Genomic DNA, 57,671 nt, shown 5'->3' with positions numbered 1-57,671 from the left:
CCTTTATTCAGGCCGCCGGTGCCACGGATCACGCTGTCAATGGTGGCGGTGTAGTTAACGCCGTCTACCGTACCATCGCCAACGCGGATCAGCGTATTGGCGGTATCGGTGGTGATAGCCTCCCCGCCGACGCGATAGCCGTCGGTGGCGAACTGTGCACCGCTGATGATGACGTCGCCTTTGCTGTTATCGACCGTCACATTGCCTGCCTCGCCCTGGAAGACGGCAAACGCGGCATCGGTAAATGGCGCGTTCAGCGCGCCTTCTGGCGTGGATTCATCGGTGGTCCAGTTGTCATTCCCCTGGCTGGATTGCCAGATCCCGTCGCCACCGTTAATCACGCCGTTGTTTTTCAGGTTGCCGTTCTCACCGCCGGTGCCGTCCCAGAAGCGCAGCGTCAGCCCGGCATGGTTGACCAGGTTTACCTGATTTTTAACCGAGGTTTGTACATACAGGCTGTCCGCGGCTTCCGGTGCGTTAGCAATATCCATCACGTTATTGGTCAACGTGCCGGTATAGTTGATCACGCGATAAACCCCAACGTCAAAACTGCCGTTCGGTGAGGTCTCGATGTTGAGCTTGCCGTCAAGCGTCAGATCGCCGTTGACATCAATCAGATCGTTGAAAGCTCCGCCTGGGGTATAGGCCTGACCAAACTGATAATCCAGCTGTGCGTTATCGCTTAGCGTCAGCGAACCGGTGGTCAGTTTACCGACGCTGTTGATGGCCGCACCGGCGGTAATGTGACCGTTATCCTGCACATCCACCGCGCCGCCGATAATGCCGTTACCGCCGAGCGTAGCGCCGGTTTTCACCGTGACCTGGCCGGTTGCGGCAGACTGATTACCGTTGACCAGCAGCACGCCCTGGTCAACATCCGTGATGCCGGTCCAGGTGTTGTCGCCGGTCAGGGTCAGCGTACCGTCGCCGATTTTCACCAGGCTGCCGTCGTTGCCGCTGATAACGCCGCTGATAGTGTCAGCCAGATTTAGATTACCCAGCGACAGTTGCTTGTTACCCAGCTCGACATTACCCGCACCGGACAGTGAACCGATGGAGGTGGCGCTGTTGACTGCGCTGACATCCACCAGGCCGTCCGCCAGGTTTTTGACCACCGTATTTTCCGCCATCGCGTTATCAGCCGCGGTCATCAGGCCGCTGTTGTTTACCGTGGCATTGCCGCCGCTGGCGTTGTCTTCCAGTGCCAGGGTGTTGTCTTTCGCTACGTTGACCGTCGCGTTAGCGGCGGTGGCTTTATCGCGTAATACTGCTTTCGCTTTACCTGTCAGATTCAGGTTGGCGCTGGCGGCAGTGACGGTATCGGCCAGCGTTAACAGACTGTCGGCGATGTTCATGGTCAGCGATGTCAGGCTGGTGTCTGCACCATTGATATTCAGCGTTGCGCCGTTATTGACGTTAACAGTGCTGCTTTCATTGCTGCCGAACACCCGGTTTTGCTGACGTTAACCGTCACATTATGGCTATTCCCGGTCCCGGCAATTTCGGTTTCCCCTTGGTAGCTGTTGGCGCGGTCAAGCGTTAAGATGCTGCCCGCATCGCTTGAGCTACTGGTCACTTTCAGCTTGCCATCTCCGGTAATATCGCCGGTTGGGGTGAAATGGTGCGAATTGAGATCAAATACCGCCGCGTTAGCATTGGCGCCCAGCTCGATGGTACGGTTGCTGGTCAAATCAGCGCCCAGTTGCAGCGTGGAGGCGTTATTGATGACCAAATCCGTGCCACTCTGGCCGAGGTTGCTGTCGGCGGAGATTTGCAAGGTGCCGCCGTCAATGCGCGTACCGCCGCGATATTCGTTATCACCGCTGAGGATCAGACGGCCGAGGTCGGTTTTCACCAGCGTCAGCCGATCGCGGGCGCTGGCCTCGCGAAGGATAGATTCAATGGTCGCGGTATAGTTTTGTCCCGCGCCACCGGCCCCGACGCGCAGCAGCAGTTCACCGGTGCCCGGCGTTTGACCCGCATGAGTGGCCGTTTCGGTGGTGGCATAAGCGTTGAGCGCATCACCTTTCACGACATAGCCGTCGGCGTCAAACTGTGCTCCGGAGAAATTGACGTCACCTTTGGCGTCATCCACGGTGACGGTACCGCCTTTGGTGGTAAACACGGCGAAGGATTTCTGTGCCCACGGCGCGTTGCCCTCGCCGGTGGCCGTTGTCCAGTTGTTGTCGCCCTGATCGCCAATCGCCATCCATTTGCCATCGCCGCCGTCAATCTTGCTGTCGCCTTCAATGCCCGATTTACCGTGACTTTGGTTGACGGTTGCGCCGTCCCAGAATTGCAGCGTGACGCCGTTGGCGTTGACCAGGTTGACCTGTTTGTCGATAGAGGTCTGGACAAAAATGTTGCTCTTATCCTGACTGTCTGGCACCGCGCCCAGCTCCAGCGTCCGGTTATCCAGCGTGCCGCCGTAGTTATAAATACGGTACACACCCGGTCCAAAATTACCGCCCTGAGACGTGGTGACGTCCAGCGTCCCGTCCAGTTGCAGGTTGCCGGTGACAGTAATCAGGTCATTCAGCGCGCCACCCGGCGTATAAGCCTGACCCAGCTCGAAGGCGGAGGTGGTTTTGCTGCCCAGTTGCAGGCCGCCGTTAATGGTTAATGTTCCCGCACCGCCGTCACCCGCGCTGAGGGTCGAGGCGTCGTTCATCAGCACGTTGCCGCCGATAATACCGTTACCGCCAAGCGTGGACATGCCACTGACGGTGGTTGCACCCGTAGCCGCACTCTGATTACCGTTTACCAGCAGCGTACCGTGGGTGACGGTGGTGTCACCGGTATAGGTGTTTTTGCCCGCCAGGCGCGTAATGCCACCGCCGATTTGCTGCAGCGCGCCGATACCCGAAATCACGCCGCGGAGCAGCACATTATTGGCGCGATTAATCGCCAGTACGCCGTTGTCGAGGATGTTTGATACGGCGCTGACTTCGCCGGTATCGCCGCCGGAACCTAACTGCAGCGTCCCCGTTTGATCAATGGTGGTAGAACCGGTGTAGCTGTTATTGTTGGTAAAGACCGTGGTCCCGCCTGCCTTACGTTCAAATTTCCCGTCACCGCTGATGACGCCGTCGTAAATTTGCGCGGCTGACGTATCGCCCTGGGTATCAAAGATAACCCTGCTGCTGGTGCCCTGGGTTTTCACGTCATAATTGCCAATGGTCGCGGCGGTGCTGGTGGACTCGACGTGGTCGCCGGTACGCAGCGTTGCACCATCGTTTACGGCAATGGTTTTGCTCGCCAGACTCAGATTTTCAACGACGCGGACATCCGCGTTTGACCCGGTAATGGTCAGCGAGTCCCAGCCAGTGCCAATGTTGGTGCCGGTGGTCTGGTTATCGCTGTTCAGGCTGCCAATTTTTGCACTGTCGCCGTGGGTGTTGGTGAAGGTGAGGGCGTTGCCCGTACCCGCAGCGGTAATGATATGGCGCGTTTTATCCAGTGATACATCGCCGATCTTGGCCGTATTGTTACCGCCGGTGCCGGCGAAATTCACCTCGCCCGCAAAGGTGCCGCTTTGCCAGTTAAAGGTGTCCGTGCCTTCACCGGTGTTGATCACGCCGCTGGTGATACCTTTGCTGATATCAATGGTGTCATCGCCTTTACCAGACTGAATGGCTACGGCCGTGTCGTTGATGGCCTGCAGGGTGCCGGTGTTGGTGATTTCTTTATTTCTGTCACCGCTGGCATCAATCACCGGTGCGCTGGTGCTGGCAGAGATAATTTTGCCGCTATTGCTGACGGTGCTGACGTTCTTCGCGATGATCGCAGAACTGCCTGCGCTATCACGTACATTGATATCGGCATTGGTGGTGACTTTACCATCTGTGTTGGCGCGGATACCGCTACCTTCAGCCTTAAGGACCTCAATGGTATAGCCCTGACCTATGCTCAGGTCTCCCGTCGTTGCGTCGCCATTGCGTTGTTCAAAAGCGAAGCCAGTGCCGCTCCCGTTGACGTTGAGGATATTTCCGGCGCTGTCTTTATCGGTCATGGTGAGCGCCACGCTGGTGCGGATCCCCGCGCCATCGTTGGAGTCAATGGTCACGTTGCGCAGCAGGATATTGTTGTTGTTGGCATCGTTTTGAATGCCTGCGCCAGTTCCATCGGCGCGGATCATCACGCTTTGCGCGGACAGCGCACCGGCTTTATCGGCGAGGCGAATACCGTCAGCGGAACCGTTGGTGGTAATACTGTCACCGGAAATGCCATTAATCAGTAAACTGGCACCTTCAGTCAGTAGAACACCGGCAGTACCATCATCGACCAGGATTTGGCCCAGTTTATTAATCTGCGCACTGGCTCCCGAAGCCCGAACACCGATACCGTTACTGACATGCAGGGCATTGTCGGAATTGTTGGTGAAACGCCCGCCTTGCTGTACATCAACACCGATGCTGTCGGTGCTGGCTAGATCGATAATGGCGTTGGCACCAAGGGTCAGATTGCCGAGATTTCTTGCCACATAGGCAATAACCTCGTTACCGCCAGTTTCAGAGGTGATCTTCGCGTTTGAGGTGAGGGTAGTTTCAGTCGGGTTACCTTGCTCGTCGTCGCCATTCAACTGATGCGCCTGACCGTCAACAATCCCGGCAATGGTTCTTTCACCGGTTAAATTGATGGTGGTTTTATCGCTGATGTTACCTGTTGCGCCGCCTTCAATCAGCAGGGCTGCGGAATCGGAGCCTTTCAGGCTAAACGTGGCTTCGCCGGTGTCTACACTACTGCCTGCGCCGGTGGCGAGGACGCCGACGGAGTTTTTGCCGCTTAAGGTCAGGTCGAGATTGGAACTCGAATTATCTTTCGGGTTGGTCGTATTACCTGCAAGTTTTGCACCATTAGCGATACGAAAAATAGTGGTGTTAGCCTGACCGTTGTCATTCATCACCGCCTGACCAATGTTGGCGGTAGCCCCTTTGCCATACAGGTAATAACCAATCTGGTTGGTGCTGTTGAATAGTGGACTGCTCAGGGTGTCGACATTCGCGATGGCGTTATCACGCACGTGCACGCCGATGTTCCCGGCTTTGTTAAGTGTGATAGCGGAATCGACGTTGACCGTCGCCTGACCATTAACGCCACCCTCAGCCCAGATAGCGTAGTTACGGTTACCCACACTGCCGGTACCGTCTACCACAATAGAGCCTGAGTCGCTGGTGGTCACCAGGGCATTTTTTTTCGTCGCGCTGACGTGAATGCCGACGTTGTTGGTGCCATTGACGTTGATCTTGCCGTCATTGCGAATGATCTGACCATTTTCAGCGCCACTGTCACGAACAGTGATGCCGTAGTTCTTGATATTCCCTCCACGACCATCGCCATTGACCACAATATTGCCGGTATTCAGCACGTTGCCTGTCGCGTTGCCGATCAAGATCCCCGCAGCGTTGCGTATGCCGACGCCCAGCGTGATGAGCCCCTTATTGATGACCTCGCTGGCACTTTTGGTCATGATCCCGGCGCTTGGGCTGGAGCCGCCTGGCAGGGTGGCATCCAGGGACAGGTCATTGGCGTCGCGGCCAAGATAAATAGAGGCATTCTGCGCGTTGGTAAAGGTCGCGTTGTCGGCGACTTCTACGCCAAAGGCGGTGCCTTTACCAAAGGATGCGCTGTTTTTGCTCCCGTCGACGATATTGATAACGCCGTTATTCACGCCCTGTGCAGTGTTGGACAGTTGCATGCCAATGGCCAGCGTCAGCGAGGTATCAGGATCATCTTTACTCCAGGGATCGGCGGCAGAGGCGGTACCGAAGTTATCGGTGGTGATGGCCTGGTTGATGGTGCCGTTGTTGGTAATGGTGCTGGCGCCTTGCCCCTGCATGCCAAATGCGCCGTAGCTGCTGACCTTTTGATTGCCGTCTTTATCAATAAACAACCCGGAGTTGATGGTGCCGTGGTTGGTAGCAGTGGCGTCTTTCGCCAGCATGCCGATGGCCAGACTTTGCCCGCCGGAGGAACGCAATGCGTTCAGTTCGCCGAGGTTAGTGATAACCCCACCGTCAATGGCTTTCATTACGCCATTAATGCTGCCGTCAACGGCGATCATCGCACCTTGGTTCAGGGTGCCGGTAGTCCCAGCGCCGTTGGCATAGATGGCGTGCAGCTCACCACGCCCGGCGGTAGTGTTATTCGTATGCGACAGGCCGTCGGTCCAGACGTCATAATCCCAGGAGATAACGTCAGATTTTTTACCGGAACTAAGCACGTTTTCAATCAACTCGGCATACTTCGCTTGCGCAGCGGATACCGTCGTTATTTGGCTATTTTCGGCATCCAGCCACAGCTGGATCTGGCTGACTTTTTGTCCATCCGGTTTTTGTGCGGCGTCATCACTTTCGCCTAATAGCCAGCTATTGAACTCAGCCAGCTCAGCGGCCGTTGTAATCGAGATCGTTTTGGTACCTGTTTCGATAACCTCACCGGCATCGTTATAACCGTAAGCCATTAGCGTTACATCAGTGCCAAATACGGAGGTGGTTTGTGAACCGTTAAATGTTTCCGTTGGTACAACCGGGGCAGCGTTGAATTTTATGTAGTTATCGGACTGCCAGTTCACCTTGCTGTTGGCGCCCTGCGCTTGCAGCAGTGAGGAGTCCTTGGCCAGCAATTCGATGGTATTGGCCTTGTCACGTACGTAAAGCGTGTCGTTGCCAATATTCAGATTGGCGATGCCTCCGTTTGTCGCCAGAGCGATACCAAATTGCTTATAGACTTGCGTTTGCTGTGGATCATAAGTGTTCAACACCGCATCACCGATTTGTGATTCGGTGATAAAACCGGCTAATGCGCTGGTATCGAAGACTTTAATTGGCTCGGGTTCTCCCGGAAGCGCCGGATCAAAAACATCAAAGTCCGTGCTCTGCGAAGGTTTCGCCGATTGAGAATGAGTCAGGTATTCTGCCAGTTGCTCCACGGTGGAGATCGTTTTGACATTCTGATCGGGGCTGGTGGCTTTTAGGGTGATTTTTCCGTCTTGCAGCAGCTCTCTGATGGTGGTTGACTCCACAACGCCGCTTTGACCTGGGGCAATCGTTGGGATGGCGCCGCTGATGTTGAGCGCCTGACCGGTAGAGTTATCTTCATATAAGAAGCCATAATTATGAATTCCCTCATTTACCTCAGCTGAAATACCTCTCTGATAGTCAGTATAAATATTGTGCTCACCTGTATCGATAATCGGTGCCGCAGATGCCAGCATTGAAGCACCGCTTAATGCACTGGCCGCCAGTACCGCGACAGTTTTACGCGAACTGCTTTTTTTCTTGCCTTTGGTTAATTCAGAAACGACAACCCAGATACCGAGTACCGCGTTCCAAATAATGCTGTAAACTTTATTCATATATAACCCTTATCTGCATTTTATATTGCATGCGTTATTACGTTGAGTTGTTGGCTATGGTTGGCACGCGGGAGTGCTACCTGGCAGGTCGATTTTTAAAAATGGGGATGCCTTCCGGGTTTCGCGGAATAAAAGATGAACTGAAAGTGAGTCCCTTTTAAAAAATAATCGTTATGGTCGTCCTTAAATAAGTCAGTTACGGCTGGCTATAGTGCGAGATGGTGTACTTGAGCCGGGTATTGGTTTTGCCAAGCTTTCTGGCAATGTTGCTTTTGTACGCCCCAATGGTTTTTTCACTTTTTTGCGATGCGCCGGCGATTTGAGTCAGCGTCCAACCGCGGGCCAACATCATCATGACGTTAAATTCGTTTGCGGTTATTTTGTTATGTACTGCTTTGATAGTGCGTGATTTTTTTATTTGAGTGATAGAGGTGAATGCGTGCAAAAGTTGATCAAGAGAGTCGTCTTGATCGAGAAAATGCATGTTCATCCCGCAAACGGTTTGAAAAAGTGAAAAAGTGGCTTCATCGGCCAGAACGATAATCATCGTCGCAGGGCGTAAGGCCATGTTGCGGATAACTCTGGCATATTTTAAAAAATCAGAATTGCCAGGATTAATAATGATGCAATCCAATTTATGAGAATGTATGTTGACGGCAGAAAGCGTCTGAGAGGAGTGGTACGTGATATCCGTAAATAATGCTGAACCACGTAAAATTTCTCGCATGCCAAGCCACGGGTAAAGTGAGTCACCCAAAAATACAGCTTTAGACATAACGATCTCCTTGAAATTTTGATGCAAGCAATCGCCTCTTTTTTTATTAAAAAGAGTTCCTCGCGATGCGTGAAATGTTAATTAAAACGAATATCCCGTTCTGTGTTTTGAACGTATCCTTATTTATTTCGGTTTCAACAGATACTTTCTGTATTTATTAAAATCTTTAACTATTCTTAATGTTGATATTACACTTTGTTAAAATTTAAGATAAATCGTTTAAATCACCTCTGGGCAGATGATTGATAGATTTCGCTTATGAATCGAGAAAATTGCGGACTGGATAACCCTAAAGACACAGGGGATTCTGATAGGTGTGGCTAAGAAGGTCGCCAAAAAAGAGCGTAATTCAGTTGGATAGGGCTCATTTTTAGCACAATGAGAACGCTGTAAGATAATTCTTAACTTAAACCAGGCTGGCGCGGAGGGTGTATAGGGGAGGGATGAAAATATTGCCATATTCAAATTTATTTACGTCTTCATTTTGTTTTATGGTGTTATGTGCTTTGATTTTATAAATTTCAAGGATTTAATTCTAAAATTGTCTTTTTGTGCTTAATTTGAAAATCACACGAAAGAATAGCGGTTCGCTTGTTTTTTGTACGTCGTCGGCTTATCCGGCCAGCAGTTCTTGCTCGACCTGGCGTACCTGATCTTCCAGCGTATTGCGGATCTCGGTTAACGCCCGTTGTTGGTCGGCAAAGTAGGCTTCCTTATCTGTCACAGAGGCGGCGAGGCGCCAGGCGTTCTCAGCTTCCAGTTCGCTAATTTCATTGAGCAAGCTGCTAATTTGCTCTCTGAGCTGCTGTATCTTGCGGCGTAAATGTTGCAGATCGTTAAGGCGGTCGCTTGCCATCATCGGTTCGAGACCGTTTTGCAACTGGGTAAGCAGCGTACGAACGGCGGCCAGATCGGCATTTTGTCGCGCCTGATTCAACTGTACCATCATCTGGTGCGCTTTATCTTTCAGGTCATCCGCAACCACGTCCGGGTGGCACAGGCGACTGGCCTGCCGCCACAAGCGTTTTAGTTCATTGCGCTCATCATGAGAAAGTGTCCGTTCGCGGTTATAACGATGCTGCGCGTCCTGCTGTTGCTCCTGATATTCATCATATTCGTGGCGGGCTTCTTCCTGCGCCTGGCGGGTGGCGCTGTCATCCTGGCGGGAAAAGTCGTTTTCCAGTTCGCGAATTTCCGCCAGCAGGGCGGTGATAAGCTCTGTTTGCTGCTGAATGCGCTGCCGGGTTTCCACTGATTCGCGCGAGTCTGAACGTTGGCTCATCCACTGCTGTTTGAGCTGCGCCAGTTGATCGACCGCCTGAGAAATAAAGTGCTGACAGGACTGATAATCTTTTTCCCGGCGTTTGCGCTCAGCGTCCTGCTTACGTTGCGCACTGGCGGCCAGATGTTTACGCAACTCGAGAATACGACTCATCAGTGGCCCAAGGTGCTGATGATACAAGTCGTTGAAGTCATCAAGGATTTGAATGCGTGCATTGCGTTTATCAATTAAGTCGCGCAACTGTGTTTCAAGTGCTTTTAGCTCAAGTTTGCTGGCAGCGATGCCGGGATCTTGCCACGTTGATACCGCTCGCTGTGATTGCAGCCAGCCGGTGATTTCATGCAGGGCATCGCTGAAGCGTCGTGCTTCAAGCGCCTGAACGATCGTCTTCGGTACGTCCGTCAACGTGTCATTTTTCAAATGCACTAGTTGCTGGAAAATGATCTCATCATCTTCCAGTTCGATGGCACTTTTGATGATTTCAAGACGTTTAATGATCTTATTCATGACGGTCGCTGCCCGGCGTGGCTTAAAGCGCGTGACAGGAACCTGACCTGGGGAACGCGTTTAAAAATGTTGAAAAAACAGTAAGGTGCATTTTGTGGCCTGCGGTGCCTTTTCGTCCAGAATAATTCACGGTAATTATAAGAAAGAGGAGGTAGCGCGCGTCAGTCGCACTCTTCAAACCTCCGTTTCATCTTTTTTATTCACGAGCTAATTATTCTTGATTCAATAAGGATAATGCGTATAGTTCTCATTCTCTTTTGTTATTAACCATTTCCGTACACTCTGGTAAGGATCCCCGCAATGAAAAAAACAACATCCGCTCTGGCATTGCTGATTGCCGCAGCGCTAAGTGGCTGTGCCGCACATTCAACGCCAGCCAGTCGTACGGCGGTACAGGAAAAAAGCGGTGACGCCAGCTGCTACTGATGTCCAGCAGCGTGCGTTGGCTGATGGTCTGTATGAAATGGCGCTGAGTCCGGCGGGCGATGCGCTGTATGTTGCCAGTGCGGAAGGATTTAAAGATGTCCAGGGCGGGGTGGTTTACAAACTGGATCCGAAAACGCTCAAGACTCTCGGTCTAAGCCATACCGATATGAAAAACTTTGGTATGGCGCTCTCGCCAGACGGTAAAACGGTGTACGTTACTAACTCACTGGACGGCGGCCTGAGCGCCCTGAATACCGCCGATGGTAAAGTGAAAAATCGTGTACTGTTCCCGGAACGTAATGCCGAAGGTTTCCCGTACGGTGCGCGCCAGGTGCTGCTGCATAATGGCCTGCTCTATATTGGCGCGGTGGCTGACCCGGCGGTAATTTGGGTGGTGGATGCCGAAACCCTGAAGCTGAAAACCCGTATCAAAAACACCGGTAAATGGATGACCGGTCTGCATTACTCTGACGTCACTCAGCGTATTTATGCCGCCAATGGCGGTGGCGAAATACTGGTGATCAACCCGCGTAATCAGCGTATAGAGAAACGCTGGAAGCCGCTGGGTGAGAAACCTGCGCTGTTGCTGAATATGGCAGAAGACGCGCAAACGGGCCGTTTGTTTGTCACCGATAACTCGCAAGCGAAAACGACTCTGGTGCTGGATATCCACACCGGTAAATTGCTCAAGCAACTCGATGTTGGCGATTCGTTAGCGGTGAAATTCAATGCAAAGCGCAACGAAATCTATATTACCCAGCGCGATGCCGGGAAACTACTTAGCCTGAATGCAACCGACTACAGCGTGAAGAAAAGCTGGGATCTGCCGCCGAACCCGAATAGCCTGCTGCTCTCTGCGGATGGGCAAACGCTGTTTGTTACTGTGAAGCAGAAATTCAATAAAGACCACTCCACGGATGCACCCGATAACGTGGTGCGTATTGATCTGAATAAATAACAACAACGCGTTGGCTTCCGCTAACGCCCGTTGATTGGTGACTTTTTTCCTGCGCCTCGGTGCGTTGGGCAAGGATGCCCGGCGTATCCAAACGATTGCGCCTTGCGACAACCAGGTTGAAATGTTAAAAGAAGCCCCTTCAATATAAACGACACAGGGGTAGGGCGTGAAAAACGCGTCATCTGCATCCGACACCAGCGTGTCCGATGCCGCATCAACGAGTGAGCCGACGCTTCAGCGGGGGTTGCAAAACCGCCATATTCAGTTAATTGCGCTGGGCGGCGCAATTGGTACGGGTCTGTTTCTGGGCATTGGCCCGGCGATTCAAATGGCAGGACCGGCGGTGCTGTTGGGCTATGGCGTAGCCGGGATCATCGCGTTTCTGATCATGCGCCAACTGGGCGAAATGGTGGTTGAAGAACCCGTTTCCGGATCGTTTGCCCACTTTGCCTATAAATACTGGGGACCGTTTGCCGGTTTTCTGTCTGGCTGGAACTACTGGGTGATGTTTGTATTGGTCGGCATGGCTGAACTGACGGCGGCTGGGATCTACATGCAATACTGGCTTCCCGATGTGCCTACCTGGATTTGGGCCGCCGTATTCTTCGTGATCATCAATGCCATCAACCTGGTCAACGTGCGACTGTATGGCGAAACCGAGTTCTGGTTTGCACTGATCAAAGTGCTGGCGATTATTGGCATGATTGGCTTCGGCGTCTGGATGTTGTTTTCTGGTCACGGTGGCGAACAGGCAAGTATCGATAACCTCTGGCGCTATAACGGCTTTTTTGCCACCGGCTGGAACGGGCTGATCCTCTCGCTGGCGGTGATCATGTTCTCCTTTGGTGGGCTGGAACTGATCGGTATTACTGCGGCAGAAGCGCAGGATCCGCAAAAAAGTATTCCGAAAGCGGTAAACCAGGTGGTGTATCGTATTCTGCTGTTTTACATCGGTTCACTGGTGGTGCTGCTGGCGCTATACCCGTGGGTTGAAGTGAAATCAAACAGCAGCCCATTTGTGATGATTTTCCATAATCTTGACAGCAACGTGGTGGCTTCCGCGCTGAACTTCGTTATTTTGGTGGCTTCTCTGTCGGTGTATAACAGCGGCGTGTACTCCAACAGCCGCATGCTGTTTGGCCTCTCCGTGCAGGGCAATGCGCCGAAGTTCTTGACCCGCGTCAGCCGTCGCGGCGTACCGGTTAACTCTTTGGTGCTTTCCGGGGCGATCACTTCGCTGGTGGTGCTGATCAACTACGCGCTGCCGCAAAAGGCCTTCAGCCTGCTGATGGCGCTGGTCGTGGCGACGCTGCTGTTGAACTGGATCATGATTTGCCTGGCGCACCTGCGCTTTCGCGCGGCAATGCGTCGCAAAGGGCGTGACACTCAGTTTAAAGCGCTGCTGTACCCGGCCGGAAACTACCTGTGTATTGCGTTCCTCGGCATGATTCTGGTGCTGATGTGCACCATGGATGAGATGCGTCTGTCGGCGATGCTGCTACCGGCATGGATCCTGTTCCTGTTTGTGGCCTTCAAACTGCTGCGCCGTAAAGCCCGCTAATCCCTTACCGATCTCATCCTTTGCGATGAGATCGGTCACTCCCTGAACTTTATCGTGATTGATCTCCCAGTTCTGTTCTTACTGACAGGATCTTTATTTTGTAATCGATTACTTTTCATTTGAACCTATTTGTAATCGATTACTTTTTTAAGGGTGGGGCAAAAAATGGTGTCGACAACCGAGAGTAGTGGAAAACAGAGCGTACAGTACCGGCTGCTGGTGCCGCGGCTGTCGCTGATGATGTTCTTACAGTTCTTTATCTGGGGAAGTTGGTCCGTCACGCTGGGGCTGGTGATGAGCCAGCACAACATGTCGCTGCTGATTGGCGATGCGTTTTCCGCCGGACCGATAGCCTCAATCTTGTCGCCGTTTGTCTTAGGTATGCTGGTGGATCGCTTTTTCGCCTCGCAAAAAGTGATGGCGGTGATGCACCTCGCCGGGGCGGCGATCCTGTGGTTTGTGCCGCAGGCGCTGGTAGCGCAAAACGGTGCGCTGCTGATTGGCCTGCTGTTTGGCTACACGCTGTGCTACATGCCGACGCTGGCGCTGACCAATAATATTGCGTTTCACAGCCTGTCGGATAAAGACAAAACCTTCCCGGTAGTGCGGGTATTTGGCACCATTGGCTGGATTGTTGCGGGGATCTTTATCGGCGTGACCGGTATTTCGGATACCACCGGCATCTTTACGCTGGCGGCGGTTATCTCTGTGATTCTGGCGCTCTACAGCCTGACGCTGCCAAACACCCCTGCGCCCGCGAAAGGGTTGCCGGTAAAAGTCCGCGATCTGTTTTGCGCTGATGCTTTCGCCTTACTCAAAACCCGTCACTTCTTCGTCTTCTCACTCTGCGCTACGTTAATCTCGGTACCACTGGGGACCTACTACGCGTACACCGCATCGTTTCTGGCGGATGCGGGCGTTGGGGATGTCAGTACCGCGATGTCGTTCGGTCAGATGTCCGAAATCTTCTTCATGCTGGTGATCCCATTCCTGTTCAGACGGTTGGGCGTGAAATACATGTTACTGATCGGCATGTGTGCCTGGTTTGTGCGTTACGCCTTCTTTGCGCTGGGCATCAGCGAAGAAGGGCGCATCCTGCTGTATCTCGGTATTTTGCTGCACGGGGTGTGTTACGACTTCTTCTTTGTGGTCGGCTTTATCTACACCGACCGTATTGCCGGGGAAAAGGTGAAAGGTCAGGCGCAAAGCATGATCGTAATGTTCACCTACGGGATCGGCATGCTGCTGGGCTCGCAAATTTCCGGTGCGCTGTATAACCGTCTGGTGGCGGGGCAGGCAGTACCTGAGTCATGGATCCCGTTCTGGTGGATCCCGGCGGTTGCAGCGGCGGTGATTGCCGTGATTTTCCTTTTCTCTTTCAAGTATGACGAGAAAGAGCAGGCGTAATATTCAGGAGGGGTTATGAGAACCATTAAGGGACCGGGGATTTTTCTGGCGCAGTTTATCGGCGGGCAATCCCCGTTCAATACCCTGGACGGGCTGGCGCAGTGGGCAGCGGGTCTGGGCTACAAAGCCATACAGATGCCGTGTAATCATGCGTCGCTGTTCGATGTTGAACAGGCCGCTGTTAGCCAGACTTACTGCGATGATATTCGCGGAATGCTGGCGCAGCACGGACTGACGATCAGCGAATTATCCACCCATCTCGAAGGCCAACTGGTTGCCGTTCATCCCACCTACGATGACGCTTTTGATGGTTTTGCGCCGCAGGCGGTACGCGGCAATTCACAGGCCCGACAGGCGTGGGCGACGCGGACGTTACACCAGGCTGCGGCAGCCTCGCAAAAACTGGGGTTGACGGCGCACGCCACGTTTTCCGGATCGCTGGCGTGGCCCTATTTTTACCCCTGGCCGCCGCATAATGCGCAGCGTTTTGCCGAGGCATTTCAGGAACTGGCTGACCGTTGGCGGCCGATTCTCGACGGTTTTGATGAGCAGGGGGTTGATGTCTGTTTTGAAATTCATCCCGGCGAAGATCTGCACGATGGCATCACGTTCGAGCGTTTTCTTGCGCTGGTGGATAATCATCCGCGCTGCAATATGCTCTACGATCCCAGCCATCTGCTGTTGCAGCAGATGGACTATCTCGGATTCATCGACGCCTATCACTCGCGCATAAAAGCGTTTCATGTCAAGGATGCGGAGTATCGAGCCAGCAGCCGCAGCGGCGTCTACGGCGGTTACCAGCCGTGGATCGACCGTGCTGGACGCTTCCGCTCATTAGGCGACGGGCAGGTTGATTTCAAAACGATTTTCAGCAAGCTCACACAATATGATTATCCCGGCTGGGCGGTACTGGAGTGGGAATGCTGCCTGAAAGACGCAGAAACCGGCGCCCGCGAAGGCCGTGAGTTTATTCAGCGGCATATTATTCCGGTTTCATCCCACGCATTTGATGATTTCGCCGCAGGCGATGAGGTACGCAAATGATCCAGGTTGGCATTATTGGCAGCGGGTTTATTGGGCCTGCGCATATTGAGGCGCTGCGTCGACTGGGGAATGTGCAGGTGGTGGCACTCTGCGACAGTTCGCTGACGGTGGCTCAGGCGCGGGCCAGTGTGCTACAGGTGCCTCATGCATATGGCAGTGTGGAAGCGCTGTTGGCGCACCCGGGGCTACAGGTGGTCCACAACTGTACGCCGAATCATCTGCATGCCGACATCAACCGGCAGATACTGCGTGCTGGACTGCACGTATTTTCTGAAAAACCGCTGTGCATGGCCCCCGAAGAGGCCCATGAACTGGTGACGCTGGCGGAGCAGGCGGGGGTCGTGCACGGCGTGAGTTTTGTCTATCGCCAGTTTGCGATGGTGCAGCAGGCGGCCAGCATGGTACGCAATGGCAGCGTTGGACGTCTGTTTGCCGTGCAGGGCAGCTATTTACAGGACTGGATGCTGCTGGAGACCGACTACAACTGGCGGGTTGATGCGGCGTTGGGCGGCGGCTCGCGGGCGGTGGCCGATATTGGCTCGCACTGGTGCGACACGGTGCAGTTTGTCACCGGTAAACGCATTGTTGAGGTGATGGCCGATCTCGCGATCGTCTGGCCCACGCGGAAAGCGGACGTGGCCGGTGGTGCGACGTTTAATTCGCAGACGGTTGGTCGGCAGTTGGAGGATAAACCGGTGACCACCGAAGACCGCGGGTCGGTGCTGGTGCGGTTTGACGACGGCAGCAAAGGCTGCTTTAGCGTCTCGCAGGTTAGCGCCGGGCGCAAAAACCATCTGAGCTTTGAGATTAGCGGCAGCCAGTGCGCGTTGAGTTGGGATCAGGAAACGCCGCAGCAACTGTGGGTGGGCCACCGCCAACAGGCGAACCAGATCCTGACGGACGATCCGGGGCTAATGAATGCCGATGTCGCCGCCAGCGCGCATTTCCCCGGTGGGCATATTGAGGGCTGGCCGGATGCGTTTAAAAATATGATGCTGCAGTTCTATCAGGCCGTACAGACAGGCCAAATGCCCGCGCCACAGGCCCGACGTTTTGCCTCGTTCAAGGATGGTGCAGACGTGATGTACATCATTGATGCGATTATAAAAAGCCATCAACAGCAGCGCTGGGTGTCGGTACAGCGTTAAACCGGTCCGGTTCGCCGGGCGGTGATTTTATGGTAGCCTCAGCACAAAGCGTAAAACGCAGGATGTGTCGTCGTTATGTCTATTCAAAAAATCGCCCAGCTTGCCGGTGTGTCGGTAGCGACGGTATCACGTGTGCTGAATAACAGTGAGTCCGTCAAGGCTAAAAACCGCGAACGTGTGCTGCAGGCTATTAAGGAAAGTAATTACCAGCCCAACCTGCTGGCTCGTCAATTGCGCACGGCGCGAAGCTCGATGATCCTCGTGATGGTCTCCAACATTGCCAACCCATTTTGTGCCGAGGTGGTGAAAGGTATTGAGGAGGAGGCGGAGAAAAATGGTTATCGCATTCTGCTGTGTAATTCTGGTTCCGATACAGCGCGTTCGAAGTCAGCGCTGAAGCTGCTGTCAGGTAAAATTGTTGACGGCATCATCACCATGGATGCCTTCTCAAAATTACCGGAACTGACCACCCTGATTGGCGATGCTCCGTGGGTGCAGTGTGCGGAATATGCCGATAAAGGTGCGGTTTCCTGTGTGGGCATTAACGATGTAGACGCCGCGCAGTCGGTGATATCGCATCTGGTAGACAAGGGCTATCGGCGTATTGCGCTGATCAACCATGACCTGAGCTATAAATACGCCCGTTTGCGTGAACGCGGCTACAAGGCGGCGCTGCATGCGTTATCGCTGGAGTATCAGGCGGTGGAGTACGCCCGTGAATTAAGTTCCAGCGCCGGGATCGCGGCGATGGAAAACCTGCTGGCGGCGGGGGTGAAACCCGACGCGGTGTTTGCGGTATCGGACACGCTGGCAGCCGGTGCGATGCGTGCTATTAGCAACGCCGGGTTACAGATCCCGCAGGATATCGCCGTGGTGGGCTTTGACGGTACGGAATTGGCTGAAATGGTCTCCCCACAGCTTTCAACTATTGAGCAACCTTCGCGTGATATTGGCCGCAAGGCGGTGGGGTTATTACTGAATAAAATCGATAACCCCGATGCCCCAACAGAAAGGGTGATGATGGACTGGCGCTATATTGCGCGCGCCAGTAGCTAAAGATTAACGCTGAAACGCCCCTGACAGGGCGCGAATATCATTCCCGGTCGGCGACTGATGAATACGTAATCCGAACTCTTCGACCACAGCAAAAATATGGTCGAAGATGTCAGCCTGAATACTTTCATATTCCAGCCACACCACTGTATTAGTAAAAGCATAAATCTCAATCGGCAACCCGTGGTCGTCCGGAGCTAACTGGCGCACCATTAACGTCATATCTTTGCGAATGCGCGGATGGTGACGTAAATATTCGTTCAGGTAGGCGCGAAACGTCCCGATATTGGTCATCCGGCGATGATTCAAGACGGATTCAGGCGCATCTAATTGCTGGTTCCACTCGTTAATTTCCTGAAGGCGCGTGGTCAAATACGGTTTCAGCAGATGCGCTTTATGCAATCGCTGGCGCTCATCTTCATCGAGAAAACGAATGCTGGTGGCATCGATGCTGATACTGCGCTTAATTCGCCGACCGCCGGACGCTGACATGCCGCTCCAGTTTTTAAACGAGTCAGAGACCAGCGACCAGGTGGGAATGGTGGTGATGGTATTATCCCAGTTGCGTACTTTGACGGTGGTTAAACCAATATCGATCACCGCACCATCTGCGCCGTATTTCGGCATTTCCAGCCAGTCGCCCAGTTTGAGCATATCGTTGGCCGAAAGCTGTATTCCGGCTACCAGACCGAGGATCGGGTCTTTAAACACCAGCATTAAGACCGCCGCCATGGCACCCAGACCGCTTATCAGGATGGCGGGTGATTGACCAATCAGCAGCGAAATCATCAGAATGCCGACGAGAATCGCGCCGATTAACTTGATGCCCTGAAAGATGCCTTTCAGCGGCAACTGCGAGGCGGCGGGGAGTTTTTGCGACAGATTAAGAATAACGTCGAGCAGAGAAAAGACCGACAGCAGGGCGTACATCATGATCCACAGCTGGGCGCAGGTGACTAATATCTCTGCGGCTTCGCTGCCTTTTTGTAGCCAGAGCGCGGCCTGTATATTGACGATGATACCTTGCAGCGTAAACGCCAGGCGGTGAAATAGCTTGTTCTGCGTGATGATTTGCAGCCACAGGCGGGAGCTGGCGTTGGCGCGTTTTTCAAATGCGCGTAGTACCACCCAGTGCAAAATAACGTGAACAATAATGGCGGTGATAAAAATAATGCCAAAAATCATCACCAGCGAAGTGGTGTGATTCATTTCAATGCCGAGGTCTTCTACCTGAGATATCAATTCCTGCATAACGTCTCCTTAATAAACAGCGGTCTATGATGACCGCTGTGTGGAGGTTATGCAAATGTGAGGATCAGACTTCCGTCAGGGTAGTTTCCTGCGGCAGACGTGATTTTGGCAGCGCGGCGTTGAAGTCTTCTACGCTGTGGTGGCCCACCGGGACGATAACCACGCTGGTGAATCCTTTATCTTGCAGACCAAATTCTGCATCGAGAACCGCGGCATCAAAGCCTTCGATGGGTACCGCATCGAGATCCATTGCCGCCACGCCTAACAGGAAGTTACCGACGTTCAGGTACACCTGTTTTGCCATCCAGTGCGCATCATCTTTGAGCTCTTTGCGGTGCAGATCGGCAAAGAAGGTTCGGCCTTTGTGGTTGGCGGCTTTGGCTTCCGGCGTGGCGAAACGACCATCGACTTCTTCTTGATCCACTACACGTTCCAGCCAAGCATCGTCCATCGCTGTTTTGGCGCAGAACACCACGACGTGGGACGCATCGAGGATTTTACGTTCGTTGAACACAAAACCGCCGGCGGCGGCTTTGGCTACGCGCGCTTTGCCTTCGTCAGTGCTGGCCACGATAAAATGCCACGGCTGCGAGTTGGTGCTGGACGGACTGAACTGCAGCAGCGTTTTTAATTTTTCTGCCTGCTCAGCGGTCAGTTTTTTGGTCGGATCGAATGCCTTGGTGGAGTAGCGTTTTAAGGCGACAGAAACAATATCCATAAAAACTCCTGGTCGTTTTTCTTACCCTGCGGGTGCGTTTTGTTTCAGCAGGGTACAGGGAAAGCGGCAAAAAGATAAGACAGAAAAAGGCATAAACACTTATCGGGGTTAGCGATAAATCAGACGGGACGCAGGCGTTTTTGATCCCGCTTAGGCAGACCGTCCACCACCCGATGCCACGAGTCATTCACCAGGTCTGCCAGTAAGGACTCGGTAATATCGTCACCGGGATAAACTGAAATCCAGTGCTTTTTATTCATGTGGTAACCGGGTTCGATACTGGGGTAGATCTGCTGATTGAGCAGCGACTTTTGCGGGTCTGACTTCAGGTTGACCAGCGGGCGTCCGTGATGCTCTGAGACCAGCATAAAAATCTTGCCGCCGACCTTAAAGACATCGTATTCCGGGCCAAACGGCCAGCAGTGTTCGGTAAACGGCAGTTCAAGCGCAAGGCGTTTTGCGCACGCATGTAATGTCTGGCCGTCCATTATTTTTCCTCGCGGGTGAGGGCGCGCCACATGGTTTCAAATCCCATGGCAATGTATTCATCGGCGCGGGCAGGGGTGCGGGTAGCAAATTCCATTGTGGTTTCAGCCAGTGACAGAAAAAACGCGTCACCAAAGGCGCGATACTCGTCGGACATAAACTCCGGGCGCACCGAGCGATGACAAAAATCACGCAGTTCGGGGAACATATCCTCAGCCCGTTGCTCGGTTTCTTTGGTGATTTTCTCGCTGACGGCAAGCTGACGGATGGCGCGATGTCCGGCGGTGTGATGCAGGCCCCAGCTAATGTAGCTATTCCAGATGAAGTGAATCATGGTTTTGGCATCGGTCACTGAACGGTCCAGGTTAGCCATCATTGACTGGCACATATCGTGCTTTAAATGGAGGTAAAGTTCGTTGATGAGGTCATCTTTTGTCGCGAAATAGCGAAACAAAGTTCCCTCAGCAACGCCTGCATTGCGGGCAATGACGGCGGTAGAGGCCGCAATGCCGGACTGCGCAAATGCTATGGTTGCTGCTTCCAGTAATGCCAATTTTTTATCTTCACTCTTCGGACGAGCCACTACACTTTACCCTTAAGCCTGTTAAAAACACGATTGAATCACGGCCTTCGCAGCACCGCAACGGTGAATGTCAAAGATTGAAAATCATCTTGACGGCGAACTTGCGATTTCTATAATGAGTGCTTACTCACTCATAATCAAGAGTCAGTCGCGCAAACCAGCGGAAAGGGGCGTGTTTAAGGTCAGGATATGAGGCGTCTCACCGTTTGTGTGGTTGTTATTATGCTCATTGCTGCAGCTGCAAGTTTACCGTTTGTACTCAATGCCGGATTCGGTCAGGCGCCGCAAGGGGCACAACTGAGTGAGGTTGAACAGTCACCACACTACCGTGACGGACAGTTTCATAATCAGGTGCCCACGCTGGGTTACACCGGCAACAAAAGCATGCTGGCAGCCTGGTGGGAATTTCTGGTCGCGAAGCGCGAAAATGCCCGCCCTGCGCAACCATTGCCGCTGGCGGCAACCGAACTCGCGCGTCTGTCACCGCAGCAGGATACTCTCGTCTGGCTGGGTCATTCCTCGTGGTATTTGCAGCTGGCGGGTCAACGCATTCTGATCGACCCGGTATTGAGCAACTACGCTGCGCCGTTTTCATTTCTGAATAAAGCCTTTGCCGGGGAGTATCCGTGGACGGCTCAAAACATGCCCGAAATCGATCTGCTTATCATCTCGCACGACCACTATGACCATCTGGATCTTGCCACCATAAAGGCGTTGATGCCGAAGATTAAGCGGGTGATTACGCCGCTTGGCGTCGGGTCGCATCTGCGGTACTGGGGAATGAGCAGCGAGATAATTGAAGAACGAGACTGGAATCAGTCCGTCAGGGTGACGGACTCACTGATTGTGCATGTCCTGCCGGCGCGGCATTTTTCAGGGCGCGGTATCAAGCGTAACCAGACCCTGTGGGCCAGCTTTATGTTGGAAACACCAGAGCAAAATATTTATTACAGTGGAGACTCCGGCTACGGGCCGCATTTTAAAGCGATTGGCGAACAGTTCGGCACGGTCGATGTGGCGATTATGGAGAACGGTCAATATGACCAGGACTGGAAGTTCATTCATATGATGCCGGAAGAGACCGCGCAGGCATCCGCCGATCTCCATGCCAAAGCCGTTGTGCCCGGTCATGCCGGTCGTTTTGTACTGGCGAAACATAGCTGGGACGATCCCTACAAGCGTCTGGCGCTGGCCAGCCGTCTCAAAGATTACCGTCTGCTGACGCCGATGCTGGGTGAGCCGGTAGTACTGTCCGAACCGGACCAACCGTTCACGGCCTGGTGGCAGCCAGCGGCTCAATGAAAAAAGGGAGATAACGATGACGATTTCTGCACAAGTTATCGAGACGATTGTCGAATGGATTGATGATAATTTGAATCAACCATTGCGCATTGATGATATTGCCCGCCACGCGGGATATTCAAAATGGCATCTGCAGCGTCTGTTTATGCAGTATAAAGGCGAGAGCCTTGGGCGCTACATTCGCGAGCGTAAGCTGCTGCTGGCGGCGCGTGATTTGCGTGATACCGACCAGAAAGTGTACGATATCTGCCTGAAGTACGGCTTCGATTCGCAACAAACCTTTACGCGTATCTTCACCCGTACGTTCAGCCAGCCACCTGGGGCGTACCGCAAAGAAAACCACAGCCGTACGCATTAACGACGAAAGGTTCTCGCGGGGCTAATCCGCCAGCGAGAACCAGCGTCGCCAGATAAAACGCAGAATAAAATACTCAATCACCCCAAGCAGTAAAAACCACAAGCAAAATAGCAACGTATAAAACTGGTTAAGATCCATCAAATGTAAAGTGGCGACGAGTTTTTGCGCCAGCACCAGGCCAAGCGAAGGCGCGGGCAGCAGCAGGCAGGACAGAAAGGCCAACAGCAGGATCCCGGCGGCGGTCATCAGTGATTCAAGCGGGTGTTTCATAACATTGTTAAACTTGAGTTAAAAGACCATTGTCCGGGATCTCCTGTGCTAACGCAAACCCCTCGCTTAACGCCCCGCCCAGATCTCACAATGTTTTTTCACCAGTCCGCTTAGCGATCCGCCATCGGCCAAAAAATCACGCATGCGCTGCGCTTCGTTGTGCCCATTTTTTACCTGCTGGTGTAAGGCGTCAATGGCACTGGCGGCACCCACTTTATCCGCCGAGGGGGCGACAAGCTCCAGCAATCGAAGTGTGTCATCCGCCAGTCGGTGATGAGTGCCGGTATGCACGTCGGTAACGATCCCCTCCAGACCAAAGCGGCAGGCCTGAAAACGGTTAAATTTATACAGCAGGTAATCACGCTCCTGATGTTTGAAGGGACGCTCTTTCAACAACCAGTGGGCCGTAGCCTGAATGAGCCCGGCCATGTTGATCGCATGCTCGAGGGTGAGCGGGGTGTCCATTACGCGAACTTCTACCGTGCCAAAGTGCGGACTGGGGCGGATGTCCCAGTGCAAATCCTTAATGCTGTCAACGAGGCTGGTGTAGGCCAGTCGACGAAATAATCCCTCAAACTCCTGCCAGTTGTTAACCCACGGCATCGGACCGTTATCGGGAAATCCTGAGAAGATATTGAGTCGAGCACAGGCAAATCGCGTATCGGCTTCTTGCATATACGGTGAGGCGGCAGAGAGCGCAATAAAATGCGGCACAAAGCGTGACAGGCCGTGCAGCAGGTAAATGGCGTCGTCGCCGTGGGTACAACCTATGTGAACATGCTGGCCAAACACCGTTGCCTGCTGGATGAGATAACCAAAGTTCTCCAGGTTGCGCCGGTAGCGCTCGTCATCGCACACCTCCTGACGCCGCCATGTCTGAAACGGGTGAGTGCCGCCGCCGCAGATGTCGAGGTGATACTCCGCCGCGGTCTGCAGGATTATCTGCTGCATGGCGGAAAACTCTGCTGCCGCTTGATCAATATTACGACAGACGCCGGTTGCCATCTCCAGCATACTTTCGGTGATATCGTGCTTCACTTCTCCGGCGGTGAGCTGCGGTTTTACGGTGTCAATCAGTCGGGAAGAGTCCTGGCTCAGGTCATAGCCTGGCGGATTAACCACCTGCATTTCCAGCTCAATGCCCAATGTAAACGGTTCGGAGACATGAAAGTCGGGTAGTGACATAGCGTTCCCTCGAGCGTTGATTTTTAATCAGTATTTACTCGTCGTCTTTCGAGCAGCAGGTGCGTTGACAGCGCTTGCTCATCCTGGTCACTTACTTTAGTAAGTTCCCAGGAATTTGCAGTCTTGTCGCCTTCCTGCAACTCGAAATCCTTAGAGTATAGAAGGACTGGCGGTTTTCCGTACGATAAGGGAAATCCACATCCTGCGCTTTGAACGCAAAATGACAGGTGCTATAACTGTTTTTTGCTTTCACAACGGGGGTGAGCAGTGCCGGAAATTAATCTGTATGGACAGACGGTAGGCGATGCCCTGCCGGACTGGAATGGGGCGTCAGTGCTGCCTCGGGTTGTGCTGGAAGGGCGATATTGCCGTCTTGAGGTGCTGGATGCAGACAGCCATGCCGCCGATTTATTTGACGCCTATGCGCAAGCGCCGGACGAACGTGACTGGACCTGGCTTGCCAGCGAGCGGCCGACGAGCGTTGCGGTAGCGGCCCACTGGGTAAAAGGAAAATCTACTGACGCCGGGTTGGTTCCCTACGCGGTTATCGATTTGCGCTCGGGGCGCGCCGTCGGGCTGGTGTGCTTTATGGCGATGGACCGCGAGAACGGCTCGGTCGAAATTGGTCATGTAACCTGGTCGCCGCGGATGAAAAATACGGTGCTGGGGACGGAAACCGTCTGGCTGCTGCTGCGTCAGGCATTTGCCCTCGGGTATCGTCGTGTGGAGTGGAAATGTGACTCGCTGAACGATGCGTCGCGACGGGCGGCAGAACGCTTAGGTTTTGTCTTTGAAGGGCGTTTCCGCCAGAAAATTGTGCGCAAGGGCCGTAACCGCGACAGCGACTGGCTATCGATGATTGACGGTGAATGGCCACAACGTGATACCGTTTTACAACGCTGGCTGGCCGCGGAAAACTTTGATGCGCAGGGGCAGCAGCGTCAGTCGCTGGCTGCGTGTCGGCAGGGATAACGCCGTCATCCGGCATAACCGTTCAGACAGATTATTAGCAACGGCTATACTCTTTCGCGAAACGGTTCAACGGAGAACGTACCATGAAATCAGGTAGCCGATTCGGGTTATCCGGCAAGGCCTTAGTTCAACCCGCCGCAGTCGCCATGGCGGCGAGTCTTTTCAGCGCAGCGGTCAGCGCCGACGCGTTGCAGGAGCAGCAACAGCGCTATCAGCAACGCTGGCAACAGGAACATGGCCCGCTGACGCAAGCCCCGCCAGCACCTCTGGCGGCATTTCTCGCCGCCCAACCCGCTACGGATAAACCGGTTTACGACACGCTCAGTTCGCGAGCAGGATTAGCGGCGCTGACCAAAGCCAACGTCACCACTTCCGACCCCATGGCGGCGGTCATCAATGATGAAGTGGATACCGGGGAGCGTCGCATCCCGGTACGTATTTATCGTCCGTCATTAGCCGGTTCGCCAGCGGTGTTGGTGTTTATTCACGGCGGCGGACACCTGAGTGGGTCAGTGGAGGTCTACGATCCCGTAGCCCGGCATCTGGCGACGGCAACCGGCAACACGGTGGTGTCGGTCGACTATCGGCGGTCACCGGAAAACCCGTATCCGGCAGGTCTCTCCGATGCTAAAGCCGTGGTCGAAAATGTCTATTCATTGCTCGAGCGTCAGCACATTCCCTATCAGCGTCAACTGACCCTGGTCGGTGACAGCGGTGGCGGTGCTTTCAGCGCAACGCTCGCCGAGTCGCTTTCCCGTCATCAGCCGGGGCTGATTAATCGGCTGGTGCTGATCTACCCGAGTCTGGATTACACGTTAGGCTGGCCGTCCGTGAAGGAAAATGGCACAGGGAAACTGCTCGATGAAAGCAAAATACGCTGGTACTTCCAGCAGTATTTCCAGAATGATGAAGATCGTAAACTGGCATCACCGCTCTATTTTCCATTGCGTAAAGATTTTCCGGCCACATTACTCTTTAGCGGCGGGCTGGATCCGTTGCGCGATGAGAATTTTGCCTTTGTTGCCAAACTGCAAGCTGAGGGCATTCCCGTACAGCACGTTCACTTTCCGGGGATGACCCATGCCTATCTGATGCTGGAAGATAAAGTCCCGCAGGAAGCGCAGGCTACGTATCAGGCGATTGGTGAGTTTGTTAAAAAGTAGCGTCACACAGGGTAATGACGCTGTTATCGCGTGAGGTCCAGCGCACGTTGACGTTCAGTCCGCCGAGGTTTGCCGAAAATGACGGCATTATTTGCACCGTTAAGTGCGTGGCGGTGAGGGCGATGATTTTGGCGCTGTCAAAGCCCGGCAGTCCGCGAGTTTGCGCACTGAACGCTTTATATACGCTCTCTTTGGCGGAGAACGCCAGGGTTAAGGCGAGCGGAAAGGGGGCCGGGCAACCTTGCAAAACCTGTCGTTCATGGTGGTCGATAATGCTGTCAGCCAGTTCGGTAGCGGTGTCGGGTGTAAAAATAGCGTCAATGTCTAGCCCAATGGGATGCGGCGAGACAACTGCTAACGCGGTCGAGGCGCTATGGCTGATGCTGCCAAACAGACCCGGTGGCCACAGCGGTTGGCGGCGTTCGCCGATGCCGGGCACGGCTTTACTGCCATATTCACGCAGCGCATGGACGGCGGCAATACGCCCCGCTAAATGCTCCGCTTGTCGTTTACGCCCGCAGGCTGCGAGCTGGGCGTAATGAGGAAGCCACAGCAGATCGTGTTCATGCAGGCTGTCGGGGGCAAATTCAACGAGATGCAGCGTATGGCTGGCGAAGGACAGTGGAATGTGGGTTGTGTGCATTATGGCTCACGAATTCCCTCTCCTCGATGGAGGAGAGGGAAAAACGTTATCAGAAGTGCGTGTTAACGCTCATATACCAGGTGCGGCCCGGTTCGTTATAGGTGTACGCGCCTGCGCCCGCCATATAATTTCCGGTCACAATATCACCCGTGGTCTGGGCATTCCCTTCGCGCCATAGGCGTTTGTCAAAGACGTTATCCACGCCACCGGTCAGGCTGACGTTTTTGGTGACATCCCAGGTCGCGCTCAGGCCGACAATGCTGTACGGGCTGACTTCATCAGCCGAGCTGCCGGTCACTGGTTTGCCCTGGTAATCGTATTTCTTCGGCTGCTGTTTGCCATACCAGGTGAGGGTGGACTGCAAGGACAGATCGTCGCGCGCCTGCCAGCTCAGCGTGGAGTTCAGCGTGTACTGCGGAATAATCGACAGACGTTCACCGGTCTCTTTATTTTTACTTTGCAGCATGTAGGTGATGTTGTTGGTCCAGTTAACGGTTTGGCTAACCGGGACGTTCAACGTACCTTCCAGGCCTTCTACTACCGCTTTAGGAATGTTTTCCCACTGGTAGATATCTGTTTTACCGTTGTTAATACGGTTCAACGGTACGGTACCGGCTTCGATTTTATCGCGGTAATCGTTGCGGAACCAGGTGACTCCAGCCAGCCAGCCGTCGCGTTTGAACTCCAGGCCAATTTCTTTGTTGATGCTGGTTTCCGCTTTCAGGTCGTCGTTGCCCATCATGTAGCAGCCGATGCCGCTGGCGGAACCGGTGGCGTAGCAGCCCTGGCCTTTACTGTACAAAATATAGTTCGGGTTGAGCTGGTACAGGCTCGGCGCTTTATAGGCCCGCGCGATGCCCATTTTCAGGGTAAAGTCGTCGCCCAGTCCCTGAGACAGGTTCAGAGACGGACTCCAGTTATTGCCCACGATGCTGTGGTGATCGAAACGCAGGCCCGGCGTCAGCATGGTGCTGTCGGTCAGTTCCATGTTGTTTTCGGCGAACAGAGAGAAGATCTCGGCATCCGAGTACGGGCTGCGGTTGGTGCTGCTAAAACCAGGAATATTACCGCCCATAAAGGTTTGCGAGTTGGACAGCATGTCTTTCATACGCTGCTGGTTCCACTCGGTACCGAGCGTCAGATTTTGGTTGACCAGCAGATCCAACGGAATGCTGACCTCACTGTGCAGCATGACGTCACTCAGGTCGGCGTCGACATATTTTTGCGACGCTTTCGGATCGAAGATCCCTTCCGTGCCGCCAGCTAATCCTTCCGGGGTGCGGGAGTTACGCGTGTGTTCGTACTGTACCCAGTTGCTGGTGGTGACGCCGTTATCCCAGCCGCCGTTCCAGGTCAGGGAGTAGTTCTGGCGATAAAGACGGTTGGTCTCTTTACCGTAGTTATCTTTCACCAACTGGTTGGTGTTGGTGTTTTGGGTGTCACCCGCGTACAGGTTGCCCTGACGGCTGTAACCGGCTTCCAGTTCGAGAGACTGGAGTGGGGCAAAGTCCCATCGCACTACGCCGTTAATGTCTTTGTTGATGACCCCTTCACGACCCGCCGGTAAGGTGTTGGCATAGGTCCCGGTACGTTCTGACTGGTGACCCTGGTTGATGTCCCAGGCGTCAGCCTGCGTTTTATCAAGATTACCGTACAGACGGAAGCTGAAATCCCCGCCCAGTGGGCCATTCAGGCTGAAGTTGGTGCGTTTGGTGGAGCCTTCTTCTTTGTGTTCCGGGGCGTTGAAATAGGTATCCCAGGAACCATGCCACTCGTTGCTGCCTTTTTTGGTGATGATATTCACCACACCACCCGCAGCACCGTTACCGTAACGCGCCGCGGCAGGACCACGCAGCACCTCAATACGTTCGATCATTTCCGGCGGCACCCAGGCGGTATCGCCACGGGTATCACGCTCGCCGCGCCAGCCCTGACGTACGGAGTTGCGGCTGGTGACCGGCTTGCCGTCGATCAGAATCAGGGTGTTTTCTGGCCCCATGCCGCGAATATCAATCTGACGGTTGTTGCCGCGCTGGCCGCTGGTTGAGTTACCGGTCAGGTTAACGCCAGGCATGGTACGGATGATTTCCGCCACATCGCGCGCGGGAGGATTCTTACGGATTTCATCAGCGGTGATGGTGGAAACACCTGGCGCCTGCAGGTTCTGCTGGGCGGCGGTAACGACGATGGTATCTTCATGCGAGACGGCGGTGCTATCGGTTTTATCTTCTGCCATGGCTGGCAGCGCTATCCCGTAAATCCCTAAATTGACCAATAAGGCCAGTGAATGAATCTTGTTGTTCATTGTATGTCCTGCTTTCTTTTAGCCACGTGAACCAATGTGCCGTTGTGGGGCATTTGGCCTGATGTCGCCCGCTCCTGCGAAAACCATCCGTTCCAGAAAAAGTTCGCAGCGTCAGGTCGGTTTATGAGTGGTGAAAAACTGTACGCGCTTCCCACAGCGCGACAATACGCTATTGCAAATGCAAATAGTTATCAATAATATTATCAATATATTTCACGATTAGATTTAAAATTGCACAATAAACATGGGGTTATGACGGTGGCGGCGTTAATGATGGGAAGTGAGGCGTGGTGGCAGTCAAAAAATGGCCCGGAATGGGTGCGTGAGGACAGCGGCGATTACCGCGTGACGTTTTGGTGGCGTGACCCGCAGGGAACGGAAAAACACTCAACAATTCGTCGCGTGTGGGTCTACATTACCGGCGTGACCGACCACCATCAAAATGCCGTTCCCCAGTCGATGCAACGTATTGACGGTACAGATGTTTGGTGCTGGAGCATTACCCTGAACTCCCGCTGGCGCGGCAGTTACTGTTTCATCCCTTCTACACGAGACGACATTTTTGCCACGTTGAACGCAGGCGACACTCCGGACAGAACGTTATTACGCGAAGGCTGGCGACAGTTGCTGCCGCAGGCCATCGCCGATCCCCTCAATCCTCAAAGCTGGCAAGGCGGGCGCGGGCATGCGGTCTCAGCGCTGGAAATGCCCGACGCCCCCGTTCAGCCTGGCTGGGACAGTCCCCAACCTCCGGATTCACCAGCGCTTTGCTTGCAATGGCACAGCGAAAGGTTAGGTAATACGCGCCGCGTGTGGGTGTTTACCACCGGCGAGGCAAATCCCGGGGAACGTCCGCTGGCAGTCCTGCTGGACGGACAGTTTTGGGCGCACAGCATGCCGGTCTGGCCCGCGCTGACCTCACTGACCCGACAACATCTGCTCCCTCCTGCCGTTTATCTCCTGATTGATGCCATCGATACGCCTCATCGCAGTCGCGAGCTGCCGTGCAATGCCGATTTCTGGCTGGCGGTACAGCAGGAGTTATTGCCGCTGGTGAACGCGACTGCCGCGTTCAGTGACGATCCGCAGCGCACGGTCGTCGCCGGGCAAAGCTTTGGGGGCTTGTCCTCGCTGTATGCCGGTCTGAACTGGCCGGAACGTTTTGGCTGCGTGCTCAGTCAGTCCGGATCTTACTGGTGGCCGCATCGCGCAGGGCATCAGGATGGGATCGTGATTGAACAACTGAGGGCCGGAACGTTGAGCGCGCAGGGGCTGCGTATTGTTCTGGAAGCCGGAATTCGTGAACCGATTATTTTTCGCGCCAATCAGACGCTCTTCGCACAGTTACCGTATGCACCACGGTCTATTTTCTGGCGTCAGGTTGAAGGTGGACACGACGCGCTTTGCTGGCGCGGCGGATTAATGCACGGGCTGATGACGCTCTGGCAGCCGCTCACCGACACGATTTAACCGGACGATGTTCCACGACAGGAGTTGAGTATGGAATTCAGTAACCCTTTCGATAACCCGCAGGGGCAGTTTTACATTCTGCAAAATCCCCAACGTCAGTTTAGCCTTTGGCCGCAGCAGTGCTCGCTTCCTGCTGGCTGGGCCATCGCATGCGAACCGCAATCCCAGGAAGCCTGCCAGCAATGGCTCGCGGAAAACTGGACCACGCTAACACCTGCAAATTATGTCGATGTACAGGAGGCAGAATGACTCAGCACTTACCGTTAGTCGCGGCCCAGCCGGGGATCTGGATGGCGGAAAAACTCTCCACGCTGCCTTCAGCATGGAGCGTCGCGCACTACGTGGAATTAACCGGGGAACTGAACGCACCGCTGCTGGCGAAAGCGGTTGTTGTCGGTCTGGGGCATGCTGATACCCTGCGTATGCGGTTTTGCGAAGACAACGGCGAGGTTTGGCAGTGGGTTGATCCAACGTTCACTTTTACGCAACCCGAGATTATCGATGTCCGTGACATGGCCAGTCCGCACGACGCCGCACGGGCGTTGATGCAGGCTGACTTGCAGCAAGACATTCGTGCCGATGGCGCAAAACCCCTGGTCTGCCATCAACTTATTCAAGTGGCAGATAACCGTTGGTACTGGTATCAGCGCTATCATCATTTGCTGGTGGATGGTTTCAGTTTTCCTGCCATCACCCGCCAGATAGCCGCCATTTATCGCGCATGGCAGCACGGCGAACCGACACCGGAATCACCTTTTACCCCCTTTGCCGAGGTGGTGGAAGAGTATCAGCAGTATCGCCAAAGCGAGGCGTATCAACGTGACGGCGCATTCTGGGCCGGGCAGCGAGAGCAGTTGCCGCCACCGGCTTCGCTGTCGGGCAAACCCCTGCCGGGCCGGGCGACCAGCGCGGATATTATTCGCATGCAGTTGACCGCCCCCGACGGCGTATTCCGCCAGCTTGCCGCGCGCATGCCTGACATTCAGCGTGCGGATTTAGCGCTGGCGCTGGTGGCACTATGGTTGGGGCGTTTATGCAGCCGGATGGATTATGCCGCCGGGTTTATTTTCATGCGCCGCATGGGGTCGGCGGCGCTAACGGCAACCGGGCCGGTGTTGAATGTGCTGCCATTCGGTGTGCATCTTGATGCCGCGGAAAGCCTACCTGAACTTGCGAAACGACTGGCCGGGCAGCTCAAGAAGATGCGTCGTCATCAGCGTTATGATGCGGAGCAAATTGTGCGCGACGGCGGCCGAGCGGCCGGTGAAGAGGCGCTGTTTGGTCCGGTACTGAACGTGAAAATCTTTGACTACCAGCTGGATCTTCCCGGCATCCAGGCGCAAACCCATACGCTGGCGACCGGGCCGGTTAACGATCTGGAACTGGCGCTGTTCCCGGATGAAAACGGCGGTCTGAGCATTGAAATTCTCGCCAATAAACAGCGTTATGATGAGGCGACGCTGGCGCAACATGCGTCGCGTTTAACCGCGCTGATGGGCCAGTTTGCCGAAAACCCGGCGCTGCGCTGCGGCGATGCCGATATGCTATTGCCGTCAGAGCAAGAACAGCTGGCGCAAATAAACGAGACGGCAATTGATATTCCGTTCACCACGCTCAGCGCGCTGGTGGCGGAACAGGCCGCGAAAACACCGGATGCGCCGGCGCTGGCCGACGCCTGCTATCAGTTCAGCTACCGCGAAATGCGTGAGCAGGTTGTTGCACTGGCGCAGGTGCTGCGTGAACGCGGCGTGCGACCAGGCGACAGCGTTGCCGTGGCCTTACCGCGCTCTGTGTTCCTGACGCTGGCACTGCACAGCATTGTGGAGACGGGGGCTGCCTGGCTACCGCTGGATACCGGCTATCCGGACGATCGTCTGCGGATGATGCTGGAAGATGCACGTCCTACGTTGTTGATCACTACCGAAGAACAGCTGTCCCGCTTTCGCGATATTCCTGGGCTGGACAGTGTGTGCTATAACGCGCCGCTGCCAACGGAAAATAGCGTCCCGCTGGCGTTATCGCGTCCAGAGCATACCGCTTACATCATCTTTACCTCGGGTTCGACCGGCAGACCAAAGGGGGTGATGGTGGGGCAAACCGCCATCGTTAACCGCCTGTTGTGGATGCAAAATCACTATCCGCTGACCGCCAATGATGTGGTGGCGCAAAAAACGCCATGCAGTTTTGATGTCTCGGTGTGGGAGTTTTTCTGGCCGTTTATTGCGGGCGCAAAGCTGGTGATGGCGGAGCCTGAGGCGCATCGTGACCCGCTGGCGATGCAGCAGTTCTTTGCACATTATGGCGTGACCACCACGCACTTTGTACCGTCGATGTTGGCGGCGTTTGTTGCCTCGCTGACGCCGGAGACGGCGCGGGAAAGCTGCGCCACGTTGAAGCAGGTGTTCTGCAGCGGTGAAGCCCTGCCAGCAGAACTATGCCGCGAGTGGGAACAGTTGACCCACGCACCGCTGCACAATTTGTACGGCCCGACCGAAGCGGCGGTGGATGTCAGCTGGTACCCGGCATGCGGAGATGCGCTTGCCGCCGTGACCGGTAACAGCGTGCCGATTGGCTATCCGGTCTGGAATACGGGCCTGCGGATCCTTGATGCCATGATGCGCCCGGTGCCCGTCGGCGTGGCGGGCGATCTGTACCTGACAGGGATCCAACTGGCGCAGGGGTATCTGGGCCGCCCGGACCTGACGGCAAGTCGTTTTATTGCCGATCCGTTTGCGCCCGGTGAACGCATGTACCGTACCGGGGACGTGGCGCGCTGGCTGGATAATGGTGCGGTGGAATACCTCGGGCGCAGCGATGACCAGCTAAAAATTCGCGGGCAGCGCATTGAACTGGGTGAGATTGATCGGGTAATGCAGACGCTACCGGATGTCGAGCATGCCGTGGCTCATGCCTGCGTATTCAATCAGGCGGTAGCTACCGGCGGCGATGCGCGCCAGCTGGTCGGGTATCTGGTGTCGCATTCGGGGTTACCGCTGGATATTCCCGCACTACAGGCGAGACTGCGTGAAACGCTGCCTGCGCATATGGTGCCGTCCGTGTTATTGCAGCTGGCGGAGTTACCGCTCAGCGCCAACGGTAAGCTGGATCGTAAAGCCTTACCGATGCCGCAGTTGACGCCGCGCACGGCAGGACGCGCGCCATACCCGGGCTCGGAGACCACCATTGCCGAGGCCTTTTCCGCGCTGCTGGGCTGTGAAGTTAATGATGTAGCAGCAGACTTCTTCGCGCTCGGCGGTCATTCGTTGCTGGCGATGAAGCTGGCGGCGCAGTTGAGTCGCATATTTGAACGTCAGGTGACGCCAGGGCAGGTGATGGTTGCTTCCACCGTTGAACAACTCAGTACGCTGTTGGACAGCAACGATGACGCACAGTCACAGCAACTGGGGTTTGAAGCGCTGCTACCGCTGCGCACCAGCCACGGCCCAACGCTGTTCTGTTTCCATCCAGCGTCCGGCTTTGCCTGGCAGTTTAGCGTGTTATCGCGCTATTTGAACCCTGAGTGGTCAATTACTGGCATTCAGTCGCCACGGCCTAGTGGGCCGATGCAGACGGCAGCAAATCTCGATGAGGTCTGTGAATACCATCTTAAAACGTTGCTGGAGCAGCAGCCTCACGGCCCCTACTATTTACTGGGGTATTCGCTGGGCGGCACGCTGGCGCAGGGTATTGCGGCACGCTTGCAGGCCAGGGGAGAGAAGGTTGCATTCCTGGGGTTGCTGGATACCTGGCCGCCGGAAACGCAAAACTGGCAGGAAAAAGAGGCCAATGGGTTGGATCCTGCCGTATTGGCGGAAATCGAACGCGAACGCGAGGCGTTTCTGGCGGCGCAGCAGGGCAATGCGTCCGACACGCTGTTTAGCACCATTGAGGGTAACTATGCCGATGCGGTGCGTCTGTTAACCACCGCGCACAGCGTGCCTTTTGACGGTCACGCCACGCTGTTTGTCGCTGAGCGTACCTTACCGCCGGGTGTCAGCCCTGAACATAGCTGGTCGCCGTGGATAGCCAGTCTGGATATCTACCGTCAGGACTGCGCGCACGTTGATATTATTTCGCCGGCAGCGTTTGAGAGTATTGGGCCGATAATAAACAGGTTGATCGCTCCGCCTGCGTAGCCGGGAATACTCACTATTGGCTTATTTGAATAACCTCATAATGTAAATAAAATGTTATGGGGTTGTTTTGTTTGTGCTGTTATTGGAGACCATAAGGCTTAATAAATTCTGAATATAATATCTGGCAGGTTATTAGGGGCAAAGAGTGTTTCGGATAATTCTTATTAGCTGGTAGACTTTGTCTACAGGAAGACGTTTCTTTTGGCCAGAAATTCAGGTTACACAACATGTCATCATTAAAAATAAAGAAAGATAATGATTCAGAATTAGCTGCTTATCCGCAGACTACGCTAAGCGGTAATGAAATTGATTTATTCAACCTGCTCGAGATTTTGTGGCGCGCCAGGAACAAGATTATTGCTACCGTCTTCGCGTTTGCCTGTGTGGGGATTCTGGTGTCTTTTCTGCTTCCGCAGAAATGGACCAGTGAGGCAATTGTTACCCCAGCTGAACCCGTGCAGTGGCAGGGACTTGAGAATGCGTTGACCAAGTTGCGTGTGCTGGACATGGATATTAGCGTTAACCGTGGTGATGTATTTAACCTGTTTATCAAGAAATTTCAGTCGCCATCGCTACTGGAGGAGTACCTGCGCTCTTCACCTTATGTGATGGATCAGCTGAAAGGCGCTGATATAGACGAAATGGATTTGCATCGGGCGATAGTACGCCTCAGTGAAAAAATGAAAGCGGTTGATGCAAATCAGGGTAAGAAGAATGAAACCTCGCTGTATACCGCGTGGACGCTAAGCTTTACCGCACCGCTGGCTGAAGAAGCGCAGGCCGTGCTGGCAGGGTATATCCAGTTTATTTCTGACCGTGTTGTGAAAGAAACGCTGGAGAATATTCGCAATAAACTGGCCATCAAAACCAGCTTTGAGAAAGAACGACTGGCGATGGACCGAATCAGACTGAAGAATCAATTGGATGCAAACATTCAGAGATTGAATTATTCACTCGAAATTGCGAATGCGGCTGGCATCAAAAAACCGGTTTACAGTAATGGACAAGCCGTGAAGGACGATCCTGATTTCTCTATTTCGCTGGGTGCGGATGGCATTGCGCGTAAATTAGAAATCGAAAAATCAGTAACCGATGTAGCAGAGATCAACGGTGAATTGCGTAACCGCCAGTATCACGTTGAACAGCTCTTGGCGATGAATGTCAGTGACGTCAAATTCTCACCGTTTAAATATCAACTTGCCTCGTCTCTGCCAGTGAAAAAAGACGGCCCCGCGAAATCCATGATCGTTATTCTGGCGGCGCTGTTGGGGGGAATGGCGGCGTGCGGTGGGACGCTGCTGAATTATGCCATGCTATCGCGTAAACGTGATATTGCGATCCTTGGGCAGCAACTGGTGTGATTTATTATTGTATGGCGACGAACACGTCGCCATACAATAAATAACGTTATTTCTGACGCCCGAGAGGCACCACCAGTGGCGTTCCGGCCACCGGGTCGTCAATAATCATGCAGCGCAATCCGTAGATCTTTTCGATAAGCTGCGGCGTAACAATTTCCTTCGGCGCACCCTCGGCAATAATCTTCCCTTCACGAAGCGCGATTAAATGCGTGGCATAACGGCAGGCCTGGTTGAGATCGTGCAGCACGGCGGCCAGCGTATAGCCCTTCTCGCGGTTTAACTCGCTGAGCAGTTCCAGCAGATCTATTTGATGACTGATATCCAGCCAGGTGGTCGGCTCGTCAAGCAGCATGATCGACGTTTCCTGCGCCAGCACCATGGCGATCCACGCTCGCTGGCGCTGTCCGCCGGAAAGCGTATCTACGCTTTGTGCTGCCAGGTGGGTGATCCCGGTAGCCTTCATAGCGTTCATCACCGCGTCTTCATCTTCTTTACGCCAGCGGGTGAACAGCGGCTGATGCGGATAACGGCCTCTGGCGACAAGCTCTTGTACGGTAATATCGCCCGGCGTAGTGGCGTTTTGCGCCAACAGGCCAATGCGACGCGCCACCTCTTTACTGGCGTAATGTTGAATATGTTCGCCATCCAGCCACACCTTGCCGTGCGCCGGCGTCATCAGACGGCTCAATGTGCGCAGCAGCGTTGATTTCCCGCAGCCGTTGGGGCCAATAATGGCGGTGAAGTGGCCGTCGGGGATCGATACGTCGAGGTTTTCTGCCACGGTAAACTTGCCATACCCTAGCGTTAACTGGTCGCCACGCAAACGGGCTACTGATTCGGTCATTTTTTGCGGGACTCCTGAATTAACAAGACGATAAGATAAATACCGCCGAGGCTTACGGTGACAACGCCGACCGGAAGCTGATAAGGCAAAAATAGCTGCTGGGCGCATAAATCGGCCATCAGCAGTAACAGTGCGCCACACAGTGCTGACTGGGTTAATCCCCAGCGTGCAGTGCCGCTAAGGCGACGGGCTATATGCGGTGCGACAAGGGCAATAAACGAGATAGGCCCCGCCAGCGCAGTGGCGGCGGCGGTCAGTACTACCGCCACCAGCATCATCATTAAACGCGAACGTTCGACGCTGACGCCCAGCGCACAGGTGCTGTCATCACCCATTTCCAGCAAGCGCAGGCGGCGCACCAGCAGCGTGGCGCACACCAGCATCAGAATAATCAGCGGCGCGGATGGCCAGGTTTTCGCCCAAGTCAGACCATTGAGCGATCCGGCGTTCCACAGTCCGGCCGTCAGCGCGGTTTCTAAGGAGGCTTTCAGTAGCAGCCAGGTGTTAAACGCCACCAGCATGGCGCGAATGCCGATGCCGATGATAATCAGGCGGAACGTTTCTATACCGTTGCGCCAGGCCAGCGCCCAGACGACCAGCGAGGTCAGGACCCCGCCGAGCATGGCCGCCAGCGCAATGGCGGTAAGATGCTGGCCAAACAGCACCATCGCCACCAGCACGCCGCTCCAGGCGCCGGTATTGAAGCCCATCACGTCCGGGCTGCCCAGCGGGTTACGCATCAGTGACTGGAATATTGCGCCACTGACGCCCAGCGCCGCGCCAATCAGTAGTGCCATCAGCACGCGCGGTAAACGCCATTCCGTCACCACCAGCGTAATGTTGCGCGGTGCATCGCCCAGCAGGGCGGCAATGATCTGCTGCGTTTCCAGCGTCACAACGCCGCTACGCAGGCTCCATAATCCGACGGCGATACAGCCCACAACCAGCAGCAGGCAACTGATCATCAGTCGACGAGAAAGGTGCATCATGCGCCACCTCCACGCTGCTTACGGCGTACCAGAAAAATAAGCACCGGCGCGCCGATAAACGCACTGACCACCGATACGCGCAGCTCACCGGGCACAATCAGGCGACCGATAATATCGGCAATTAACAGCAGGGAAGGCGTTGCCAGTAAGGTGACGGGCAGCGACCAGCGGTGATCGGCTCCCACCAGCCAGCGCGCCATATGCGGCATCATCAGGCCGATAAAGGCGATAGGGCCGACAATCGCGGTCGCGCTTCCGCACAGGACGGTGATTACCAGCAGACCGATAAACTGCGTACGGGCGACTTTACTGCCCAGCGCAGTGGCGGTATCCGTGCCCAGGCTCAGACTGTTCAGACCACGGCTGAGGAACAGGGCTACGGCTCCGGCGATCAGTACCGGGATCAGGACCACTTTCAGGGTTTGCAGACTGCGAATGTCCAGCGAACCGGCCTGCCAGAAACGCAGTTGATCGTAGACGTCAGGGTTGAGCAGGGCGATGCCGCTGGATAATCCCTCCAGTACTGCCCCCAGCGCCACGCCAGCCAGCGTCAGGCGAACCGGGCTGAGCTGTCCACCCCCCTGGCTGCCGGTAAAGGCGACAATCAGCGACGCGGCTAGCGCCCCGGAAAAGGCCATCAGCAGTTGCTCTTGCGGGGAGGAGAAACCGAACAGCGAGGCCCCCAGCACAATGGCGAAGCTGGCACCAGAATTGACGCCAAGAATACCGGGGTCGGCTAGCGGATTCCGGGTCAGCGTTTGCATCAAGGCACCCGCCAGTCCCAGCGCGCCGCCTGCGAGCAATCCTGCCAGCGTACGCGGGAGCCGCGCGTCCAGCACAATGGTGCAATCAGCGCTATGACAACTGCCGGTGAGCGCATCCAGCACCACGGAGGCAGGGAGCGACCTGGCGCCAATAACCAGACTTAATATCGTGGTGACAACAAGTAATAACAACAGTCCGGGCACGGCAAAGGCGCGTGTCGCGGAAACAGAGCATGACATATCAACTATCCTTGATAATGATAGTAATTATCGTTATCGATCTTATTTAGGTATGTTAGCATGTGCAGCCATTGAATGGATATTGAAAAAGTACCTGGTAAGGCTCTGTAATGAATCGACAATCCTGGCTGCTCAATCTCAGCCTGCTAAAGACCCACCCTGCATTTCGCGCCGTTTTCCTTGCCCGTTTTATTTCCATCGTCTCTCTGGGACTACTCGGCGTGGCGGTGCCGGTACAGATCCAGATGATGACACAGTCAACCTGGCAGGTTGGTTTGTCGGTAACGCTCACCGGCAGCGCGATGTTTATTGGCTTGATGATCGGCGGCGTGCTGGCCGACCGCTATGAGCGTAAAAAAGTGATCCTGCTGGCGCGTGGCACCTGCGGCATTGGCTTTATTGGTCTGTGTCTGAATGCGCTGCTCCCGGAACCGTCGCTGCTGGCAATTTATATCCTCGGTTTATGGGACGGCTTTTTTGCTTCATTGGGCGTTACGGCGCTGCTGGCGGCAACGCCGGCGCTGGTTGGGCGTGAAAACCTGATGCAGGCGGGGGCCATCACCATGCTGACGGTGCGCCTGGGATCGGTGATATCGCCGATGGTAGGTGGGGTACTGCTCGCCACCGGCGGCGTGGCCTGGAACTATGGTCTGGCGGCGGCAGGCACTTTTATTACCTTACTGCCGTTGTTGAGCCTTCCTGCATTACCGCCGCCGCCCCAGCCACGTGAACACCCATTGAAATCCCTGCTGGCAGCATTTCGTTTCCTGCTTGCCAGTCCGCTGATTGGCGGCATTGCGCTGTTGGGCGGCCTGCTGACCATGGCCAGCGCTGTGCGCGTACTTTACCCGGCGCTGGCGATGAGCTGGCAGATGTCGAGCGCCCAGATTGGTCTGCTGTATGCGGCGATCCCGCTGGGTGCCGCCATCGGCGCATTGACCAGCGGGCAACTGGCGCACAGCGTGCGTCCTGGTTTGATTATGCTGACGTCGACCGTGGCGTCCTTCCTCGCAATTGGTCTGTTTGGACTGATGCCGGTCTGGCAATTGGGCGTGGTCTGCCTGGCGCTGTTTGGCTGGCTGAGCGCGGTGAGTTCTCTGTTGCAGTACACCCTGTTACAGACGCAGACGCCGGAAGCGATGCTCGGGCGCATTAACGGTTTGTGGACCGCACAGAACGTCACCGGTGATGCCATCGGCGCAGCGCTGTTAGGCGGTTTGGGTGCGATGATGACGCCGGTCGCGTCGGCAAGCGTCAGTGGATTCGGCCTGGCTATCGTTGGACTGTTGCTGCTGTTGCTGTTGAGTGAGGTCCGTCGTTTTCGGCAGATGCCGGTGAATGCCGGATAAGGCGTAAACCTTATCCGGCACTAAAGATTAAAACAGTGCGGAGAGGCGTTGCAGCAGCAGCGTGGCGCTGTAGTAATCCAGACGGAAGGTTTCAGTGCCCAGTGCGTAGACGCGTTTATTCTGCACGGCAGGCAGGTGTGCCAACAGCGGGTTAGCGTAAATGGCGTCGGCATCTTTGCTGTCGCCCGCAAACAGGAACAGCGCCTCGCCGTTCAGTCCGGTTGCCAGATTCTCACCGCCAAGCTGCACAATGTCGTGACGTTTGCCCTGACTCTGGCTGGTATGCAGTCCGGCAGGCAGCGGTGCCAGCGTGAAACCGAGCTGCTCCATCAGCTGGCCCTGCGCAGACTCTGGCGTCCACAGGTTGGCGCTGTGCGCGGCGGCGGTGTACACCAGCGCGCTGACCGGCTGTGGCGGCAGGGTAATGCGCTGCTTAACCGCCTGCAACTGCTTATCAAACTCGGCAATGCGTGCCGCCGCCTGTTGTTCATGCCCGGTGATCTCACCTAACTGCGTCAGCAGCGACTGCCAGCTTTTGTCGTCGTAATTAATAATAAGCGTGGGGGCAATGGTGGACAGCTGATCGTACAGGGCGAGGGCAGAATCACCGCCGGTGGCGCTGATCAGAATCAGGTCCGGCATTTGTGCGGCAACGGCCTCGGCGCTCGGTTCGCCAATATACAGACGGCTCAGCTTGCGGGCTTTTGCCACCTCGCTCCACTGGCGTAAAAAACCCTGTGCATCGCCGATGCGGTTATTCGGCGTGGTGGCCCCGCTGGCGATAATTGGCGCATCAATGGCCAGCAGCGACCCGGTCAGCGTCACGCTGGTGGAGACAATGCGCTGTGGCTTCTGTTCCAGCGTATGAATCCCACGGCTGTCGGTGACCTGACGCGGCCAGTCAGCAGCATGGCTTAAAGAAATTCCTGAAAGAGACAGCCCAACCAATAAGAGCGCCGTTCGGTAAAACGCGGGGAGTCGCACGAATAAGTTTCCTGTTATCAATGTAGTTAATGCTTCTCATTTTCATTGTTAGCGGACAGGGATGCAAGCCTAAGTCGCACATTGTGTGACGGCAAGAGTTGACATACCGGCGCTTTGCTTTTAGGTTAGCGACCGAAAATATAAATGATAATCATTATTAAAACCTTTATCATTTTTGGAGGATGATATGGATACGTCACTGGCCGAGGAAATACCGCAGACTATGGCAACACTCGCTCCCGACAGTTTTTTCTTTATGTCGCCGTACCGTAGCTTTACGACGTCAGGATGCTTTGCCCGCTATGCGGAACCGGCAGTTGATGGGGATTCACCGGACAGCCCGTTCCAGCAAAAAATGCACGCCCTGTTTGCCGATGCCAAATCGCAGGGTATCGCGAATCCCATCATGGTTGGGGCCATCCCCTTTGATACCCGCCAGCCATCGTCGCTGTTTATCCCCCGGTCCTGGCAGAGCTTCTCCCGCACGGCGAAGCAACAATCGTCGCGCTACTTTACCGCGCATCAGTCGCTGAGCGTCGTGGAACGTAAAGCGATTCCTGAACAGGACGTATTTGAACACATGGTCGCCCAGGCGGCGGCCCGGACCGCCACCCCGGAAGTGGACAAAGTGGTGTTGTCGCGGCTGATCGATATCACCGCCGACGCCAACATTGACAGCGGTGCGCTGCTGGAGCGTCTGGTGGCGCAAAATCCGGCAAGTTATAACTTCCATGTGCCGATCGAAGATGGCGGCGTATTGATCGGCGCCAGTCCGGAGTTGCTGTTACGTAAAGACGGTAACCATTTCAGTTCATTGCCACTGGCGGGTTCGGCGCGGCGTCAGCCGGATGACGTATTGGACAGAGAAGCCGGGATCCGCCTGTTGGCCTCCGAGAAAGACCGCCATGAACACGATCTCGTGACGCAGGCTATGAAAACGGTACTGCGCGATCGCAGTCGTGAACTGCAACTGCCGTCTTCTCCTCAACTGGTCACCACGCCCACGCTCTGGCATCTCGGTACGCCATTTGAGGGTCAGGCTAATCCCGAGGAAAACGCCCTGACGCTGGCCTGCCTGCTGCACCCGACGCCAGCGCTGAGCGGTTTTCCACATCACGTTGCGCAGAAACTGATTGCCGAGCTGGAGCCGTTCGAGCGCGAACTGTTTGGCGGCATTGTCGGCTGGTGTGATGCGCAGGGCAATGGCGAGTGGGTGGTGACGATCCGCTGCGCGAAGCTGTTGCGTAATCAGGTGCGTTTCTTCGCCGGTGCCGGCATTGTGCCTGCCTCTTCCCCGGTTGCCGAATGGCGTGAAACGGGTGCCAAGCTTTCGACCATGTTGAATGTTTTTGGACTGCATTAAGAGCCTTATTGAACAGGCCTCTAAGGAGCGATAATGAGTATTCCTTTCACCCGTTGGCCGGAAGAGTTTGCCCGCCGTTACCGTGAAAAAGGCTACTGGCAGGATCTGCCGCTGACCGACATTCTGACCCGTCATGCCGACAGTGACCATACGGCGGTGATTGATGGATCGCGGCATCTGAGCTACCGCCACCTTAACCAGGCGGCGGACAATCTTGCCAGCAGCCTGCGTCGTCAGGGCATTAAACCCGGTGAAACCGCGCTGGTGCAGTTGGGCAATGTGGCGGAGCTGTATATCACCTTCTTTGCGCTGCTCAAGCTGGGCGTGGCTCCCGTTTTTGGGTTGTACAGCCATCAACGCACTGAGCTCAACGCCTACGCGACGCAAATCAAACCGGTGCTGCTGATTGCTGACCGCGCACATGCGCTGTTTGCTGCGGATGACTTCCTGAACGCATTTGTGAGTGAACACAGCTCGCTACGCGTGGTGCTGCTGCTCAATGACGAGGGTGAACACAACCTGCAAAATGCGATAAGCCAGCCTGCTCACGATTTTACCGCCACGCCATCGCCTGCCGATGAAGTGGCGTATTTCCAACTTTCCGGTGGCACCACCGGGACGCCGAAGCTGATCCCGCGTACCCATAACGATTATTACTACAGCGTGCGGCGCAGCAACGAAATTTGCCATTTTACCGAAGAAACGCGCTATCTGTGTGCGATCCCGGCCGCGCATAACTACGCCATGAGCTCACCGGGCGCGCTGGGCGTGTTCCTCGCCGGTGGAACCGTGGTGCTGGCGACGGACCCGAGCGCCACGCTGTGCTTCCCGCTGATTGAGAAGCATCAGGTTAACGTCACGGCGCTGGTTCCCCCGGCGGTAAGCCTGTGGCTGCAGGCGATTGCAGAATGGGGCAGTCATGCGCAACTGGCATCGCTGAAACTGTTGCAGGTCGGTGGGGCGAGGCTTTCTGCTTCGCTTGCCGCCCGTATTCCGGCAGAGATCGGCTGTCAGTTACAGCAGGTCTTCGGCATGGCGGAAGGGCTGGTGAACTACACCCGTCTGGACGACAGTCCTGAGCGAATCATCAATACCCAGGGACGCCCGATGTGCCCGGATGACGAGGTCTGGGTGGCCGATGCCGACGGTAATCCTTTGCCGCAGGGTGAGACCGGACGCCTGATGACGCGCGGGCCGTATACCTTCCGCGGCTATTTCAACAGTCCTGAACACAACGCCAGCGCCTTTGATGCCAACGGGTTCTACTGCTCAGGCGACCTGATCGCCATCGATCATGATGGTTACATCACCGTACAAGGGCGCGAGAAGGATCAGATCAACCGGGGCGGGGAGAAGATCGCCGCCGAAGAGATAGAAAACCTGTTACTGCGCCACCCGGCGGTGGTTCATGCGGCGCTGGTCAGCGTGGATGATGAGCTGATGGGCGAGAAAAGCTGTGCCTGTCTGGTGGTGAAAGAACCGCTGCGCGCAGTTCAGGTGCGTCGTTTCCTGCGTGAGCAGGGCGTGGCGGAGTTCAAATTACCGGACCGCGTCGAGTGCGTGGCGTCGCTGCCGCTGACCCCGGTCGGGAAAGTGGATAAAAAACAATTACGTCAGTGGCTGGCATCACGTTCACTGGCCTGAAGGAGAAAAGATATGGCAATTCCTAAACTGCAGGCTTATGCGCTGCCCACCGCGCTTGATGTTCCCGCCAATAAAGTTGACTGGGCGTTTGAACCCGAGCGTGCTGCGCTGCTGATCCACGACATGCAGGACTATTTTATCGGTTTTTGGGGCGATAACTGCCCGATGATGGAGCAGGTAGTGGCCAATATTGCCGCGCTGCGCCAGTACTGCAAAGCGCATAACATTCCGGTCTATTACACTGCCCAGCCGAAAGATCAAAGCGATGAAGACCGTGCCCTGTTGAACGATATGTGGGGACCGGGGCTGACGCGCTCGCCGGAACAGCAGAAGATTGTCGACGCGCTGGCCCCGGACGAAGCGGATACAATCCTGGTGAAATGGCGCTACAGCGCGTTTCATCGCTCCCCGCTGGAACAGATGCTGAAAGAAACTGGGCGTAATCAGCTGATTATTACCGGCGTCTACGCGCATATTGGCTGTATGACCACCGCAACCGACGCGTTCATGCGCGACATTAAGCCGTTTATGGTGGCCGATGCGTTGGCTGACTTTAGCCGCGATGAACACCTGATGTCGCTGAAATATGTTGCCGGACGCTCTGGGCGGGTGGTGATGACGCAGGAACTCTTGCCAACGCCGGTGCCTGCCAGTAAAGAGGCGCTACGCAGCGTTATTCTGCCGTTGCTGGATGAATCCGATGAGCCGCTGGATGACGAAAATCTGATCGACTACGGTCTGGATTCGGTACGGATGATGGCGCTGGCCGCCCGCTGGCGTAAAGTGCATGGCGATATCGACTTCGTGATGCTGGCGAAAAATCCGACCATTGACGCCTGGTGGAAACTGCTTTCCCGCGAGGTGAAGTAATGGTTGGGTTTGATTTCACAGGCAAAACCGTCTGGGTCACCGGCGCAGGAAAAGGCATTGGTTACACCACGGCGCTGGCGTTTGTTGACGCGGGTGCGCGGGTGACCGGCTTCGATCTGGCGTTTGACGGTGAAGCTTATCCGTTTGCCACCGAGGTGATGAATGTGGCAGATGCCCGGCAGGTGGCGCAGGTGTGCGAGCGCTTGCTGGCGAACACCGAGCGGCTGGACGTGCTGGTCAACGCCGCCGGGATTTTACGTATGGGGCCAACCGACGCGCTGAGCGTTGAGGACTGGCAGCAGACCTTCGCTGTCAATGTGGGCGGCGCGTTCAATCTGTTTCAGCACACCATGGCGCAGTTTCGCCGCCAGCAGGGCGGGGCGATAGTCACCGTTGCATCGGATGCGGCACATACGCCACGCATCGGTATGAGCGCTTACGGCGCGTCAAAAGCCGCGCTGAAAAGCCTGGCATTGACCGTCGGTCTGGAACTGGCTACGAGTGGCGTGCGCTGTAATGTGGTTTCGCCGGGGTCGACCGACACCGATATGCAACGTACGCTGTGGGTCAGTGACGACGCCGAACAGCAGCGTATTCGCGGGTTTGGCGAGCAGTTTAAGCTCGGCATTCCGTTGGGTAAGATTGCTCGTCCGCAGGAAATCGCCAACACTGTCTTATTCCTCGCCTCCGATCTGGCCAGCCATATCACCTTGCAGGATATCGTGGTGGACGGCGGCTCGACGCTGGGAGCGTAATGATGATCTGGAAACGACACCTCACGCTCGATGAACTCAATGCCACCAGCCAGAACACGTTGGTGGCGCATTTAGGCGTGGTCTATACCCGGCTGGGCGATGACGTGTTGGAAGCTGAAATGCCGGTGGACCATCGTACCCATCAGCCGTTTGGTCTGCTACACGGTGGCGCGTCGGCGGCACTGGCGGAAACGCTGGGATCGATGGCGGGCTACATGATGACCCGCGATGGACAATGTGTGGTCGGTACGGAACTCAATGCTACCCACCATCGTGCGGTATCGCAGGGAAAAGTGCGCGGCGTTTGTCAGCCGCTGCATCTCGGGCGGCAGAACCAAAGCTGGGAGATCGTGATTTTTGATGAGCAAGGACGGCGCTGCTGTACCTGTCGCTTAGGCACGGCGGTGATGGGGTGACATTGCCGACATCGTAAAATGAAATTGCAGGCTTAACAGGTAAATGAAGTGATCTAGTTAACAATGCAATGTAAATAGTCAGTAGAGTCTCGGGTTTATGTAGTTGTCAGGTTGTTAAATTCAGGAAAGGTGTTATAGAAACAAAATGTAACATCTTTCTGGATCACGCAAACGGACAACAACCATGAATAAATCAGGGAAATACCTTCTCTGGACATTGCTCTCCGTTATCGGAGCATTTGCCCTGGGATATATTGCGTTAAACCGTGGTGAACAGATCAACGCGCTGTGGATTGTGGTGGCGTCGGTCTGTGTCTATCTTATTGCCTACCGTTTTTATGGCCTGTACATCGCGAAAAATGTGCTGGCACTGGACCCGACGCGTATGACGCCAGCCGTGCGGCATAACGACGGTCTGGATTACGTTCCTACCGATAAAAAAGTATTGTTTGGTCACCACTTTGCGGCGATTGCCGGAGCGGGTCCGTTAGTCGGACCGGTGCTGGCAGCGCAAATGGGCTACCTGCCGGGCATGATCTGGCTACTGGCCGGGGTGGTACTGGCGGGCGCGGTGCAGGACTTTATGGTGCTGTTTGTCTCCACCCGTCGCGATGGTCGTTCCCTGGGCGAACTGGTGAAAGAAGAGATGGGCCCAACGGCGGGCGTGATTGCGCTGGTGGCCTGTTTTATGATCATGGTGATTATCCTCGCGGTGTTGGCGATGATCGTCGTGAAAGCGCTGACCCACAGCCCGTGGGGAACCTACACCGTAGCGTTTACCATCCCGCTGGCGATCTTTATGGGCATTTACCTGCGCTATCTGCGTCCGGGTCGCATTGGTGAGGTGTCGATTATCGGCCTGGTATTCCTGGTGTTTGCCATTATTTCCGGCGGCTGGGTGGCTGAAAGCCCAACCTGGGCACCGTACTTTGACTTTACCGGTGTACAGCTAACCTGGATGCTGGTGGGTTACGGCTTCGTGGCCGCCGTGCTGCCGGTGTGGCTGCTGCTGGCACCGCGTGACTACCTGTCTACCTTCCTGAAGATTGGTACTATTGTCGGTCTGGCGGTGGGCATTCTGATCATGCGTCCAACGCTGACCATGCCTGCGCTGACCAAATTCGTTGACGGTACCGGTCCGGTGTGGACGGGCAACCTGTTCCCATTCCTGTTTATTACCATTGCCTGCGGGGCGGTTTCTGGCTTCCATGCGCTGATTGCGTCCGGCACCACGCCGAAGATGCTGGCAAATGAAGGGCAGGCTTGTTTTATCGGCTACGGCGGGATGCTGATGGAGTCCTTTGTCGCCATCATGGCGCTGGTCTCTGCGTGTATCATCGATCCGGGCGTGTACTTTGCGATGAACAGCCCGATGGCGGTGCTGGCACCTGCAGGCACGGTGGATGTGGTCGCTTCTGCGGCGCAGGTGGTCAGTAGCTGGGGCTTTGCCATTACTCCGGATACCCTGCATCAAATCGCTAACGAAGTGGGCGAGCAATCCATTATTTCTCGTGCGGGCGGTGCGCCTACTCTGGCGGTAGGGATGGCGTACATTCTGCACGGTGCGCTGGGTGGCATGATGGATGTGTCGTTCTGGTATCACTTCGCTATTCTGTTCGAAGCCCTGTTTATTCTGACCGCGGTCGATGCCGGTACGCGTGCTGCACGCTTTATGTTGCAGGACCTGTTGGGCGTGGTGTCACCAGGCCTGAAGCGTACTGATTCACTGCCTGCGAACCTGTTGGCAACGGCGCTGTGCGTGCTGGCCTGGGGTTACTTCCTGCACCAGGGCGTGGTGGATCCATTAGGCGGTATCAACACCCTGTGGCCGCTGTTTGGTATCGCCAACCAGATGCTGGCTGGCATGGCGCTGATGCTGTGTGCGGTGGTACTGTTCAAGATGAAACGTCAGCGCTACGCATGGGTGGCGCTGGTGCCAACCGCCTGGCTGCTGATTTGTACTCTGACCGCCGGCTGGCAGAAAGCTTTTAGCCCGGATACCAAAATTGGCTTCCTGGCGATCGCCAACAAGTTCCAGGCGATGATCGATAGCGGTAACATTCCGGCGCAATACACCCAGTCGCAGCTTTCACAATTGGTGTTTAACAACCGTCTGGATGCTGGACTGACCATCTTCTTCATGGTGGTGGTGGTGGTTCTGGGTCTGTTCGCCATTAAAACGGCGAGGGCTGCGCTGAAAGAGGACAAACCGACGTCAAAAGAAACGCCGTACGAACCGATGCCAGAGAATGTCGAAGAAATCGTAGCGCAGGCGAAAGGCGCGCACTAATATTCTCATAACCCACAAGCCCTCTCCGCAGCGGGGAGGGCGTTTGCATGACAGGGAATGACTATGTTTGAAACACTCGCAAAAGCCGGGAAATATTTAGGTCAAACCGCCCGCCTGATGATTGGCGTGCCGGATTATGACAACTATGTTGAGCATATGCGCGTCACGCATCCGGAGCAGGCGCCGATGACCTACGAAGAATTCTTCCGTGAGCGTCAGGATGCGCGCTATGGGGGCAAAGGCGGCGCGAAGTGCTGTTGATTTTTTGCCGGATGGCGCTGACGCTTATCCGGCCTACAACACCGCATTGCGTAGGCCTGATAAGGCGAAGCCGCCATCAGGCAACCCACCATCAGGTAACCCACATCGCACTCACACCGTAAACGACTCCACCTTCTCAAACGCCGCGCGCAGCGTTTCTGGTGTTAACGTGACCGGCAGCGCGTGAATGGATTCCACCGGGCGCAATGTGTGCGCAATCACCTTATCGATCTCAGCACGGTTATTTATATCCACGTCTAACTGGGCCAACCGGGTGGGTAAATTGAAACGCTGGTAGGCTGAAGTGAGTTGAGCCAGTACATCGTCTTGCCCCAGCAGCGCACTCTGTACCAGGATGCCGTAGGCCACTTTGGTACCGTGTAAAAACGCCTCCGTCTGCGGGAGCACCGTCAGACCGTTATGCACCGAATGTGCCGCCGCCACGCGGGTGTAACGCTCGCCCAGACCGCCCACCATGCCGCCGCCGGCAATGATTGCATCCACCACATCACAAAACGCCTGACTCAGTTTCCCCTGCTTTTTATCAGCCAGCGCCTGCTCGCTGTATTCCAGCAGCACGTCGCGAATAGCCAGCGCGCCGTTAATCCCCAGGCGCACGGTCAGCGGCAACGTTTCGGGCTGCGGTGCCAGCACGACTGCTTCGTACCACTTCGCCAGCGTGTCGCCGATGCCCGCGAGTAAGTATTCCTCTGGTGCATTGAGGATTATCTGCGGCTCCACCAGCACCAGAAAGTTGGCGTCATCGAAAATGTCGAAGTGCAGCGCCTGACCGGCATCGTTGTACCACACGGAGAGCGGCGTCCAGGCCGCACAGGTCGCGGCAATGGTTGGGATCGCCACGAAAGGCAAACCGAGACGACGGGCCAGCGCTTTGGCGGTGTCGAGTAATGTGCCGCCGCCCACGCCAATCACCACGCTGCGGTGATCACCGGCATCTTCTGCCAGTTGCTGAACGTCTGTTTCGCTGCAATGACCGGTAAACAGCAGGTGCTTTGCCCCGTCACAATTAAATGCGCCAGGCAGATAGGGACGGGCAGCGGCGATAGCACGCTCGCCATACACCCAGACGGCGCGCGACAGTATGTCGGCGGTGAAGAAATTATGCAGTCTGGACAGGCTGCCGGTATGGGAAAAGTAATTGGCCGGGCCGACGACGACGCGAATTTCGCTCTGACTCATGTTGTGTTGTCCTTTTGGCTGTCCTGTCCACGCAGGTTATTTTTATATAGACGTCTAAACGTCTTGATTGCCAAATACTAACATCGTGTTATAGTGGCTTCAACCACAACATCACACGTCAGGATAACAATAATGAGTAATAACTCGCTGATTGTGCAAAGCAAACTCCCCAATTTAGGCACTACCATATTCTCGCAAATGAGCGCCCTGGCACAGGAACATCAGGCGATTAACCTGTCGCAGGGATTCCCGGATTTTGACGGTCCGCACTATCTGCAAGAACGCCTGGCGTACCATGTAGCGCAAGGGGCGAACCAATATGCCCCCATGACAGGTGTGCAGTCGCTGCGTGAAGCCATCGCCGACAAAACCGCCGAGTTATACGGCTATAAACCGGATGCTGACAGTGAGGTTACGGTGACGGCGGGAGCGACGGAAGCATTGTACTCGGCGATTACGGCCTTAGTGCGACCCGGCGATGAGGTGATTTGTTTTGACCCGAGCTATGACAGCTATGCGCCTGCGGTGGCGCTATCTGGTGGCGTGGTTAAACGTATCGCGCTGCAGCCGCCGTCTTTTCGCGTGGACTGGCAGGCATTTACCGCGTTGTTGAGCGACAGGACCCGACTGGTGATCCTCAATACACCGCATAACCCCTCTGCCACCGTCTGGCAAAAAGCAGACTTTGATGCGCTGTGGCAGGCCATTAAAGCACGCGATATTTTTGTGGTAAGCGATGAAGTCTATGAACACATCTGCTTTGCCGCGCAAGGGCATGCCAGCGTGCTGGCACATCCGCAGCTGCGCGAGCGTGCGGTTGCGGTCTCATCATTCGGCAAAACCTACCATATGACCGGCTGGAAAGTCGGGTACTGTGTGGCGCCAAAAAACATCAGCGTCGAATTACGTAAGGTACACCAGTATTTGACCTTCTCGGTCAATACGCCAGCGCAGTTGGCACTGGCGGATATGCTGCGGGCCGACCCAACGCATTACCGCGACCTGCCCGCGTTTTATCAGCGAAAACGTGATGTGCTGGTGAACGCACTCCGTGACAGTCGTTTGGACATTTTGCCCTGCGAAGGGACGTATTTTTTGCTGATCGATTACAGTGCCGTCTCGGATCTCGATGATGTGGCGTTTTGCCAGTGGCTGACCAAAGAGGTGGGGGTAGCAGCGATCCCTCTGTCAGTTTTTTGCGCCGATCCTTTCCCACACAAGTTGATTCGCCTGTGTTTTGCCAAGCAGGAATCGACGCTGTTGGCGGCAGCAGAACGCCTGGCCGCGTTGTAGTTACTTCACCGTCCAGGCTTTGGAGAATCGGCGGTCGGCGAACAATTCTTGCAGACCGTTGATTTGCTTGAGACGTAATACCTCATCACTGTCCATCCCGAGGTCTTTACCGATTTTTTCTTCACTCCAGCCGAGGAGTGATAATTCACGGACAATTTCAGACATGGCGTGGATTTGATGCCGTCCGTGAGCACGGTTGTGACGAATCGTTGCCGCCATACGTTCATGCCGTTCACGCTGCAAGCAGGTGATGGGTAAATAACCTTTTAGTCGGGATCTCAGCGAGGGTTTGCTTTTGCCTAATTCATGTCGATGAAAACCATCAATGATTTCATATTCTTCTTCCGTTGAGTGAACCACAACGATGGGTTGGGTAAATCCATCTGCCTCGATGGATTTCAGCAGCAGTCTTTTCTCCGGCGGCGCCACGTTATTAGGGTTGTAGTCGTTAGGCGTAATATGATTTCCTTCGACCCATAACACACAATCTACCGGCTCTTCGCGAAAAGGACTGACGCTGTGGATGGCTATTCTGAATTCATTTATGGCCTCAATTCGCTCTTTTTCGGGGAGTTCAGAAAGAAAACCGAGGAGCTCCTGTGTTAATCGTTGTTGCATAAAATCCCCCATTCCTGACGTTTTGTTTTCATGCGTTCGTTATAGCGTTGGTAGCTTTTTGACTTTGTTGGACTAAAAGAAAGCGCCCGACACCAGTAATCATTATTCAGCAGGACTTTGCAGATTCGCCGCCATGAGGGGATATCTCTGGACCCAATATCACCGTCTTGATTTTGCGGGATATCGGTCATACCTTTTTTCTTATACCACTGAATATAGACGGCGATTTTGTTGCGATAGTGCTCAGCTGTCTGTTCTGGCATGCTGTTTAGTAGCAGCATGGCGTACTCTTGCCAGCTTAAATGATCCGGTTTTAATATTTTCCGGTGTCCGTAAAAATGGTTGTCATGACCGGCATAAATACCCCCGCTTTTAACGCCGCTCACGCGGGCGCACATGGCTGCCCATCGCTGCGGTTCAATAACGTGATAGAGCCAAAGGCCCTGGCGTTGTTCCGGGCCAAAGGGTTCGTAAATGCGCATGTATCGCGTCGGGACACCGGCCTGGTACATCAGGTTATACAAGGGGTTGCATGTCATATTTGTTTTAGCAAACCAGGTCCAGATATCGGCCGTTTTCCAATCATAGATGGGATAAATGTACCAGGTATGTCCCCCAGGCGCGGCGGTGGTCCAGGGTTTATCATCGGCAAAGCGCTGCTTATGTGAATTGGCAATCGCGACAAAGCGATTATATGACTCGTCGGCACGGATCCCGACCAGCATTGCGGCCGGCCGCTTTTCTGAAAACCAGTCAGCGAACTCGCGAACGAATTGTTCAAAGGTCATTCCGGTCTGATAGAAATGGAAGAACTGGGGATCGGTAATGGCATCTGCTGGCGGTTGGCGAACCCATTGCGTATTCGGCTCCCAGCACTGCCATTCCGGCTGAAATTGCGAGAGTGAATTTTGCGTGGTTAACGGCAAGGCGACCCAATAAAACCGTTCAATAACGTCGGAGTAATGTTCGCGCAATGCCTGCACATAGTCGATAGTGCAGGAAAACTGGGCCTCCCAGTCGATAAATAATACGTGAATTTTTTTATGCATCTGACGGGCCAGTGTGGCCGTCAGATGCAACATCACCCCTGAATCTTTGCCACCTGATAATGAAACACAAATGCGCGGCAGCGTTTCCAGCGTCCACGTAATGCGCTCCTGAGCGGCTTCAAGTACATTTTTACTTAGCGGTATTTTATAAACAGACATATCAAGCTCAGGTCGTAACTTTATTATTTTTATACATAATAAATGGTTGTAATAAGATATGCTAATTTACGGGTCACGCAACTTTTTTAAATATATTTACTTGGTGTATGGGTTCCATTGATTCATATCGCGCATGTATTGAATTAAAAAATAAACGATGTTGGCTCATTCGCTAGCGGGTATAATTCTTTTTATATATTCAGCAAAGCCGCTGTTGTTAAGTGAGGCGCGATTATACATCAGAAAAAGTTCGGCTGACGGTATCTTTATACCAATATCTATTTCTTTTAGATTGAAAATAGGTGCGTAGTGCTCGAAAATGACTCTGGGAATAATACCGATGATATCAGTGCTGGAAATGACGTTGGTAATTGAAATAAGAGAGTCGCTGCTAAACCCTATATTACGATTGGCCATAAATTCGTTAGTTTTTGACTGGTACTCTTTCATACCCAGTTCTTCAGAGAGAAGAGAGGTAAACTGTTCTTCCAGTACTTGTTTAAGTGTGCTTGAAGCATTTATTCTGGGGTGGTTGCTACTGCAAACCAATACACCTTCGATGGTTTTGAACGGGGCGCAGATAATGGAACGATTGCGCACGGGTACAATAGTAGCGACCAGATCTGCTTTGCGATAAGCCAATATGTTTTCAGCCGTTTCTGCTGACATTAATATATCATGATGTTCAATTTCGACATCGGCATCCTCTCTCAGATAATGAATTAACTCTTTTATATTAAAACCGGTAACAAGTTGTGGGCAGTAAATGACAAACTTCTTTTTCAGGCTGGAGCTATGCATGATATTTATCGTTTGCTCCAGATTGTTAAGATTTTGCTCAAGATGATGGTGCAGGTTAATGCCTGTCACCGTAGGCGTGATCCCTTTACCAGACCGAATAAATAGAGGGTCATTAAACTGTGTGCGTAGTCTTTGCAACGACTGACTTACGGCGGATGGCGTGATATACAGCGTTTCGGCGGCCTTACTGATACTCAAATGTTGATAAATACACTCAAAAATAACCAATAGGTTGAGATCGAATTTTTTAAGGTCATAGAGGTTAGCCATATGTATATTCTCATTGTTATTTTATGTGGAAATATTTCATTTTTATATATTTGAATTGCAAGTTATTTCTTTTAAGAATCTTTTATACGCTTAATGAATAGTTAACTTAAACTAAAGTATCACAGTCAGTATTAATTTGACGAGTAGAAAATGCATCATGAGTGATTGAAATGAGAATGATAACAATCACTCATAATATTAGTTTTAGTTATTACCCATTATAATGTCCAGTTTTTCTTTATCCGGCAGCCCGACGGCCTGTTGTAATGTGTTGTCTTTGCTCATGTAGTAGATTGCCGGCGTGACGTTAGCGCCCAAATCATCCATCAATTTTTGGTTGATATTCAATACCTTCAGCTGCTCGGAAGGGGGCGTCTCTGGCATTTTCAGCGTGAGTTTACCGCCAGAGGCCTCATAGTCATGCCATGTTTTAGCCGGATCTTTGCTGGCCAGAATTGCTGCGGCGGTTGCCGGACTCTCGGGCTTGATTACGCCGACCAACAATGTCCGGAGTTGTACTTTTCCTGAATCAACCCATGGACGTGCCTGTTGCCAAAATTGTTTGCAATATGGGCAGAAGGGATCGGCGAAAACATAGACAATAACCGGCGCGTCTTTTTTCCCGTCCAGAATCCACGACGCTTTTTCCATGCGCTGCCACATTTCACGGCCTGCAGGTGCATAGATTTCTTTTTCTATCAATGTATTACTGAGGTTTTCGCCTTTTTCATTATACATGTAGCCGGAAATGGCGTGTTTCCCGTCAGGCGTGACATAGATAGTCACTCCCATATCCTGGTATTTTCCCAGGTAACCTTTCATTCCACCTGGCGCGTCAAACGGCTTGAGGATGGTAATGCCCTGTTTTTCGATGGCTTTTACCGGGGCAGGGAGTTCTTCGGCGTGCACGATGGCAGGGAGCAAAGCGAAGAGTAATGTACGTTTAAACATTGATTTTCCTTATAAAATCAAAAGGAAAGGGGGCTGAATTGCAAAACCTATCACAGCCATAGGTAAGACCGACGGTCTGTCGATTGCCCTTTCTTGAGTGGGGTGATGTAATCCCAATCGCTGTTACAACCTTTGTTAAGGTAATGTAGAGCGCAACACTTAGCCAGTCCGCTGGCACTGAAGTTATCTGCGGGTAACTCGGGTAATGGGCTCCCTGCAAAGGGGGCCTTTTTACTTTTTGCTACGGTTTCACAACATTTTGTTGAGTCGGTTGTTAGTTAACGCTTATTGATTTGATAAAGGAAACGCATTAGCCCTGATGAAAGATTTTCGTTAACTTATCCCTCAACGAAAACACGGAGGAAGTACAGATGTCTTTGATTAATACCAAAATTAAACCTTTCAAAAACCAGGCGTTCAAAAACGGTGAGTTCATCGAAGTTACCGAGAAAGATATCGAAGGTCGTTGGAGTGTTTTCTTCTTCTACCCGGCTGATTTTACGTTCGTATGCCCGACTGAACTGGGCGACGTGGCAGACCATTACGAAGAACTGCAGAAGCTGGGCGTAGACGTTTACTCTGTATCTACCGATACCCACTTTACGCACAAAGCCTGGCACAGCAGCTCTGACACCATCGCCAAAATCAAATACGCGATGATCGGTGACCCGACTGGCGCCCTGACCCGTAACTTCGACAACATGCGTGAAGATGAAGGTCTGGCTGACCGTGCAACGTTCGTTGTTGACCCGCAGGGTATCATCCAGGCGATCGAAGTTACCGCTGAAGGTATCGGCCGCGATGCGTCTGACCTGCTGCGTAAAATTAAAGCCGCGCAGTATGTCGCTTCTCACCCTGGCGAAGTGTGCCCGGCTAAGTGGAAAGAGGGTGAAGCGACATTAGCGCCGTCCCTGGACCTGGTCGGTAAAATCTAAATTTTCGTCGTCTTTCACGTCATAGCCGTGTTGGCGTCACCTGCTTACCCCGGTCACTTACTTCTGTAAGCTCCCGGGGATTCTCAGGCTAGCCGCCTTGCTCTGACGCGAAATACTTAGGAAATTACGTCAGCCATGGGCGCAGGCGCGCCCATTTTATTCCAGCATCATGACGCAAGTTGCATTGATGCAGTCCCGTGAAATCGGCTTGCATGATGATGTTTTCAGAGAGGGAAGAACAATGCTCGACACAAATATGAAAACCCAGCTCAGGGCTTACCTTGAGAAACTGACCAAACCTGTTGAGCTGATTGCTACGCTGGATGACAGCGCTAAATCGGCAGAAATCAAGGAACTGCTAACTGAAATTGCTGAACTGTCAGAGAAAGTAACCTTTAAAGAAGACAACACGCTGGCAGTACGTAAGCCATCGTTTCTGATTACTAATCCAGGTTCTCACCAGGGACCGCGTTTTGCCGGCTCTCCACTGGGCCACGAGTTTACGTCTCTGGTTTTGGCGCTGCTGTGGACCGGTGGTCATCCGTCAAAAGAAGCGCAGTCTCTGCTGGAGCAGATCCGCGATCTCGATGGCGATTTTGAGTTTGAAACCTATTATTCACTGTCCTGCCACAACTGTCCTGACGTGGTGCAGGCGCTGAACCTGATGTCGGTGCTGAACCCGCGTATCAAGCATACGGCGATTGATGGCGGTACTTTCCAGAATGAGATTACCGATCGCAACGTGATGGGTGTTCCGGCCGTGTATATGAACGGCAAAGAGTTTGGTCAGGGGCGAATGACGCTGACGGAAATCGTCGCCAAAGTCGATACCGGTGCTGAGAAGCGCGCGGCAGAAGAGCTGAATAAACGTGATGCCTATGATGTGCTGATCGTCGGTTCGGGTCCTGCAGGGGCGGCGGCGGCAGTGTATTCCGCACGTAAAGGTATTCGTACCGGCTTGATGGGTGAACGCTTTGGCGGTCAGGTGCTGGATACCGTTGATATCGAAAACTATATCTCGGTGCCGAAAACCGAAGGTCAAAAACTGGCAGGCGCGCTGAAAGCACACGTTGATGACTATGATGTTGATGTGATTGATAGCCAGAGCGCCAGCAAGTTGGTTCCTGCTGCGCAGGAAGGCGGCTTGCACCAGATTGAAACGGCCTCCGGCGCGGTGCTAAAAGCACGCAGCATTATTATTGCCACCGGTGCCAAATGGCGCAACATGAACGTACCGGGCGAAGATAAGTATCGGACCAAAGGCGTAACCTATTGCCCGCACTGTGATGGCCCACTGTTTAAAGGCAAACGCGTGGCGGTGATTGGCGGCGGTAACTCGGGCGTTGAAGCTGCTATCGATCTGGCCGGTATAGTTGAACATGTGACGCTGCTTGAGTTTGCGCCGGAAATGAAGGCTGATCAGGTTCTGCAAAATAAAGTGCGTAGCCTGAAAAACGTCGACATTATTCTGAATGCGCAAACTACTGAAGTGAAGGGTGACGGTAGTAAGGTGACCGGTCTGGAATACCGCGATCGCGTCAGCGGCGACGTCCACAATGTGGAACTTGCGGGTATTTTTGTGCAGATTGGCCTGCTGCCAAACACCAACTGGCTGGAAGGTGCCGTTGAGCGTAATCGCATGGGCGAAATCATTATTGATGCCAAATGTGAAACCAGCGTGAAAGGGGTTTTCGCTGCGGGTGACTGCACCACCGTGCCGTACAAACAGATAATCATAGCTACCGGCGAAGGTGCAAAAGCCTCACTGAGCGCCTTTGATTACCTGATTCGCTCCACCGTACAATAAGAAAGAAAGTAAGACTCACCTGCAAAAGAAGGAAAATGCCTGAGGTCGCAAACGCGTTTCAGGCTTACCGATTCGATGAAATAACATCGATGCGGAAT

Annotated in this window: 43 protein-coding genes and 2 pseudogenes (1 of these 45 only partly in view); 25 read left to right on the top strand and 20 right to left on the bottom strand. The window is 54.2% G+C overall.

Translation table 11 applies throughout. The features are described from left to right. The 3 genes and pseudogenes from FDW95_RS17595 to FDW95_RS17585 all read right to left on the bottom strand — a co-directional run. Window positions 1-7,357: pseudogene (locus FDW95_RS17595) on the bottom strand (autotransporter outer membrane beta-barrel domain-containing protein) (it extends 1,996 nt beyond the left edge of the window). Between the two features lie 196 nt (window positions 7,358-7,553). Next, window positions 7,554-8,132: a LuxR C-terminal-related transcriptional regulator gene (locus tag FDW95_RS17590; RefSeq protein ID WP_115259153.1), complete on the bottom strand. Its 579-nt coding sequence runs from the start codon at window positions 8,130-8,132 to the stop codon at window positions 7,554-7,556. A gap of 613 nt (window positions 8,133-8,745) precedes the next feature. Continuing rightward, window positions 8,746-9,921, bottom strand: a complete 1,176-nt coding sequence (locus tag FDW95_RS17585) for a DnaJ family molecular chaperone (RefSeq protein ID WP_115259152.1) — start codon at window positions 9,919-9,921, stop codon at window positions 8,746-8,748. Between the two features lie 300 nt (window positions 9,922-10,221). On the opposite strand from FDW95_RS17585, the pseudogene FDW95_RS17580 reads away from it, so the two are divergent. The 6 genes and pseudogenes from FDW95_RS17580 to FDW95_RS17555 all read left to right on the top strand — a co-directional run bounded on the left by FDW95_RS17580 (window position 10,222) and on the right by FDW95_RS17555 (window position 17,521). Then, a pseudogene (locus FDW95_RS17580) lies at window positions 10,222-11,305 on the top strand (YncE family protein). Between the two features lie 166 nt (window positions 11,306-11,471). Continuing rightward, window positions 11,472-12,866: a phenylalanine transporter gene (gene pheP, locus FDW95_RS17575; protein WP_096757960.1), complete on the top strand. Its 1,395-nt coding sequence runs from the start codon at window positions 11,472-11,474 to the stop codon at window positions 12,864-12,866. Window positions 12,867-13,031: 165 nt separating this feature from the next. Further along, on the top strand, window positions 13,032-14,273 hold the full coding sequence (locus tag FDW95_RS17570) for an MFS transporter (protein ID WP_115259150.1): 1,242 nt from the start codon (window positions 13,032-13,034) through the stop codon (window positions 14,271-14,273). A 15-nt stretch (window positions 14,274-14,288) separates the two neighbouring features. Continuing rightward, on the top strand, window positions 14,289-15,317 hold the full coding sequence (locus tag FDW95_RS17565) for a sugar phosphate isomerase/epimerase (protein ID WP_115259149.1): 1,029 nt from the start codon (window positions 14,289-14,291) through the stop codon (window positions 15,315-15,317). Then, entirely contained in the window at window positions 15,314-16,465 is a 1,152-nt protein-coding gene (locus tag FDW95_RS17560; protein ID WP_115259148.1) for a Gfo/Idh/MocA family oxidoreductase, read from the top strand. The genes FDW95_RS17565 and FDW95_RS17560 overlap by 4 nt, the downstream gene beginning before the upstream one ends. 75 nt (window positions 16,466-16,540) lie before the next feature. Beyond that, window positions 16,541-17,521 (top strand): LacI family DNA-binding transcriptional regulator, encoded by a 981-nt coding sequence (locus tag FDW95_RS17555; protein WP_115259147.1) that lies wholly within the window; start codon window positions 16,541-16,543, stop codon window positions 17,519-17,521. 3 nt (window positions 17,522-17,524) lie between these two features. Here FDW95_RS17555 and FDW95_RS17550 read toward each other — a convergent pair whose 3' ends face one another. The 4 genes from FDW95_RS17550 to FDW95_RS17535 form a co-directional block, all read right to left on the bottom strand. Beyond that, complete coding sequence (locus FDW95_RS17550; RefSeq protein WP_115259146.1) at window positions 17,525-18,769, bottom strand: mechanosensitive ion channel family protein; 1,245 nt, start codon at window positions 18,767-18,769, stop codon at window positions 17,525-17,527. Window positions 18,770-18,833: 64 nt separating this feature from the next. After that, window positions 18,834-19,487: an oxygen-insensitive NAD(P)H nitroreductase gene (gene nfsB, locus FDW95_RS17545; RefSeq protein WP_115259145.1), complete on the bottom strand. Its 654-nt coding sequence runs from the start codon at window positions 19,485-19,487 to the stop codon at window positions 18,834-18,836. Window positions 19,488-19,606: 119 nt separating this feature from the next. Further along, on the bottom strand, window positions 19,607-19,975 hold the full coding sequence (locus tag FDW95_RS17540; protein ID WP_115259144.1) for an MmcQ/YjbR family DNA-binding protein: 369 nt from the start codon (window positions 19,973-19,975) through the stop codon (window positions 19,607-19,609). Next, on the bottom strand, window positions 19,975-20,556 hold the full coding sequence (locus FDW95_RS17535; RefSeq protein WP_115259143.1) for a TetR/AcrR family transcriptional regulator: 582 nt from the start codon (window positions 20,554-20,556) through the stop codon (window positions 19,975-19,977). Before FDW95_RS17535 ends, FDW95_RS17540 begins: the two co-directional genes overlap by 1 nt. 189 nt (window positions 20,557-20,745) lie before the next feature. Between FDW95_RS17535 and FDW95_RS17530 the strand changes: the two genes are divergently transcribed. Next, complete coding sequence (locus FDW95_RS17530; protein WP_115259142.1) at window positions 20,746-21,858, top strand: MBL fold metallo-hydrolase; 1,113 nt, start codon at window positions 20,746-20,748, stop codon at window positions 21,856-21,858. Between the two features lie 16 nt (window positions 21,859-21,874). Continuing rightward, on the top strand, window positions 21,875-22,216 hold the full coding sequence (locus FDW95_RS17525) for a RamA family antibiotic efflux transcriptional regulator (protein ID WP_045440915.1): 342 nt from the start codon (window positions 21,875-21,877) through the stop codon (window positions 22,214-22,216). A gap of 21 nt (window positions 22,217-22,237) precedes the next feature. Here the strand turns inward: FDW95_RS17525 and FDW95_RS17520 are convergent, their stop codons facing one another. After that, complete coding sequence (locus FDW95_RS17520; RefSeq protein WP_115259141.1) at window positions 22,238-22,486, bottom strand: DUF1158 domain-containing protein; 249 nt, start codon at window positions 22,484-22,486, stop codon at window positions 22,238-22,240. A 66-nt stretch (window positions 22,487-22,552) separates the two neighbouring features. Continuing rightward, complete coding sequence (locus tag FDW95_RS17515) at window positions 22,553-23,671, bottom strand: YbdK family carboxylate-amine ligase (RefSeq protein ID WP_115259140.1); 1,119 nt, start codon at window positions 23,669-23,671, stop codon at window positions 22,553-22,555. 267 nt (window positions 23,672-23,938) lie between these two features. Here FDW95_RS17515 and FDW95_RS17510 point away from each other — a divergent pair, with 267 nt between their 5' ends. Together FDW95_RS17510 and FDW95_RS17505 are read left to right on the top strand one after the other, a co-directional pair. Further along, a complete protein-coding gene (locus FDW95_RS17510; RefSeq protein ID WP_115259139.1) occupies window positions 23,939-24,643 on the top strand; it encodes a GNAT family protein in 705 nt (234 codons plus the stop codon). An 83-nt stretch (window positions 24,644-24,726) separates the two neighbouring features. Further along, window positions 24,727-25,806 carry an alpha/beta hydrolase gene (locus FDW95_RS17505; protein WP_115259138.1) on the top strand — a complete coding sequence of 360 codons (1,080 nt, stop codon included), beginning with the start codon at window positions 24,727-24,729 and terminating at the stop codon, window positions 25,804-25,806. On the opposite strand, the gene entD is transcribed toward FDW95_RS17505, so the two are convergent. Next, window positions 25,796-26,449 carry an enterobactin synthase subunit EntD gene (gene entD / locus FDW95_RS17500; RefSeq protein WP_170973019.1) on the bottom strand — a complete coding sequence of 218 codons (654 nt, stop codon included), beginning with the start codon at window positions 26,447-26,449 and terminating at the stop codon, window positions 25,796-25,798. The genes FDW95_RS17505 and entD overlap by 11 nt on opposite strands. A 49-nt stretch (window positions 26,450-26,498) precedes the next feature. Then, a complete protein-coding gene (locus FDW95_RS17495) occupies window positions 26,499-28,754 on the bottom strand; it encodes a TonB-dependent siderophore receptor (RefSeq protein ID WP_115259136.1) in 2,256 nt (751 codons plus the stop codon). A 252-nt stretch (window positions 28,755-29,006) separates the two neighbouring features. Here FDW95_RS17495 and fes point away from each other — a divergent pair, with 252 nt between their 5' ends. From fes to wzz(fepE), 4 genes are all read left to right on the top strand, one after another. Next, complete coding sequence (fes, locus tag FDW95_RS17490; RefSeq protein ID WP_115259135.1) at window positions 29,007-30,224, top strand: enterochelin esterase; 1,218 nt, start codon at window positions 29,007-29,009, stop codon at window positions 30,222-30,224. A gap of 30 nt (window positions 30,225-30,254) precedes the next feature. After that, on the top strand, window positions 30,255-30,473 hold the full coding sequence (locus tag FDW95_RS17485; protein WP_115259134.1) for an MbtH family protein: 219 nt from the start codon (window positions 30,255-30,257) through the stop codon (window positions 30,471-30,473). Further along, the gene (gene entF, locus FDW95_RS17480; RefSeq protein WP_115259133.1) at window positions 30,470-34,360 is read left to right on the top strand and encodes an enterobactin non-ribosomal peptide synthetase EntF; all 3,891 of its coding nucleotides are present in this window, start codon (window positions 30,470-30,472) and stop codon (window positions 34,358-34,360) included. Before FDW95_RS17485 ends, entF begins: the two co-directional genes overlap by 4 nt. A 227-nt stretch (window positions 34,361-34,587) precedes the next feature. Then, the gene (gene wzz(fepE), locus FDW95_RS17475) at window positions 34,588-35,721 is read left to right on the top strand and encodes an LPS O-antigen length regulator Wzz(fepE) (RefSeq protein ID WP_115259132.1); all 1,134 of its coding nucleotides are present in this window, start codon (window positions 34,588-34,590) and stop codon (window positions 35,719-35,721) included. A 46-nt stretch (window positions 35,722-35,767) separates the two neighbouring features. Here wzz(fepE) and fepC read toward each other — a convergent pair whose 3' ends face one another. The 3 genes from fepC to fepD are packed head-to-tail and all read right to left on the bottom strand — an operon-like array spanning window position 35,768 to window position 38,558. Continuing rightward, window positions 35,768-36,565 carry an iron-enterobactin ABC transporter ATP-binding protein gene (gene fepC, locus FDW95_RS17470; RefSeq protein WP_115259131.1) on the bottom strand — a complete coding sequence of 266 codons (798 nt, stop codon included), beginning with the start codon at window positions 36,563-36,565 and terminating at the stop codon, window positions 35,768-35,770. Continuing rightward, window positions 36,562-37,554 (bottom strand): iron-enterobactin ABC transporter permease, encoded by a 993-nt coding sequence (gene fepG / locus FDW95_RS17465; protein ID WP_170973018.1) that lies wholly within the window; start codon window positions 37,552-37,554, stop codon window positions 36,562-36,564. Before fepG ends, fepC begins: the two co-directional genes overlap by 4 nt. Next, window positions 37,551-38,558, bottom strand: coding sequence for a Fe(3+)-siderophore ABC transporter permease (gene fepD / locus FDW95_RS17460; RefSeq protein ID WP_115259130.1), 1,008 nt, complete (start codon window positions 38,556-38,558; stop codon window positions 37,551-37,553). The genes fepG and fepD overlap by 4 nt, the downstream gene beginning before the upstream one ends. 110 nt (window positions 38,559-38,668) lie before the next feature. Between fepD and entS the strand changes: the two genes are divergently transcribed. Continuing rightward, on the top strand, window positions 38,669-39,907 hold the full coding sequence (gene entS, locus FDW95_RS17455; protein WP_096757935.1) for an enterobactin transporter EntS: 1,239 nt from the start codon (window positions 38,669-38,671) through the stop codon (window positions 39,905-39,907). A gap of 27 nt (window positions 39,908-39,934) precedes the next feature. On the opposite strand, the gene fepB is transcribed toward entS, so the two are convergent. Next, window positions 39,935-40,891 (bottom strand): Fe2+-enterobactin ABC transporter substrate-binding protein, encoded by a 957-nt coding sequence (gene fepB, locus FDW95_RS17450; RefSeq protein WP_115259129.1) that lies wholly within the window; start codon window positions 40,889-40,891, stop codon window positions 39,935-39,937. Between the two features lie 187 nt (window positions 40,892-41,078). Between fepB and entC the strand changes: the two genes are divergently transcribed. From entC to FDW95_RS17415, 7 genes are all read left to right on the top strand, one after another. Then, complete coding sequence (gene entC / locus FDW95_RS17445) at window positions 41,079-42,254, top strand: isochorismate synthase EntC (protein ID WP_115259128.1); 1,176 nt, start codon at window positions 41,079-41,081, stop codon at window positions 42,252-42,254. A 33-nt stretch (window positions 42,255-42,287) separates the two neighbouring features. Next, the gene (gene entE, locus FDW95_RS17440) at window positions 42,288-43,898 is read left to right on the top strand and encodes a (2,3-dihydroxybenzoyl)adenylate synthase EntE (RefSeq protein ID WP_115259127.1); all 1,611 of its coding nucleotides are present in this window, start codon (window positions 42,288-42,290) and stop codon (window positions 43,896-43,898) included. A 12-nt stretch (window positions 43,899-43,910) separates the two neighbouring features. Beyond that, a complete protein-coding gene (locus FDW95_RS17435) occupies window positions 43,911-44,768 on the top strand; it encodes an isochorismatase (protein WP_115259126.1) in 858 nt (285 codons plus the stop codon). After that, window positions 44,768-45,523 carry a 2,3-dihydro-2,3-dihydroxybenzoate dehydrogenase EntA gene (entA, locus tag FDW95_RS17430; protein WP_115259125.1) on the top strand — a complete coding sequence of 252 codons (756 nt, stop codon included), beginning with the start codon at window positions 44,768-44,770 and terminating at the stop codon, window positions 45,521-45,523. Before FDW95_RS17435 ends, entA begins: the two co-directional genes overlap by 1 nt. A 2-nt stretch (window positions 45,524-45,525) precedes the next feature. Beyond that, complete coding sequence (gene entH, locus FDW95_RS17425; protein ID WP_115259979.1) at window positions 45,526-45,939, top strand: proofreading thioesterase EntH; 414 nt, start codon at window positions 45,526-45,528, stop codon at window positions 45,937-45,939. Window positions 45,940-46,123: 184 nt separating this feature from the next. Then, complete coding sequence (cstA, locus tag FDW95_RS17420; protein WP_096757929.1) at window positions 46,124-48,229, top strand: pyruvate/proton symporter CstA; 2,106 nt, start codon at window positions 46,124-46,126, stop codon at window positions 48,227-48,229. A gap of 63 nt (window positions 48,230-48,292) precedes the next feature. Further along, on the top strand, window positions 48,293-48,490 hold the full coding sequence (locus FDW95_RS17415; RefSeq protein ID WP_096757928.1) for a YbdD/YjiX family protein: 198 nt from the start codon (window positions 48,293-48,295) through the stop codon (window positions 48,488-48,490). A gap of 111 nt (window positions 48,491-48,601) precedes the next feature. Here FDW95_RS17415 and FDW95_RS17410 read toward each other — a convergent pair whose 3' ends face one another. Then, window positions 48,602-49,690 carry an oxidoreductase gene (locus FDW95_RS17410; RefSeq protein WP_115259123.1) on the bottom strand — a complete coding sequence of 363 codons (1,089 nt, stop codon included), beginning with the start codon at window positions 49,688-49,690 and terminating at the stop codon, window positions 48,602-48,604. Window positions 49,691-49,822: 132 nt separating this feature from the next. Here FDW95_RS17410 and FDW95_RS17405 point away from each other — a divergent pair, with 132 nt between their 5' ends. Next, a complete protein-coding gene (locus FDW95_RS17405; RefSeq protein WP_115259122.1) occupies window positions 49,823-50,983 on the top strand; it encodes a pyridoxal phosphate-dependent aminotransferase in 1,161 nt (386 codons plus the stop codon). Here the strand turns inward: FDW95_RS17405 and FDW95_RS17400 are convergent, their stop codons facing one another. From FDW95_RS17400 to dsbG, 4 genes are all read right to left on the bottom strand, one after another. Beyond that, a complete protein-coding gene (locus FDW95_RS17400; RefSeq protein WP_115259121.1) occupies window positions 50,984-51,601 on the bottom strand; it encodes a ParB/RepB/Spo0J family partition protein in 618 nt (205 codons plus the stop codon). Beyond that, window positions 51,586-52,809, bottom strand: a complete 1,224-nt coding sequence (locus FDW95_RS17395; RefSeq protein WP_137363559.1) for a phosphoadenosine phosphosulfate reductase — start codon at window positions 52,807-52,809, stop codon at window positions 51,586-51,588. Before FDW95_RS17395 ends, FDW95_RS17400 begins: the two co-directional genes overlap by 16 nt. A 165-nt stretch (window positions 52,810-52,974) precedes the next feature. Continuing rightward, on the bottom strand, window positions 52,975-53,880 hold the full coding sequence (locus FDW95_RS17390) for a LysR family transcriptional regulator (RefSeq protein ID WP_115259119.1): 906 nt from the start codon (window positions 53,878-53,880) through the stop codon (window positions 52,975-52,977). Between the two features lie 204 nt (window positions 53,881-54,084). Continuing rightward, window positions 54,085-54,831 carry a thiol:disulfide interchange protein DsbG gene (dsbG, locus tag FDW95_RS17385; protein ID WP_137363558.1) on the bottom strand — a complete coding sequence of 249 codons (747 nt, stop codon included), beginning with the start codon at window positions 54,829-54,831 and terminating at the stop codon, window positions 54,085-54,087. A gap of 371 nt (window positions 54,832-55,202) precedes the next feature. On the opposite strand from dsbG, the gene ahpC reads away from it, so the two are divergent. Then, window positions 55,203-55,766 carry an alkyl hydroperoxide reductase subunit C gene (ahpC, locus tag FDW95_RS17380; RefSeq protein ID WP_115259117.1) on the top strand — a complete coding sequence of 188 codons (564 nt, stop codon included), beginning with the start codon at window positions 55,203-55,205 and terminating at the stop codon, window positions 55,764-55,766. A gap of 241 nt (window positions 55,767-56,007) precedes the next feature. Further along, window positions 56,008-57,573 (top strand): alkyl hydroperoxide reductase subunit F, encoded by a 1,566-nt coding sequence (ahpF, locus tag FDW95_RS17375; protein WP_115259116.1) that lies wholly within the window; start codon window positions 56,008-56,010, stop codon window positions 57,571-57,573. The last annotated feature ends 98 nt before the right edge of the window (window positions 57,574-57,671 follow it).

The sequence above is a fragment of the Citrobacter sp. wls718 genome (assembly GCF_005280945.1).
In the GTDB taxonomy this organism is placed as follows: domain Bacteria; phylum Pseudomonadota; class Gammaproteobacteria; order Enterobacterales; family Enterobacteriaceae; genus Citrobacter; species Citrobacter gillenii.
This window is presented reverse-complemented; position numbering and strand designations above follow the sequence as displayed.

Coding starts and splice junctions, on each gene's coding strand:
- fepG (WP_170973018.1), bottom strand. CDS start 37,554: ATGATGCACCTTTCTCGTCGACTGATGATCAGTTGCCTGCTGCTGGTT.
- ahpF (WP_115259116.1), top strand. CDS start 56,008: ATGCTCGACACAAATATGAAAACCCAGCTCAGGGCTTACCTTGAGAAA.
- entA (WP_115259125.1), top strand. CDS start 44,768: ATGGTTGGGTTTGATTTCACAGGCAAAACCGTCTGGGTCACCGGCGCA.
- FDW95_RS17565 (WP_115259149.1), top strand. CDS start 14,289: ATGAGAACCATTAAGGGACCGGGGATTTTTCTGGCGCAGTTTATCGGC.
- entF (WP_115259133.1), top strand. CDS start 30,470: ATGACTCAGCACTTACCGTTAGTCGCGGCCCAGCCGGGGATCTGGATG.
- FDW95_RS17515 (WP_115259140.1), bottom strand. CDS start 23,671: ATGTCACTACCCGACTTTCATGTCTCCGAACCGTTTACATTGGGCATT.
- FDW95_RS17485 (WP_115259134.1), top strand. CDS start 30,255: ATGGAATTCAGTAACCCTTTCGATAACCCGCAGGGGCAGTTTTACATT.
- FDW95_RS17530 (WP_115259142.1), top strand. CDS start 20,746: ATGAGGCGTCTCACCGTTTGTGTGGTTGTTATTATGCTCATTGCTGCA.
- FDW95_RS17435 (WP_115259126.1), top strand. CDS start 43,911: ATGGCAATTCCTAAACTGCAGGCTTATGCGCTGCCCACCGCGCTTGAT.
- FDW95_RS17550 (WP_115259146.1), bottom strand. CDS start 18,769: ATGCAGGAATTGATATCTCAGGTAGAAGACCTCGGCATTGAAATGAAT.
- FDW95_RS17395 (WP_137363559.1), bottom strand. CDS start 52,809: ATGTCTGTTTATAAAATACCGCTAAGTAAAAATGTACTTGAAGCCGCT.
- entH (WP_115259979.1), top strand. CDS start 45,526: ATGATCTGGAAACGACACCTCACGCTCGATGAACTCAATGCCACCAGC.
- FDW95_RS17505 (WP_115259138.1), top strand. CDS start 24,727: ATGAAATCAGGTAGCCGATTCGGGTTATCCGGCAAGGCCTTAGTTCAA.
- nfsB (WP_115259145.1), bottom strand. CDS start 19,487: ATGGATATTGTTTCTGTCGCCTTAAAACGCTACTCCACCAAGGCATTC.
- FDW95_RS17585 (WP_115259152.1), bottom strand. CDS start 9,921: ATGAATAAGATCATTAAACGTCTTGAAATCATCAAAAGTGCCATCGAA.
- entC (WP_115259128.1), top strand. CDS start 41,079: ATGGATACGTCACTGGCCGAGGAAATACCGCAGACTATGGCAACACTC.
- FDW95_RS17405 (WP_115259122.1), top strand. CDS start 49,823: ATGAGTAATAACTCGCTGATTGTGCAAAGCAAACTCCCCAATTTAGGC.
- FDW95_RS17390 (WP_115259119.1), bottom strand. CDS start 53,880: ATGGCTAACCTCTATGACCTTAAAAAATTCGATCTCAACCTATTGGTT.
- FDW95_RS17525 (WP_045440915.1), top strand. CDS start 21,875: ATGACGATTTCTGCACAAGTTATCGAGACGATTGTCGAATGGATTGAT.
- entE (WP_115259127.1), top strand. CDS start 42,288: ATGAGTATTCCTTTCACCCGTTGGCCGGAAGAGTTTGCCCGCCGTTAC.
- fepD (WP_115259130.1), bottom strand. CDS start 38,558: ATGTCATGCTCTGTTTCCGCGACACGCGCCTTTGCCGTGCCCGGACTG.
- entS (WP_096757935.1), top strand. CDS start 38,669: ATGAATCGACAATCCTGGCTGCTCAATCTCAGCCTGCTAAAGACCCAC.
- fes (WP_115259135.1), top strand. CDS start 29,007: ATGACGGTGGCGGCGTTAATGATGGGAAGTGAGGCGTGGTGGCAGTCA.
- ahpC (WP_115259117.1), top strand. CDS start 55,203: ATGTCTTTGATTAATACCAAAATTAAACCTTTCAAAAACCAGGCGTTC.
- FDW95_RS17570 (WP_115259150.1), top strand. CDS start 13,032: ATGGTGTCGACAACCGAGAGTAGTGGAAAACAGAGCGTACAGTACCGG.
- FDW95_RS17410 (WP_115259123.1), bottom strand. CDS start 49,690: ATGAGTCAGAGCGAAATTCGCGTCGTCGTCGGCCCGGCCAATTACTTT.
- dsbG (WP_137363558.1), bottom strand. CDS start 54,831: ATGTTTAAACGTACATTACTCTTCGCTTTGCTCCCTGCCATCGTGCAC.
- FDW95_RS17520 (WP_115259141.1), bottom strand. CDS start 22,486: ATGAAACACCCGCTTGAATCACTGATGACCGCCGCCGGGATCCTGCTG.
- FDW95_RS17560 (WP_115259148.1), top strand. CDS start 15,314: ATGATCCAGGTTGGCATTATTGGCAGCGGGTTTATTGGGCCTGCGCAT.
- cstA (WP_096757929.1), top strand. CDS start 46,124: ATGAATAAATCAGGGAAATACCTTCTCTGGACATTGCTCTCCGTTATC.
- FDW95_RS17590 (WP_115259153.1), bottom strand. CDS start 8,132: ATGTCTAAAGCTGTATTTTTGGGTGACTCACTTTACCCGTGGCTTGGC.
- FDW95_RS17400 (WP_115259121.1), bottom strand. CDS start 51,601: ATGCAACAACGATTAACACAGGAGCTCCTCGGTTTTCTTTCTGAACTC.
- FDW95_RS17555 (WP_115259147.1), top strand. CDS start 16,541: ATGTCTATTCAAAAAATCGCCCAGCTTGCCGGTGTGTCGGTAGCGACG.
- entD (WP_170973019.1), bottom strand. CDS start 26,449: ATGCACACAACCCACATTCCACTGTCCTTCGCCAGCCATACGCTGCAT.
- FDW95_RS17495 (WP_115259136.1), bottom strand. CDS start 28,754: ATGAACAACAAGATTCATTCACTGGCCTTATTGGTCAATTTAGGGATT.
- fepC (WP_115259131.1), bottom strand. CDS start 36,565: ATGACCGAATCAGTAGCCCGTTTGCGTGGCGACCAGTTAACGCTAGGG.
- FDW95_RS17415 (WP_096757928.1), top strand. CDS start 48,293: ATGTTTGAAACACTCGCAAAAGCCGGGAAATATTTAGGTCAAACCGCC.
- FDW95_RS17540 (WP_115259144.1), bottom strand. CDS start 19,975: ATGGACGGCCAGACATTACATGCGTGCGCAAAACGCCTTGCGCTTGAA.